A 47,973-nucleotide genomic window follows, 5' to 3' on the forward strand; every position below is an offset into this window, starting at 1 on the left:
GCGCCGCCATTTCGACGCGTGGGTCAGCACCCGCAGTCCTCGCCGCGCCACGCCCGGAAGCCCTCGCGGACCGCGGCTCCGGCGATGACGAGGCCGACAGCCGGGTCCAGCCACCAGCCGCCCGGCCACACGGCGATGACGGCCAGCGTCACTAGCACCGCCGCGGTCCGCGAGGGCTTCCGGGCGTGGCGCGGCGAGGACTGCGGGTGCTGACCCACGCGTCGAAATGGCGGCGCCGCAGCCGATTTGGTCCGTACCGTCGGCTGACGTCGACGTAATGGCGCGGGTCTGTGTGGTGGGCAGCGTCAACATGGACCTGTCGCTGCGCGTCGACACTCTGCCCCGCCCCGGCCAGACGGTGCTGGCGTCGTCGTTGACCTCCGCGCCGGGAGGCAAGGGCGGCAATCAGGCGGTGGCGGCCGCGCGTGCGGGTGCGCGGGTGCATTTCGTCGGAGCGGTCGGCGACGACCCGGCCGCCGCGCGGTTACGCGCGCACCTGCTGGACAACGGGGTGGATCTGGAGGCCACTACCGAAGCGCCCGGGCCGAGCGGCACGGCGATCGTCGTCGTCGACGCCAACGCCGAGAACACCATCGTGGTCGCGGCGGGGGCGAACGAGCGTCTGACCCTGGACCGCGCCGCCGCGCGCACCGCCATCAGCGACTGCGACGTTTTATTGACGCAGCTGGAAATTCCGGTGCGGGTAGCAGCGGCCGCGGCAGGGCTGGCTCGATCGGCAGGGGCGGTCGTCATCGTCAATGCCTCGCCGTCCGGACAGGACCCCAGCTCGTTGTCCGACCTTGCCGCCCTGGCCGATGTGGTGGTGGCCAACGAGGCCGAGGCCGCCGAGTGGCCCTGGCGCCCCGATCACCTGGTGACCACGCTGGGGCCGCGCGGCGCGCGTTATGCGGGTCTCGACGGCGACTTTGCGGTGCCCGCGCCGGCGGTGGCCGCGGTGGACACCACCGGGGCCGGCGACGTCTTCGCCGGTGTGCTCGCGGGAAGCTGGCCGGCCCGTCCGGGTTCGCCCGCCGAGCGGCTCCGCGCGTTGCGGCGCGCCTGCGCCGCGGGCGCGCTGGCGACCCTGACGCATGGCGCCGGCGACTGCGCCCCGACCGCCGAGGCGATCGACGCGGCGCTCGCCGACGGCCGCTAGCCGCTGCCGCCGCGGACGTCGTGGGCGATCATCAGGCCGTCGCCGGTCTCCATCTCCTCCGCCGTCTGGCTGAGCAGGACGCGGCTGCGGCTGGGCGACAGCACGGTCGACACATAGTGATGCGGCCCCTCGGCGACGAACGCCAGGCGGTTGATGCGCAGCAGTGCGGCACCGATGGCCGTATCGAGTAGATGTGCGTTGCGCGGTCCCGCGATCTCCGCCGTGATTTCCTGCCGCACCCGGTCCACGCCGATGCCGGCCTGCGACAACAACTCATACAGCGGCGCGCGCCGCAGCTCCGGCTCGGTCAGCACGTCGGCCAATTCGCGCGGCAGCCAGGCCTCGGTCACCAGCAGCGGCTCGTCGGTTCGGCGTTGGCGCCGCACCCGCACGATCTGCAGCAGCTCGTCGGACGTCTCGAGGGCGTCGCCGATCGCCCTCGGCGGAAATCGCCTCCCGAGTTCGACCACTTCGACCTTGGTTTCGAATTGCGTCTGCCGCAGCCCCTGCATGAACGAGCGTCCGAACCCCGAAACGCCCGACACATCCGCCGGCTCGTGCGGCCGGACGAACGATCCCACGCCGTGCCTGCGCTCGATGTAGCCCTGCTCCGCCAGGTCCGACAGCGCCCGGCGCACGGTGATGCGCGATACACCGAACTGGTCGCACAGGGTTTGCTCGGTGGGCAACGCGTCGCCGGGGGCGAGGACGCCGCGGTCGATCTCGTCGTGCAGCACCAAGAACAGCTGCCGATGCAGCGGCACCCCTGCCGCCGCCGAGACCGGCCCCGCTCTGCCCTCCCGCACGGTGCTCAATGCTTCCACAGGCCTTCCCTTGCATACCTTGATGAGTTGTTATATGTATATAACAACTCAGCTCACATGTCCCCGGGGAGATCGATGCACGTACCGACCGCCACCGACCCGGACGGGCCGACCGGGCGACTCGCCACCTGGGTCGCCGGCCTCACCCTCGACGACGTCCCACTGGAGGTCCTCGACCGGGCGAAACACCTGCTGCTGGACGGGGTCGGCTGCGCGCTCGTCGGGGCGCAATTGCCATGGTCGCGCGTAGCGACCGACGCCGTCCTGGCGCTGGAAGGTCGTGGCGACGCCGTCGTCATCGGCACCGGACGCATGACCGCGGCGCCCGGTGCCGCGATACTCAACGGCACGTTCATTCAGGGCTTCGAGCTCGACGACTTCCATCCCCTTGCCCCGCTGCACAGCTGTTCGCTGCTGATTCCGGCGCTGCTGTCGACGGTGTCCACGCGGCCACAACCCTCCACCGGCGCCGAGGTCCTACTGGCCGCGGTCGCCGGCTTCGAGGTGGGCCCGCGCGTCGGTTACACGCTGCACGGCACCCAGATGCTGGACCGCGGCTGGCACTCGGGATCGGTCTTCGGCACCCACGCCGCGGCGATGGCGTCCGGAAAGCTACGCGGGCTGCCGCCGGCGCAATTGGAGGACGCCCTCGGGCTGGCCGCCACACAGTCGGCGGGGCTGATGGCCGCCCAATACGAGGCCATGAGCAAGCGCATGCATCACGGTCTGGCGGCGCGCAATGGCTTCTACGCGGCGGGACTGGCGGCGGCCGGCTACACCGGCATCAAGCGCGTGTTCGAGCGTGAATACGGCGGATTCCTCAGCGTTTTCGGGGAGGGCCACGACCCCGATGCCACCGCGCTTACCGAGGGACTCGGCCAACGATGGGAGACCGCCATCATCATGGTCAAGTCCTATGCCGCGATGGGTGGTTTGCACGCGGCGATCGATGCCGCCCGACGGCTGCGCGACTCGGTTGCGCCCCAAGCCATTTCGAAGATCGACATCACCGTCGGCGAGACCGTCTACAAGCACGGTTGGTGGCGACCGCAACGGCCGCTCACCCCGGTCGGCGCCCAGATGAACATCGGGTATGCGACCGCCGCTGCGCTCCTTGACGGCAACGTGTTACCCGAACAATTCACCTCCGCCCGCCTCGATTCCGACGACATCTGGTCACTCATCGCGGCGACTTCGGTGCACCTCGACGAGTCACTCACCCACGCCGACGTGACCCAGAGGTTTCGCACCGACGTCGCGGTGACCACGCGTGATGGTGCCACTCACCGCGCCCGCGTGGCCTTGCCGCACGGCGCGCCCACCGATCCCGTCACCAACGAGGAAATCGTCGGCAAGTTCCACTCGCTCGCCGACCGGGTCACCAGCCGCCCCCGAGCCGAAGCGATCGAGCGGGCGGTGGTCGATCTCGACAACCTCGACGACGTCGGGCAACTCACGGATCTGCTCGCGGCCCCGGTCGCGCGCGCACTGGACTGAAAGGAGAGCCATGCCTACCACCCCGGCCCGCCGACGACTGAAAGACTTGCTCGACACCCGCGAACTCATCGTCGCCCCAGGCGTTTTCGACGGTATCTCGGCGCACCTGACGAAACGCACCGGCCACGCCGCGGCGTACATGACCGGTGCCGGGGTGGCCGCTTCCGGCTTCGGCTTACCCGACATCGGGCTGGTCACCGCGACCGAGATGGCCGGCCGCGCCGCGATGATCACCGACGCGTTGGGCGACATCCCGTTGATCGCCGACGCCGATACCGGCTATGGCGCGCCCATGAACGTGGTGCGCACCGTTCGCTGCTACGAGGCGGCAGGGGTGGCGGCAATTCAGTTGGAGGATCAGGTCTTTCCGAAACGGTGCGGCCACCTGCCCGACAAGCAGGTGGTCGACGCGGCCGTGTTCGAACAGACGCTCGCGGCGGCGCTGGACGCCCGCTCCGATGATGCCCTGCTGATGGTGGCCCGCACCGACGCGCGCGCCCCCCTCGGCCTGGACGCCGCCATCGAGCGAGCCAACAGGTACGCCCGAGCCGGAGCCGACATCATCTTCGTCGAGGCGCCACAGGACGTCGGCGAGATCGAGCGCATCGCACGTGAAGTGGACGCCCCGCTGCTGATCAACCTCGTGGTCGGCGGGCTGACGCCGTTGCAGTCGGCCGCGCGGCTGCACGAGCTGGGCTATGCCATCGCGATCCATCCGGCAAACCTGCTGCTGCAGGCGACTTTCGGTATGCTGCAGGGCCTTTGCGAACTGAACGGTACCGACATCACCGACCACCTACCGAAGACACCCGCCGATTTCTTCAACATCGTGGGGCTTGCCGAATGGCTCGAACGTGACGCCCGCTACGCCCGAAAGGACCCCTCATGGGCATGACGATCATCGAGAAGATCTTCGCCCGCAAAGCGGGCCTGGATGCGGTGTCCGCGGGTGACACGGTTGTGGTCGACGTCGACATGACGGTGCTCATCGATTTGCAGTTCGCCACGATGTGGATCACCCCCAACCGGATCCACGACCCCGACAAGCTGGCGGTCGTCATGGACCATGCCGTGCCCGCCCCCACCATCAAAGACGCCGCCGGCGGGCCGCGGGCTCGGGAATTCGTCGCCGACTTCGGCATCGAACGGTTCTACGACGTCGGCCGGCACGGAATCTGTCACCAGGTGATCGCCGAGAACGGCCTGGCGCGCCCCGGAGAGATCTTGGCCTGCACCGACTCTCACACCTGCGCCGCGGGCGCCTACAACACCGCCGCCCGGGGGCTCGGCCCCGCGGAGATCTATTCGATCATGTGCGCCGGCGCGACATGGTTCCAGGTCGCGCCCACGATCCGCTACGAGTTCGACGGGGTCAAGCCCCAGACCGTCAGCGGAAAAGACATCTTCTTGCACATCGCGAACGAGTACGGCGACGCACCGAACCTCAACCTGGAATTCGGCGGCGCCGGTCTGGCCGGCATCCCGATGCACGATCGGCGCACCATCGCGACACAATGCGCAGAGGTTTCCGCCGACTTCGCCACCTTCGAGCCCGACGGCGTGTTGACGTCGTTTCTTCGCGAGCGCGGCGTCAGCGGATACGACGCCGTCACGCCGGATTCGGACGCCGTGTACCACCAGACCCGCCGCGTCGATCTGGCGGCGCTGGAGCCTTATGTGGCGCGGCCGGGAACAGTCAGCCGCAACGGGTTGCCCGTCTCACAGCTGGAGCGCCGCAGGGTCGACCAGGCCTTCATCGGCTCGTGTGCGAATGGGCAGATCGAGGACTTGGAGATCGCGGCCCGGGTGGTGCGGGGCAAGTCGGTCGCGCCGGGCGTGCGCCTGCTGGTCACGCCCGCGTCCCAGGCGGTGTACCGGGATGCCATGCGGCTCGGGTACCTGCAGGACCTGGCTGACGCGGGCGCCGTGATCACCAACTCGACCTGTGGCGCCTGTTTCGGCTACCACATGGGCGTGGTCGGTCCCGGGGAGGTGTGCATCACCTCGAGCACCCGCAACTTCACCGGCCGCATGGGCAGCACCGAAGCGGAGATCTTCATGGCGTCACCGGCAACCGTCGCCGCGTCCGCCGTCACCGGCTACATCACCGACCCGAGGAGTGTGATGGCATGACCGTGGTGTTCAGCGGGCGGGTCTGGGTGTTCGGGGACAACCTCAACACCGACGCCATGTACCCGGCCTTCGCGATGAAGATGGATCCGGCCGAAGCGGCCAAACACATCTTCTACGAGGTCCGGCCGGGCTGGACCGACCAGGTGTCAAGCGGTGACATCGTCGTGGCCGGCAGGAATTTCGGGCTCGGATCCTCACGCCCGGTCGCGGCGCTCTTTGTCGAACTCGGCGTCGTGGGTCTGGTCGCCGAGGAATTCAACTCGTTGTTCTTCCGCAACGCCGTCAACGCCGGACTTCCGGCGATGACCGTGCCCGACGCCACCAGCGTCTTCCACGAGGGGGACACGGGAACCTTCGATCTGACCGGCGGCACCTGGCGCAACGACACCACGGGTGCGTCCGGAACCGTCCCCAAACTCCCCGGGTTAATCCTCGACATCATCGAAAGCGGCGGCGTGCTGCCACGCCTGGTCGAGCAGGGCTATCTCCCCGGCGAATTGGGCGATCTCTTACGCTCACCCACGGCCGCGATTCGCGGCGCGGGCAGCGGCGCATGATGCTCGGCAGGCTGCTGCGTGCCGTCCGCGCCGGCGTGCACCGGGGTCCTCTCGCCGGCAGCGCGTTCGATGCGCCCGCGCCCATCAGTGTCAGCAGCTCCGCGTTCACCGACGGGGGCCGCATGCCGCGCTCCAGCGCCGGCAAGGGCGTCGGAGACAACGTCTCGCCGCCGTTGCGATGGACCGCGCCGCCGTCCGGCACCCGGCAGCTGGTCCTGATCATTGATGATGTCGACGTCCCACTGCCGCGCCCGCTGCTGCACACGGTTGCGGTGATCGATCCGGCAATCGACGGCCTGGACGCCGGCGGGTTGCGACCGGGCGCTGCGGGCGTCCGCTGCCTACGCGCCGATCTGGGCCACCGCGGCTACGCCGGACCGCGCCCGATATCCGGACACGGCCAGCACCACTACCGGTTCCACCTGTTCGCGATCGACCGGGCCGTCCCGGACAGCGTCACGACGGCCAAGGCATTACTAGCCGCGATGAGCGGCCACGTGCTGGCCCGCGGTGTGCTGACCGGAACATACGAACGCTGACCCCCGGGCGGGTCGACGCACCGCCTGACCTGCGATTGGCAGCAGTTGGCAGCGTCTGGCGTCGATCTGGCAGTGGTTGACGGGCAGCGTCGGTGGCGATCGCTATCAGCCATCGAGAAAGGAACACCATGTCCGCTAACACCATTGATCGCACGGGTACCCGGGACGGCCTGCTGCGCCTCGCCATGCGCGCCGACGCCGCCATCAGCGGCGTGGTCGGGCTCGCCGGTCTCCCGCTGGCCGGCCGGCTCGCCGAGCTCTCGGGCACCACGAAGGCGTTCGAGTACGCGATGGGCGCGTTCTTGATCGGCTACGGCGTGGTCGTGTTCTGGCTCGCCACCCTGCCGTCGGTGCGCCGCGCCGGCATGTGGGTCATCGCCGGCAACCTGCTCTACACGTTGGCCGCCGTGGTGCTGGTGCTCACGGATGTCTTCCCGTTGACCTCGGCCGGCGTCGCGTTGAACCTGGCGGCCGGGGCCTACACGCTGGTGTTCGCGGAGCTGCAATACCAGGGCTGGCGCCGCGCCAGGGCGTGATCCGGGCGTTCGGGGCCCGTCCGGCGATTCCGGGCGGGCCCGCCGCGCGCTATTCCTCGGGAATCTCCCGGTCGATCTCGTCGAGCCAGATGCGCGCGGACATGTCCGACGGGGCGCGCCAATCACCGCGCGGCGACAGCGCGCCGCCGTGCGACACCTTCGGGCCGTTGGGCAATGCCGAACGCTTGAATTGGCTGAAGGAATAGAAGCGCTGCACGAAGATCCCCAGCCAATGCCGAATCTCCTTCAGCGAGTATGTCGGTCGTTTGTCCTCGGGGAATCCCGGCGGCCAGTTGCCCCGCTCGGGGTCGCGCCACGCGTGCCAGGCCAGGAAGGCGATCTTCGAGGGCCGGAACCCGTAGCGCAGCACATGGAAGAGCGAAAAGTCTTGCAAGGCATAGGGTCCGACCTTGTCCTCGCTGCTCTGCAGTTCCTCCTCTTCGCCTTTCGGGACGAGCTCCGGGGAGATCTCGGTGTCCAGCACCGACTGCAGCACGTCGGTCACATCGGACTCGAACTGGCCCGAGGAGATCACCCAGCGAATCAGGTGCTGGATGAGCGTCTTGGGGACACCGCCGTTGACGTTGTAGTGCGACATCTGGTCGCCCACGCCGTAGGTCGACCAGCCCAGCCCGATCTCGGACAGGTCGCCGGTGCCGAGCACGATGCCGCCGCGCTGGTTGGCCAGCCGGAAGAGGTAATCGGTGCGCAACCCCGCCTGGACGTTTTCGAAGGTGACGTCGTAGACCTTCTCGCCGTGCCCGAAGGGATGGTCGATCTCCTTGAACATCACCATCGCCGTCTCGGTGATGTCGATCTCGGCGAAGGTGACCCCGAGCGCGCGGCACAGCTCGATGGCGTTGCGTTTGGTGCGGTCGCCCGTGGCGAAACCCGGCAGCGTGAACGCGAGGATGTCGCTGCGCGGCCGTTCTTCCCGGTCCATCGCGCGCGCGGCGACGATCAGCGCGTGCGTCGAATCCAGGCCGCCGGAGATACCGATGACGATCTTCGGGTAGTTCAGCGCGCGCAGCCGCTGCTCGAGCCCGGAGACCTGGATGTTGTAGGCCTCGTAGCAATCCTGTTCCAGGCGTTCACGATTGGCCGGGACGAACGGAAAACGCTCGACGTCGCGGCGCAATCCGAGATCGCCGGCCGGCGGGTCCAGCCGGAACTCGATGTGCCGGAACGACTCGGCCGCGCCGCGGTGGTGGCGCCGGTTGTCGTCGAATGTCCCCATCCGCAGACGTTCCGAGCGCAGCAGGTCGAGGTCGACGTCGGCGACGCTGCGTCGCTCCCCCTTCGGGAAGCGCTCGGAGGATGCCAGCAGTTCGCCGTTCTCCCACACCATGGTCTGGCCGTCCCAGGCCAGGTCGGTGGTCGACTCGCCCTCGCCCGCGGCCGCGTAGACATAGGCGGCCAGGCAGCGCGCCGACGCCGAGCGGGCCAACAGGCAACGGTCTTCGGCGCGGCCGATCGTGATGGGGCTGCCGGACAGGTTCGCCAGCACCGTCGCGCCGGCCAGGGCCGCCTCCGCACTGGGCGGGATCGGCACGAACATGTCCTCACAGATTTCGACATGCAGCACGAAGCCCGGGATGTCGGAGGCGGTGAACAGCAGGTCGGGGCCGAACGGAACGTCGGCGTCGCAGATCCGGATGATGCCGCGCTCGTCGTCGCCCGGCGCGATCTGACGCCGCTCGTAGAACTCCCGGTAGGTGGGCAGGTAGGACTTCGGCACCACCCCCAGCACGGCGCCCCGGTGAATCACCACCGCGGTGTTGTAGAGGCGATGCCGGTAGCGCAACGGGGCGCCGACAACCAGGATCGGCAGCAGATCGGTCGAAGCCGCCACGATGCTCTCGACGGCGGCCATCACATCGTCGAGCAAGAGGTCCTGCATCACGATGTCCTCGATCGAATACCCGGACAGCGTCAGCTCCGGGAACACCGCCACCGCGACGCCGTCGTCGTGGCACTCCCGCGCCAGCCCCAGGACCGACTCGGCGTTGGCCGCCGGATCGCCGATCGTGGTGTGATGGGTGCACGCGGCGACCCGGACAAAGCCCTGGCTGTAAGCGTTGTAAAAGTCCATCGCCCTTCCATTGTCGCCTCACCGGTGTCAACCCGCGGCCGCCGGGTATCCCCTCCATCATGAGCGATACTGCCGTGGTGGTGGTCGACATGATGAACACCTATCAGCATCCCGATGCTGAAGAACTAATACCCAATGTCGGCAAGATCATCGACCCGCTGGCCGATTTGGTCCGGCGCGCACGGGAATCCGACGACGTCGACCTGATCTACGTCAACGACAACTACGGCGATTTCGCCGCCCAGTTCTCCGACATCGTCGACGCCGCGCTCGACGGCGCCCGGCCCGATCTGGTGAAGCCGATCGTGCCGGCCGGTGACTGCCGCGTGATGACCAAGGTGCGGCACAGCGCGTTCTACGCGACCGCGTTGGCGTATCTGCTGAACCGGCTGGAGACCAAGCGGTTGGTGCTCGCCGGGCAGGTCACCGAGCAGTGCATCCTCTACACCGCACTCGACGCCTATGTGCGCCACTTTCCCGTCGTCATCCCGACCGACGCCGTCGCCGGCATCGACGCCGGGCTGGCCGAGGCGGCGTGCAAGATGATGGAGAAGAACATGTCGGCGGAGATCACCACGGCCGCGGACTGCCTGGGCTAGCGAGTGGTTGCTGCCGGTCACGCGGCGGATTTCGGCGGCGGAAGCACCCGTCGGGCCGCTCGGGTCGTCAGCCTCGGTGGCGAATCCCAGGGCCCGATGTCGCCGCCATCCCAGGCGTAGGCGGGCACGCCGTCGCGGATCAGCGCCGCGAGTTCGGGTATCGACAATTCGCGCGCGGACCAGGAGTACAGCGCGTCGAGTCGCGGCGTGATGACACCGAGGTCCAGCAGACGGCCGAACCCGTTTTCCCGGCCGACGTACCACTCGAGATCCTCCCGGAGCGGATAATTGTCCGGGAGCACCCGTGACAGCTGCAAGAAGATGCCGGTGACCGCCAGACGCGGGTCGCCCAGCCGTGGCGCAAGCGGTGACAGCCAGCCCAGCGCCAATCGGGGCGCGGCGACCAACGCGTGCGCGAAGAGCACCCGCACCAGCACCAGGTTGATGAAAAACCGTTCGACGCGTGATTCCCGCTCGGCCAGGTCACGGTTGTCGAGATAAGCCCGCACGATGATCGCGTTGTGGGCCCGGTACCACGTCCGCACCGACGGTTCGCGAATGAAGGTCACGGAGTCGGCGACGCTCGACGAAGAGACGGGCCCGCCCAGCCCGAGCACGTGGGCCCGCGCTTCGGCGGTATCGCACAACAGCCGGTCGTTGATCGCCCGCCACCATGGACTGCCCGGCGCCGCCGCGTCCGGCGGATTCAGCACTCCGCGACGCAACTCCCAGCGCATGAACGCCAGCGCCGCCCGCCGGTACGGCAGACGCCGCTCGTCCCAGCCGGGTGGCGCCTCGTACAGCGACCGCATCAGCGTCAGCCGCGCCTCCGGGATCTCCCGCACCGAAGCGACCTGTTCAGCAGCATGCTCGGCGGCTGTGGCCATGGGAACAATCAACCACACCGCGCCCGGCGACCGCCCGCATCGCGCGGCTGTCCTGGGCGGGGCATGCCTGCGCCGGATCGCCCGTACTCTCGGAGAGGTGACCACCCGCTGCGCCGAGTCCCCGGAGCTGGTCGCGTTGCTGGCCGGTCGTCGGATCGCGGTGCTGACGGGCGCCGGCCTGTCCACCGACTCCGGCATTCCCGACTACCGCGGGCCCGATTCGCCGCCCAGCAATCCGATGACCATTCGCCAGTTCACCTCGGATCCGGCGTTCCGGCAGCGTTACTGGGCGCGCAACCATGTCGGCTGGCGTCACATGGACGACACGGCGCCCAACGCCGGGCACCGCGCGTTGGCCGCGCTCGAGCGCGCTTCGGTGGTGACCGGGTTGATCACCCAGAACGTTGACCTGCTGCACACCAAGGCCGGCAGCGTCAACGTCGTCAACCTGCACGGCACCTATGCGCGGGTGGTTTGCCTGGTATGCGGATACGCGATGAGCCGCGCCGCGCTGGCCGATCAGCTGGAAGCGCTCAACCCGGGATTCATCGAACGCGCCGAAGCGGTGGGCGGTCTGGCGGTCGCGCCCGACGCCGACGCCGTCGTCGCCGACACCACCTCGTTTCGCTACCTCGACTGCCCGAGCTGCGGCGGCATGCTGAAACCAGACATCGTCTACTTTGGTGAGAGCGTGGCCAAAGCGGTTGTCAACCAAGCGTATTCACTGGTGGACCAGGCCGACGCGCTGCTGGTCGCCGGTTCCTCGCTCGCGGTGTTCTCCGGCTACCGGTTCGTGCGCCACGCCGCCGCGCTGGGCAAGCCGATCGCCATCATCAACCGCGGCCCTACCCGCGGGGATGACCTGGCCACCGTCAAGGTCGACGGCGGCTGCTCCGAGCTGCTGACGTTGCTCGCGGACGAGTTGTCACCGCTCGCAAGGCTTTAGAACGTGCACGGCATGCTGCGGATGGCGTGCACGAAATTGCCTGCCACGTAAGCGGGATCGCCCGCCTGGATGTCCGGCAGCTGCCGCAACAGCTCGGCGAAGATGGCCCGCAGCTGCGCCCTGGCCACATGGGCACCGAGGCAGAAGTGCAGGCCGCCGCCGCCGAAGCCGACGTGCGGGTTGGGACTGCGGCTCAGGTCCAGCCGCTCCGGGTGGTCGAATATTTCGGTGTCCCAATTGCCGGACGGATAGAACATCACCACCTTCTCCCCCGCGCGGATCGCCTGGCCGCCCAGCTCGAAATCCGTTGCGGCCGTGCGGCGGAATGTCATGACGGGGCTGGCCCAGCGGACGAACTCTTCGACCGCCGTTCCTATCCGGTTGTCGAAATCCTCGAGCAGCCAAGCCCGTTGATCTCCGAAGTCGGTCAGAGCCTTCATCGCGTGGCTGGTGGTCTGACGGGTGGTGTCGTTGGCGGCCACGGAAAGCAGCACGAAGAAGGCGGCCACCTCCGCGTCGGTCAGCCGGTCACCGTCGACCTCGGCGTTCACCAGGCCGCTGAACAGGTCCTCACCGGGATGATCGCGGCGCTCGGCGGCCAGCGCGCCGGCGATTTGGTGCAGATAACCCTGGTTTTCCAGCAGGACCTCCAGCGGGTGGCGACCGTCGAGGTAGATCGGGTCGGCCCAGGACACGAGCGCGTCGGCGGCGTGCGCCACCCGGTCTCGCTCCGATTCCGGGATGCCCACCATGTCCGACAAGGTGCGGATCGGCAGTTGCTTGGCGCAGTGCTCGACGAAGTCCGCCCCGCTGCCGGCGGCGCGCAGCTCTTCGACGATCGCCCTCGCGTTCGCCCTGATCGAGTCCTCCACGCGACGGATCTGGCGCGGGGTGAACGCGGCGCTGACCAGCTTGCGCAGCTTGGTGTGCCGCGGCGGGTCCATCGCCAGGAACGACTGGGACGCTTCGAGCAGTTCCACCGGGACGTTCTCGAACATGACGCCCCGACCCGACAGGAACACCTCGTTGTTGCGACTGACCGTCGCGATGTCGGCCCGCCGGGTGACCGCCCAGTAGCCCGGATCGTCGGGATCGGGCATCAGCGCATCCTCGACCGGCGGGTGCCAGCTGACCGGGCGCTCCGCCCGCAGCACGGCGAACGAACGTTCCCGATCGGCCGCCGTCGTCGACCAAAACGCACGGGACGACAGGTCGATCGGGTCGTAGGGGCGACCGGGCATTTCGCTGCCCGTCGTCCCGGTCATCACGGTCATGGCGAATCCTCCGTTGGATATGACCCCGGTCACAGAATGCCTGCGACACTATTCCTAGACATAGTGTCTAGTCAAGTCGCCTAAACACGCTCTATGCTGGCGGAATGCCATCGGTCACCCGGAAGCCGCAGGCCAACCGCGAACAGCGGCGGCAACAGCGGAGAGCGCAGATCGAGCGCCGGCTGCTGGACGCCACCGAGCGGCTGATGCGCGACGGCGCCAGTTTCACCGAGCTCAGCGTCGACCGGCTGTCGGGCGAGGCCGGCATTTCGCGCGCGAGCTTCTACATCTACTTCGAGGACAAGGGGCACCTGTTGCGCCGACTCGCCAACCAGGTGTTCGCCGATCTCGCCGACAGCGCGGACCGCTGGTGGAGAGTGGCCGGGCGGCACGACCCCGGCGATGTCCGCGCCGCGATGGACGGCATCATCGCCAGCTACCGGCGCCACCAACCGGTGTTGGTCGCCCTCAACGAGATGGCCGGCTATGACCCACTGGTCGCCGCGACCTACCGCAACCTGTTGACCGCTGTCGCCGGGCGGATGACCCGGGTCATCGAAGACGGTCAGGCCGATGGCTCGATCCGGCCGGAGTTACCCGCGGCCACCACCGCCAGCGCGCTGACGTGGATGGTGGAGCGCGCGTGCCAACAGAACCTGCCGACCGCGCCCGCCGGCTACGACGACGAACTCGCCGCCACACTGGCCGAGATCGTATGGGGAGCGCTGTATCTCACGCCGACCTCGGCCCGCTGAGGCACACCTGCCCGGTGTGACGAAGGCGATATAGTTAACGCCCTAACTATTCGCCTACCATGCAATGGTGGCGCCGCTGACCGCACCGGAGATCGACCCGCTTTCCCTGGAACAGCAGGTCTGTTTCGCGCTGAGCGTGACCAACCGCGCCGTTCTGGCGGTCTATCGGCCGCTGTTGGAGCCGTTGGGCCTGACCCATCCCCAGTACCTGGTGATGCTGACCCTCTGGGATCACCAGAAGGCAGCCGGGGCACGGCGGAAACCGCTGTCGGTTAAGGACATTGCCACCACATTGCAGATGGATTCGGCCACCCTGTCGCCGATGCTCAAACGCCTGGAGGCGCTCGGCCTGATCACCCGCACCCGAAGCGCCGCCGACGAGCGCTCCACCGAGGTGAAACTCACCGAAAGCGGCACCGCCTTGCGTCGACGTGCGCTCAAGATTCCGCCGGCCGTGGTCGAGCGCCTGGGCGTCGACATCGGTGAGCTTCAACACCTGCACCACGTGCTCACCCGCATCAACGCGGCCGCCCTGGCAGCGGGTGCATTACAGTCCTGACCATCCGGCCGTAGGAGCCTAAAATGACCGACACCAAACCGAACGCCTGGCAATACATCGCTTACTCGTACGGTCGATGCCTGCCCGACTCGATGCGCACCTGGGTGGCCAACGACCTGGCCGGGCCGGGAGCCGTGCGCCGGCACATGATTCGGTGGGCCATCCCGCCGCTGTTCGTCCTCGCGCCCTTCTGGCTGCTGCCCGCTTCGCTGTATGTGCATACCGAGATGACGGCGCCGCTCTACATCTGGGCACTGCTGATCTCGCTTGCGCTGAACAAGGTTTGGCGGCGGCACCGGCTGGCGCAGCATGGCCTCGACCCGAATCTGGTCGATGTGATCAAGAACAGGAAGCAAGCGAAGATGCACGAGGACTACGCCCGCCGTTTCGGGCCGCGTCCAGAATCGGCGGCCTGGCAGGACAACAGCAACCCGTTCAGCTAGCCGAACCTACACCGCCACGAGGTCGTCGGCGTGCACCGCGGGCCGACGGAGTTCGCCCGGCAGCTCTGAGGTCGACCGGCCGATCATGGTCGCCAGTTCGGTGGCGTCGTAAGCCACCACACCCCTAGCCACCATGGCGGTTTCCGGGCCGCGCAATTCGACGACGTCCCCGGCGTAGAACCGGCCCGACACGGCGGTGATGCCGGCAGCCAACAGCGAACGACGCTGGTCCACCACCGCGCGCACCGCGCCCTCGTCGAGAGTCAGCGCGCCGGCCGCTTCGGCGGCATACCGCACCCAGAACCGGCGGGCCGACATCCGGGCGGGCCGGGCGGCGAAGACCGTGCCGACCGAGGCGTCGGTGAGCGCGGTGGCGGCGTCGGAAGCCGCCGCCAACAGGACCGGCACCCCGGCGTCGGCAGCCAGCAACGCCGACGACATCTTGGACACCATTCCTCCGGTTCCGAGGTCACTGCCCGGGCCGGCGACCACACCGGACAGATCCGCCGCGCCGGACACCTCCCCAATAAATCTGGCGCCCTTAGTTTTTCGGGGATCGGAGTCGTACAGCCCGTCGATGTCGGAAAGCAGCACCAGCGCCTCGGCACCGATCAGGTGAGCCACCAGCGCCGACAGCCGATCATTGTCACCGAACCGGATCTCGTTGGTGGCCACCGTGTCGTTCTCGTTGACGATTGCCACCGCGTGCAGGGCGCGCAGCCGGTCCAAAGTGCGCTGGGCGTTGGTGTGCTGGGCCCGCATGGAGATGTCGTGCGCGGTCAGCAGCACCTGCCCCACCGTGCGGCCGTACCGCGCGAACGCCGCGCTCCACGCGTTCACCAGCGCGACCTGCCCGACGCTGGCCGCGGCTTGCTTGGTCGCCAAATCCTTGGGGCGGCGGGCCAATCCGAGCGGCTCGATGCCGGCGGCGATGGCACCCGACGAGACGATGACGACGTCGGTGCCCGCCTTCATGCGCGACTCGATGGCGTCGGCCAGCCCGGCCAGCCGGCCGGCGTCGAACACCCCGGATTCGGTGGTCAGCGCGTTGGTCCCGACCTTGACCACCAGGCTGCGCGCCGTCCGGATCGCCTCACGGTGCAGGCTCACGACTCGTCACCGCGTTCGCGACGCTGACGCCGGGCCGCCTTGCGCTCCGAGGCGCCGGCACGCTCGGTGCGCTCCAGCCGCACATCGGTGCCCCTCCCGGACATCGCCACGTGCTGTCCCGCGGGTGTTTGCGGCTCCCAGTCGAACGTCATGTCCCCGATGGTCACCGCGCAGCCGGGTTGCGCGCCCAGGCGCAGCAGTTCGTCCTCGACCCCCAGCCGGGCCAGCCGGTCGGCGAGATATCCGACGGCTTCGTCGTTGTCGAAGTTGGTCTGCCGGACCCAGCGGTGGGGCCGGGCGCCGGTGACCACGAAGCCGCCCTCGCCGTCCGGCTCGACCGAGAAACCGCTGTCGTCGACGGGAACCGGACGGATCACCGGCCGCCGCGGCACGATCTCCGGCTGGGCGGCGCGATAATCCGAAATAATCCGCCAGAGCCCGAATACCAACGGCTGCAAGCCTTCCCGCGAGACGGTCGACACGAGGAAGACCGGCCAGCCTCGCTCGGCGATCTCGTCGCGGACGAATTCGGCGAGCTCGCGCGCCTCGGGCACGTCGATCTTGTTGAGCACCACCGCCCGTGGCCGCTCGGCGAGATCACCCAGCGTCGTATCCCCTTGCAGGGTGGGCGTGTACGCGGCGAGTTCGGCTTCCAGCGCGTCGATGTCGGAGATCGGGTCGCGGCCCGGCTCCGCGGTGGCGCAATCGACGACGTGCACCAGCACGGCGCAGCGCTCGATGTGCCGAAGGAAATCGAGGCCCAGGCCGCGGCCCTGCGATGCGCCGGGAATCAGGCCGGGGACGTCGGCGACGGTGAAGGTGTGCTCGCCCGCCGACACCACACCGAGGTTGGGCACCAGCGTGGTGAACGGGTAGTCGGCGATCTTGGGCTTGGCCGCCGAGATCGCCGACACCAGTGACGATTTCCCGGCCGAGGGAAAGCCGATCAGGCCCGCGTCGGCGACGGTCTTGAGCTCCAGCGTCAGGTCCCGGGTTTCCCCCTCCTCGCCGAGCAGCGCGAACCCGGGCGCCTTGCGGGCTCGCGACGCGAGCGCCGCGTTGCCCAGGCCGCCACGGCCGCCGGCCGCGGCTTCGAAGCGGGTGCCGGCGCCGACCAGATCGGCCAGCAGCCTGCCGTTTTCGTCCAATACGACGGTGCCGTCGGGAACTTTGACTTCCAGGTCCGCGCCGGCCGCCCCGTCGCGGTTGTTGCCCATCCCCTGCTTGCCCGACGGCGCGGTGACGTGCGGGTGGAAATGGAAGTCCAGCAGCGTGTGCACCTGCGGGTCGACGACGAACACGATGCTGCCGCCGCGTCCGCCATTGCCGCCGTCGGGACCGCCCAGCGGCTTGAATTTCTCGCGATGGACCGACGCGCAGCCGTTACCGCCGGAACCCGCGCGCGCATGAATGACGACCCGATCGACAAATCGAGGCATCGGGGATCCTCTCACCCGTCGAGCTCGCCGAACGTGCAGCTGCTGCGAGGTTCGCCTCGACTACCGCAGTGCGTGCACGCTCGCGAAGCTCAGTCGGTCTGCCCGGCCGCGACGATGTTGACGGTCTTGCGGCCGCGCTTGATGCCGAACTCGACGGCTCCGGCGGCCTTGGCGAACAGCGTGTCGTCGCCGCCGCGCCCGACGTTGAGCCCGGGGTGGAACTTGGTGCCGCGCTGGCGAACGATGATCTCGCCCGCCTTGACGATCTGGCCGCCGAATCGCTTCACGCCCAGCCGCTGAGCGGCGGAGTCGCGACCGTTGCGCGAGCTGGAAGCGCCCTTCTTGTGTGCCATGTCTGTCGCCTCCCGCTACTTGATCCCGGTCACCTTCAGGACCGTCAGCTGCTGACGGTGGCCCTGACGCTTGTGGTAGCCGGTCTTGTTCCTGAACTTGTGGATACGGATCTTGGGTCCCTTGGTGTGCTCGAGCACCTCGCCGGTCACCGCCACCTTGGCCAGGGCCGCGGCGTCGGTGGTCACCTTCGTGCCGTCCACGACCAGGGTGACGGGCAGCGAGACGTTCGCGCCCGGGTCGGAGTCGAGCTTCTCGACCTTGACCACGTCCCCGACGGCGACCTTGTACTGCTTGCCGCCCGTCTTGACGATTGCGTAGGTCGCCATCGCTACTCCTGCCTTCTTTCCTCTGCTCAGCCGGTTCTTCGGCTCTTCGCGCGCGAGCCACCGGCGTGCGCGTGGTGGGTCTGGGTTGCGGGTCCGCGCCGACTGCCCGGGAGCCCCGCTGTCGCCGGCCAAAGTCCAAACGGCCTGGCGACAACTGTCCTAGGGTACTTGACCAGCGGCTAAAGGGTCAAACCGGGCCGGTCAGTCCGCATGGATCGGCGGGCCCGCCGGTCGGCCGGCCGCCCGTCGCCGCCGCGGGCGTCCGAACCCCGCTCCGGCGTTGAGGGACCCCTCGGGTCCGTCGTCGGAGTCGGCGTCATCGGAGTCGTCCTCGACGTCCAGGTCGTCGTCGTCCATTTCCAGGTCGTCGTCATCGTCGCCGAGGTCTTCCTCGTCGTCGAGGTCCTCGTCGTCGTCCTCGTCGAGGTCGTCGTCAGACTCGTCGTCGGTGTCGTCGTCGGACTCGTCATCGGTGTCGTCGTCAGACTCGTCGTCAGTGTCCTCCTCGGACTCCTCGAAGTCCTCCCGATCGGTGTCCTCGACGTCGGCGGCCGCCCGCTGCTGCCGCTCGTCGGGCTCGTTGGTCGTTTCCTCGCCGGACTCGTCGGAGTCTTCGTCGTCGGGGCCGTTCTGGGCGGAGCCGCCGGCGGCCATCGCCTTGAACATCGGGTGCTCGCCGGGCGCATGCGCGGGCACCTTGGCCACCACCGGCTCTTCGGTGCGATTCTTCTTCGAGCGCCTGCCCCGGCGGCCACCCGATTCGGACTTGCGCCCGTTCGAGGGGGCCGAATCCACCGGGTCGGTGTGCAGCAGAATCCCCCGGCCGCCGCAGTGCGTGCACGACGTGGAGAAGGCCTCGATCAGACCCGTTCCCAACCGCTTGCGGGTCAGCTGGACCAGGCCCAGCGACGTTACCTCGGAAACCTGATGGCGGGTGCGGTCGCGGGCCAGCGCCTCGGTCAGCCGCCGCAACACCAGGTCGCGGTTGGATTCGAGGACCATGTCGATGAAGTCGATGACCACGATGCCGCCGATGTCGCGCAACCGCAGCTGGCGCACGATCTCCTCGGCCGCCTCCAGGTTGTTCTTGGTCACGGTCTGCTCGAGGTTCCCGCCGGAGCCGGTGAACTTGCCGGTGTTGACGTCGACCACCGTCATGGCCTCGGTCCGGTCGATCACCAGTGTGCCGCCCGAGGGCAGCCACACCTTGCGCTCCATCGCCTTGGCGAGTTGCTCGTCGATGCGATGCACCGCGAACACGTCGGGGCCGGGCTGCCCGTCGGGACCGCTGGGCGGTTCGTACTTGGTCAGCTTCGAAACCAGATCGGGCGCAACGGAATTCACGTAGTCGGTGATGGTCGTCCAGGCTTCGTCACCGGAGACGATCAGGCCGGCGAAGTCCTCGTTGAACAGGTCGCGGATGACCTTGACCAGCACGTCCGGTTCTTCGTAGAGCGCGACGGCGGCGCCGGCGGCCTTCTCGGTGATTTCGGCGGCCTTGCCCTCGATCTGCTTCCAGCGCTCCTGCAGGCGGGTGACGTCGCTGCGGATGTCGTCCTCTTTGACGCCCTCGGACGCGGTGCGGATGATCACCCCGGCATCGGACGGCACCACCTCGCGCAGGATCTCCTTGAGCCGCTGCCGTTCGGTGTCGGGCAATTTGCGGCTGATCCCGGTCGATGACGCGCCCGGCACGTAGACCAAGTACCGGCCGGCCAGCGACACCTGGGTGGTCAGCCGGGCGCCCTTGTGGCCGACGGGGTCCTTGCTGACCTGGACCACGACGTAGTCGCCCGGTTTGAGGGCCTGCTCGATCTTGCGGTCCGACCCGCCCAGTCCCGCGGCCTCCCAGTTGACCTCGCCGGCGTAGAGCACGCCGTTGCGGCCGCGGCCGATGTCGACGAACGCGGCCTCCATCGAGGGCAGGACGTTCTGCACGATCCCGAGATAGATGTTACCCACCAACGAGGCGGAGGCGGCCGACGTGACGAAGTGCTCGACGACGATGCCGTCCTCGAGGACCGCGATCTGGGTGTACCGCGCGCCTTGATGCGGCGGTTCGGTGCGGACCCGGTCGCGCACGACCATGATCCGCTCGACGGCTTCGCGGCGGGCCAGGAACTCCGCCTCGGTCAGGACCGGTGGGCGGCGCCGCCCGGCGTCGCGGCCGTCCCGGCGGCGCTGCCGCTTGGCCTCGAGCCGCGTGGAGCCGTCGATGCCCTTGATCTCGGCGTTCGACGAGCCGTTGCCGCCGTCGTTCTTGCCGCTGCGCGGCGCCCGCTCGTGCACCACGGTGTTGGGCGGGTCGTCCGGCGACGGGTTTTCCTCACCATCGTCATTCGAGCCCGACTTGCGGCGCCGGCGCCTGCGGCGTCGGCGGCTGGCGCCCTCCCCGGAGCCGTCGTCACCGGTGTCCGAGTCGTCGGAGTCGTCGGAGTCGTCGCCCTCATCGTCCTCGGCGTCCGAGGAGTCGCCCCGGCCCGCCTTCTGGCCCCGCTGCTGCGGCTCGTCGTCGTCGCCGGCGTCGTTTTGGCCGTCGGGTCCGCCCTGCTCGCCGCGCCCGCGCCCGCGACCACGACGGCCGCGGCGCCGCCGCCGGTTGGCCGGGCGATCGGTCTGTTCGTCGTCTTCGTCGTCGGTGTCGGAATCGTCGGAGTCGGCGCCGTCGTCGGCGTCCCCCTCCTCTTCCTCCGCCTTCAACGGCTGCGGCGCGACGAACAGCGGCATGTAATGGGGCCGCTCGGCGGCGTTCTCCGGGGCCTCCAGCATCAGCCGCGACTCGGGTTCCTCGGCGCTCTCGCTGTTCGCGGCCGCGGCGGCGGCGTCCGCGCCGGCATCGGGCTGGGCCGCCAGCAGGTCGCGGACCCGGACCGCGTCCTCGCGGTCCACGGTCGAGTGCGCGCTGCGGATCCGCCCGTCGAGCGCGCTGAGCGCGTCCAGCACCCGCTTACTGGTGGTCCCCAGCGTTCGTGCCAGCGAATGAACTCTCAGACGGTCCGGCAGTTCGTCGTGCCGTGTCGGCTCTTCGGATGACTCTGTGGATGGTGCACCGTCTACCACGTATTCTCCTCAAGCCCCCGGGCGCGTCCTTGCGACGCGGCCACGCGAGGGCTTCGCTATGGGTCCGGGTGGACTTCTCCCGGACTTGTAATGGTCTCGCCCCGAGCGGTTCGCGGGGAACGCACTCGGCGCCGTGCTGAATGACGGCCTGACATGCCGCGCACCAACGCGGGATGGCGATGATCGCGCTTGTCTAAGTCTTCATTCGGGTGTCCGACACCGGTCCGGCGACGTTCACCCTCCGTCAGTATCCCACATCACTCGGCGAGCCCAACCGCCCCTGAGCAAACCCGGCCCGCGCGGGGCCCTGCGGCGTCGTCAGCCGGGGCGCTACGCGTCGGGAAACCAGAGCGCGATTTCGCGCTTCGCGGACTCGGTGGAATCGGAGCCGTGCACCAGGTTGAACTGCGTCTCCAGCCCGAAATCGCCCCGGATAGTCCCCGGGGTGGCCTTCTCCACCGGGTCGGTGCCGCCCGCGAGCTGCCGAAACGCGGCGATCGCCCGAGGTCCCTCGACGATCGCGGCCACCACCGGCCCCGAGGTGATGAACTCCAGCAGGGATCCGAAAAAGGGCTTGCCCTCGTGCTCGGCGTAGTGCTCGGCCGCCAGGTCCTCGCCGATGCGCCGAAGCTCCAGCGCGGTGATGGTCAGGCCCTTGCGCTCGATGCGGCTGATGATTTCCCCTATCAGCTGCCGCTCGACGCCATCCGGCTTGATCAGTACGAGGGTCCGTTCGGTCACGGCGCACAGCGTACAGAACCGGGCGGCGATCGGTCGGGCGGCGACCGCCCTACCGCTGACGACGCAGCACCTCGGCGCGGAAGTACGCGATCACGGCCCATAGGCCGGTGAACAGCACCCCGATGAACCCCACCCCCGGGTACACCGCGAAACCGGCGAGCAGGAGCAGCTGGACGGCCAGGTTCACCCAGATCGCCCAGGGTTTGCGCTGCACCCCGCCCAGCACGATGAGCAGCCCGGCCACGCTGACCAGGTAGCCCAGCGACACCGGGGTCAGCCCGCCGCCCACCGCGCCCACCACCGGAATCGCCAGCAACACGACGATCGCTTCCAGCAGCAGCGTCGCGGCCATCACCGCGCCGAAGCTCTTCCAGGGATCAGCCCGGTTCTGGTCGCTCATTCCGGATCACGGCCGAACAGCGTCCGCGCCGCCCCGGCGGTGACGACCGAGCCGGTGATGACGATTCCGGTGCCGGCGAAGGCCTCCGCGTCGGCGTCCATTGTCGCGTCGTCGACCAGCGCTGTCGCGGCTTCGATGGCGTCGCGCAGGTTCTCGGCCGAGACCACCCGTTCCGGCCCGAATCGCTCCCCCGCCGCCAGCGCAAGCGATTCGACGTCCAGCGCCCGCGGCGAACCGTTGTGGGTCACGACGACCGCGTCCAGCACCGGCTCGAGCGCGGCGAGGATGCCGTTGACGTCCTTGTCGGCCAGCACGCTGAGCACACCGACCAGGTAGCGGAAGTCGAATTCGTCGCTCAGCGTCTGCGCCAGCGCGGCCGCACCGGCCGGATTGTGCGCGGCGTCGATGAACACGGTGGGCGCGCTGCGCATGCGCTCCAGCCGGCCGGGGCTCGTCACCGCGGCGAACCCGGCCCGCACCGCCTCGACGTCGAGCTGCCGCTGGGCGCCGGCGCCGAAGAAGGCCTCCACCGCCGCGAGCGCCACCGCCGCGTTGTGCGCCTGGTGTTCGCCGTGCAGCGGCAGGTAAATGTCGGAGTACACCCCGCCGAGACCCTGCAGCTCGAGCACCTGTCCGCCGATCGCGACCTGACGGCCCAGGACCGCGAACTCCGAATCCTCGCGGGCCACCGCGGCGTCGGCGCGCACGGTCTGCGCCAGCAGCACCTCCATCGCTTCGGGCGCCTGGCGCGCGATGACGGCGACGGTGTCCGGTGCGCCGTCGGGTGCTTTGGTGATGATCCCGGCCTTCTCGCCGGCGATGCCGGCGAGGTCGTGGCCGAGATACTCGACATGGTCGATGCCGACCGGGGTGATGACCGCCACCGGCGCGTTGACCACATTGGTGGCGTCCCACCGCCCGCCCATGCCGACCTCGATGACCGCGACGTCGACGGGCGCGTCGGCGAACGCGGCGAACGCCATCGCGGTCAGCACCTCGAATTTGCTCATCGCCGGTCCGCCGGCGGCCTGCGATTGTGCGTCGATCATCTGCACGAAGGGCTCGATTTCCCGGTACGTCGCGACGTACTGCGCCGGCGTGATGGGGCGCCCGTCGATCGCGATGCGCTCAACCGCCGATTGCAGGTGCGGGCTGGTGGTCCGCCCGGTGCGCCGGTGCAGCGCCGTCACCAGGGCGTCGACCATGCGGGCCACCGAGGTCTTGCCGTTGGTGCCGGCGATGTGGATGCAGGGGTAGGCCAGCTGCGGTGAGCCCAGCAAGTCCATCAGGGCGCTGATCCTGGTCAGGCTCGGCTCGATCTTCGTCTCCGGCCAGCGTTGGTCCAGCAGGTGTTCGACCTGCAACAGGGAGGCGATCTCGTCGGGTGTCGGGGCCAGGCTGGTGGTTTCGCCGGGCTCGGGCCAGTCGGAGGGCTCGCTCACTGCAACCCGGCCAGCCGCGCGGTGATCCGGTCGGTTTCGTCCTGGGCCACGCGCTGGCGATCCCGGATTTTGCCGACGACGTTCGGCGGGGCCTTGGCCAGAAAGTCCTCGTTGGCCAGTTTGGCGGTGGTCGAGGCCAATTCCTTCTGCGCCGCGGCGAGGTCCTTCTCCAGGCGGCGACGTTCCGCCGCGACGTCGATGGTGCCCGAGGTGTCGAGTTCGACGACGACCGTGTTGTCCATGGTGGGGCCGAGCCGCACCTCCAAGGACACCGACGGCTCGAAATCGTCGCCCGGCGCGGTGAGCCACGCCAGCGATGTCACCGCGGACACCTGGGCGCTCAGGTCCGCACCGTCCATCCCACCGAGCCGGGCGGGCACTTTCTGCCGGTCGGCCAGGCCTTGGTCGCTGCGGAACCGGCGGACCTCGGTGACCAGCCGTTGCATGTCGCTGATCCGTTGCGCGGCAAGGGGATCCAGGTCGATGCCCGACGGTTGGGGCCAGTCGGCGATCACCAGCGACTCCTGGTTGGTCAGCGCCTGCCACAACGCCTCGGTGAGGAACGGGATCACGGGGTGCAGCAAGCGCAGCAGCGTGTCCAGGACGGCGGCGAGCACGGCGGTGGTGTGCGCATTCCCGTCGGCCAGCTGCGTCTTGGTCAATTCGACGTACCAGTCGCAGAATTCGTCCCACGCGAAGTGGTAGAGCGCCTCGCAGGCGCGGCTGAACTCGTAACCGTCGAGCGCCGAATCGACCTCGGCGCGAACTTGTTCCAGCCGTCCCAGGATCCAGCAATCCGCATCGGTCAGTTCGTGGTGCGCCGGCAGCGGCGCCAGCCGGGCGCCGTTCAGCAGCGCGTAACGGGTCGCGTTGAACAGCTTGGTGCAGAAATTGCGCGACGCGCGCACGGCGTCCTCGCCGACGGCCAGATCGCCGCCGGGGCTGGCGCCGCGGGCCAGCGTGAACCTCAGCGCGTCCGCCCCGAACGTGTCGACCCAGTCCAACGGGTCGATGACGTTGCCCTTGGACTTGCTCATCTTGCGGCCGAATTCGTCGCGGATCAGCCCATGCAGGAACACGTCGGTGAACGGCACCTGGGGGCCGCGGCGGCCGTCGAGGGTGATGGCGTCGTCGCCTCCCACGAACGTGCCGAACATCATCATCCGCGCCACCCAGAAGAACAGAATGTCGTATCCGGTGACCAAAACGCTTGTCGGGTAGAACTTTTCCAGTTCCGGGGTCTTCGCGGGCCAGCCCAGCGTGGAAAACGGCCACAGCGCCGACGAGAACCAGGTGTCCAGCACGTCGGGGTCCTGCTCCCAGCCCTCCGGCGGCGTCTCGTCGGGCCCGACGCACACCTGTTCCCCGTTGGGTCCGTACCAGATCGGGATGCGATGGCCCCACCACAGCTGCCGCGAGATGCACCAGTCGTGCATGTCGTCGACCCAGGCGAACCACCGCGGCTCCAGGCTGGCGGGGTGAATCACGGTGTCGCCGTTGCGAACCGCATCGCCGGCGGCCTTGGCCAGCGATTCCACCCGCACCCACCATTGCAACGACAGCCGCGGCTCGATCGGCTCGCCGCTGCGCTCGGAGTGCCCGACGCTGTGCAGGTAGGGGCGCTTCTCCTCGACCACGCGGCCTTCGGCGGCCAGGGCTTCACGCACCGCGACCCGGGCCACGAAGCGGTCCATGCCGTCGAATTGTGTTCCGGTGTCGGCTATCCGGCCCTTGGTATCCATGATCGAGATCATCGGCAGCTGGTGACGCAGGCCGATTTCGAAGTCGTTCGGGTCGTGGGCCGGCGTGACTTTTACTGCGCCCGTGCCGAATTCGGGATCGACGTGCTCGTCGGCCACGATGAGCAGCTGCCGGTCGACGAAGGGGTGCGGCAAGGTGGTGCCGACCAGGTGACGATAGCGCGCATCGTCGGGGTGGACCGCGATCGCGGTGTCGCCGAGCATCGTCTCGATTCGTGTGGTGGCGACCACGATGTGCGGTTGCGAGTCGTCGAGCGAGCCGTACCGGAAGGAGACGAGCTCGCCCTCGACCTCTTCGTAGTTGACTTCGATGTCCGAAAGCGCGGTTTCGAGCACGGGCGACCAGTTGACCAGCCGCTCGGCGCGGTAGATCAGTCCGGCGTCGTAGAGCCGCTTGAAGATGGTGCGGACCGCGCGCGACAGGCCCTCGTCCATGGTGAACCGGTCGCGGCTCCAGTCGACGCCGTCGCCGAGCCGGCGCATCTGGCCGCTGATCGCCCCGCCGGATTCACGCTTCCAGTCCCAGACCTTGTCGACGAACAGCTCGCGACCGAAGTCCTCCTTGGTCTTGCCGTCGACCGCGAGCTGCTTTTCGACCACGCTCTGGGTCGCGATACCCGCGTGGTCCATTCCGGGCTGCCACAGCACCTCGTATCCCTGCATGCGCTTGCGGCGGGTCAAGGCGTCCATCATCGTGTGTTCCAGCGCGTGGCCCATGTGCAGACTGCCGGTGACGTTCGGCGGCGGCAGCACGATGGAATACCCGGGTTTGGCACTGGTCGGGTCAGCCTCGAAGTAACCCGCGTCGAGCCACTTCTGGTAGATCGCGCCTTCGGCCGCAGCGGGATCCCACGACTTCGGCAGGTCGGTGGCGGGGCTGCGGCTGGCGGTCACCCGTCAATTCTAGGGAGCGCCGTTCACCGCGATGTAAGTGCCCAAATCGCCGGTGAGTCAGCTCACTATGCGAGTCGGTCGACGTGCAGCGTCACACCCGCGGCGGGAAACCTGGCCAGCAGCGCGTCGCCCATGGTGGCCGCGGGAGTCAGGACGCCGCGCAGGTCGGTGAGCTTGTCGCGGTCGAAGGCCAGCGCAAGGCCACACTCCCCCAACAGCACGGAGGTCGCCTTGTAGCCGGGGTCTCCGCGCTGTTCCATGCGCGCCGCGTATCGGGCGCCGCTGGTTGTGGTGGTGTAGGTCTCGACGCGGTAGTGACCGCGCTCGCGGACCGCCGCGCTGGGGCCGGTGCCGGGCTTAGGGATGACGCGTTCCACCAGGCGGCGCGGCAGCAACTTGAAGTAGCGGCTGCCCAGCTCCAAGCTCGCGTTGCCCACGCCGCTCAGGACGGCGGATCCCACCGGCGCCAGGGGCGATGACCCCAGGCTCATGCTTTCGGTGTAACGGAACCGCCGGCCGTAGGCCCAGTCCAGTAACGCGTTGCTGCGCCGGACGATTCGGGTGTTGGCCGGCGCCATCATGAATCCGCCGGTCCACACGCCGGCCAGTTCGGGCGCGATGTCGCGACCACGTCGCCACGGCAGATCGGGCTGCCGGCCCAGCTCCGGTTCGGCGGCCCGATCGTCGCTCAGGGTGTAGGGGTCGGCCAGTTGGCGCCGGATATCGGGATCCCCGGAGGCGGCGTCGAAGACTTCCAGCAACGAGGCGATGGTGCCGCCGGACAGTCCACCCGAGAGGGAGCGCACGACGAAATCGGTCTGGGCAAGCTCGCCCGCGCCGTCGTCGCGCGCCGCAAGGTACAGCGCATACACCGTGAGATCCGAGGGGACGGAATCGAATCCGCACGCGTGCACGATGCGGGCTCCGGTGTCGGCGGCCTGCTTGTGGTACTCGTCGATGCTGTTGCGGATGAACGGCGGTTCGCCGGTCAGGTCCGCGTAATCGGTGCCCGCCGCGGCGCAGGCGGCCACCAGCGGCAGCCCGTAGCGGGTGTACGGGCCGACCGTGGTGATCACGACCTGGGTGCGGGCCGCCATCGCGTTCAGCGACGACGGCGACGAGGCGTCGGCGGCGACCAACGGCCAGGCTTGCGCCGGCTCGCCCAGCGTGTCGCGGACCGCCCGCAGCCGCTCGGTTGACCTGCCGGCCAGCGCCACCCGCGTACCCGGACCCGTCCGTGCCAGGTATTCGGCGGTCAACTTCCCGACGAAGCCGGTCGCCCCGTACAACACGATGTCGAATTCGCGCGGCGTTGCGGTCACGGGCCCGACGCTACCGGACCCGCAGATAAGTAATGCCGGGCCCGAGGCCCGGCATTACTTATTGATGCGTTGGTCAGCCGCGGCGCCCGCAGACCGGCCACGCGCCGATGCCCTGCGAGTGCAGCACGTTCTCGGCGACCCGGATCTGCTCCTCGCGGCTGGCGCCGGCGGGGGAACCGCTGCCGCCATTGGCGCGCCAGGTGCTCGGGGTGAACTGCAGCCCACCAGAGAAGCCGTTGCCCGTGCTGATCGACCAGTTACCACCGGACTCGCACTGCGCGATGGCGTCCCAGTTCACGCTGTACGCCCGGACCGGCGGGGGCGCGTCGGGGCACCGACGGGCGCCACGTTCGGGTCGAAGCCCGTCGGCTCCGCGGTGGCGGTGGCCGAAGGGATGGTCACGAGGGTGCCCGTGACCGCGGCGAGAACGAGCGTCTTGCGGACGTTCTTCAATATCTTTCCTTTCGCGGTGCGCGCGCGCCAAAGCAAGCCCACGGGGGTGGGCTGACGGTGTTGGTTGGTGCGGAAACCTGCTTCGGACCGTGCCGGCTTGTCCTGGCACGACAGCGGTGGGCTCGATTCGCCCGGCGGCTGCTGCCGCCGGCCACGGACGGGACTTCGCCGTCCGCGGCCCCGCTCACACGCGGGTCCGTGATTCTGTTTTCAGTTACTCTTCCGTAACCCGTTGCGGGCTAACAGGGACCGTACGAGACCCAGCCGCATTCGTCATCTTCGGAAAACGGACATCTCGTTTCGGTAACGGGGTGATCACAGCGCAATCCCGACGTCATTTTTGCAGGTCAGCCGAATGATTCCGCCGAGTACCCCACAATCGCAAATGCTTTCAGATCGTGAGCCGAATCACGCCCATTTTGTGAACTGGCGCACGTATTTGCGCTAGAGCGTTCGGGCCATGTGGAGCTACCGAACGCGCGTCCGCCGCCGCGAAGCGGCGTACCCTACAACAAGTTCCGCGTGTTCGCCATGCGCCACGCCCGACGGTGGAAACGAATTGCCTTGTGCTACTTGGCTAACTTGCGTCGTTCTAATAGCACGGCGCGGGCGAGCCGCGGGTGCGGTGGGTCTGGCTGAGTTATCTTTCCCTACAACACTTTTCGGCATCTGCCAACGACATCAAAAGCGCAGCCGCCAGGGCGGAGCGGCTGGGAGCGGCGGGGGTCTAGTCAACCCGGTCAATTTGCTGCCGGCGTATGGCATTTCGGCCCATGTGAGGCCGACGGGCGCACCGCCGCGCCTGTGAGCCGTTCTCTGAATAACGGAATATGCGGTCCCACAACAGATCACGGGGAGCGCCGGAATGGCACACGCCATCGGGCGGTCATTGTTTCGGGCGGAAAGCAGAACCCGACTATCGCCGAATTCATTCACCAATTCTCGCGCGATTGAGCCGCTACCCACTCAGGCGCGGAGCGTGTCAGCCGCGGGACTGCGCCAGGGCGCGCAGCTCCGCGTCGCTGTTGACGTTGGTCAGCGATCGCGAATCCGACGTCACGATGCGCTGGGCATCTGATGCGTCCACCAGGGCCCGCATCTTGCGCTCGCCGGCGGCCACCAACGCGTCCGCGCGGTCGGCCAGGTCGGTCCGGTACACCGCGGCAAGGTAGTGGTCCTGGCCGTCCCACGGCAGCACGACTTCCGCGCCGGTCTCCAGCGCCCGGCGGGCCAGATCGTCGATGAGTTCGACTGCGAGGAAAGGCATGTCGACGGCGCAGACGAAGGCGAGCCGGGCCCCGGCGTCAGCCGCCGCGCGCAGCGCCCGCCCCGTCGCCGGCAGCGGACCAAGCCCGCGTAGTTCGTCGCGCATCACCCGGGCCTGCAGTTCGGGGAGCGGCTGGCCCTGGGCGGCCATGACGAGCACCGGGTCACAACGCTGGTGGAGGACACCCACGACGTGCTCGACCATCGTGGCCGCGCCGGAACCGACGGACGGGGGTACCGGGAGGTTGGCCTTGTCGCGGCCCATGCGTTGCGATGCGCCGCCGGCCAGGACGACCCCGGCCAGAGAAATCGTTTCGCTCACGTCAGTCGACGGTCCAGGTGTCGCGGCCACGCAGCAATGATTGCAGAGCGGCGTCGTCGAACGGCTTCGAGGCCCGCGCGGCCTGCACCTGGGAGCGCGCCGCGTCGTCGTAGGTGGGCCGGCTGACGTCCCGGAAGATGCCGAGCACGGTGTGATCGAGGTTCTGATCGGACAGGCGGGACAGCGCGAACGCGTAGGCCGAGTCGTCGGTGTGCGCGTCGTGCACCATGATCTCGTCGACGGACACGTCGGCGGTCTTGGCGAACTCGAGACCGAAACCGGACTTCACGACGCAGTATTCGCCGTCGGCGCCGAAGGTGATCGGCTCACCGTGGCGGATGTTGATCACCCGCTCCTCGGCACCCTCCTTGCGCAGCACGTCGAAGGATCCGTCGTTGAAAATTGGGCAGTCCTGCAGGATTTCGACCACGGCGGCGCCGCGGTGCTCGGCCGCGGCGCGCAACACCTCGGTGAGCCCATTGCGGTCGGAGTCCAGGGCGCGGCCGACAAACGTCGCCTCGGCGCCCAGCGCCAGCGAGACCGGGTTGAACGGGTGGTCGAGCGACCCCATGGGGGTCGACTTGGTCACCTTGCCGACCTCCGACGTGGGTGAGTACTGGCCCTTGGTCAGCCCGTAGATCCGGTTGTTGAACAGCAGGATCGTGATGTTGACGTTGCGGCGCAGCGCGTGGATCAGGTGGTTGCCGCCGATCGACAGCGCGTCGCCATCACCGGTGACCACCCACACCGACAGGTCCTCGCGGGCCAGGGCCAGTCCGGTGGCAATCGCCGGCGCGCGGCCGTGGATCGAGTGGAAGCCGTAGGTCTCCAGGTAGTACGGGAAGCGGCTCGAGCAGCCGATGCCGCTGACGAACACGATGTTCTCGCGGCGCAGTCCGAGCTCCGGCAGGAAGTTGCGAATGGTGTTGAGGATGACGTAGTCACCGCAGCCGGGGCACCAGCGCACCTCTTGATCGCTGGTGAAGTCCTTGCCCTTCTGCGGCTGATCCGTGGTGGGCACGCCGTCGTTCTTCTTCAACCTCGGCGTCAGCCCGAGGTCGGCGCCCGCCAGGTTTCCCATCAGGTCGGTCATTCGATAGCTCCCGCTCCAACCGTTGCTGCCGCCATTCTGGCGACCATGGTCTTGTCTTGCTCGATTTCGGCCAGCGTGCCGCCGATCGCGGCGCGGATGACGCGCCCGATCTCGTCCGCCAGGAACGCGACACCCTGGACCTTGCTGACCGATTGCACGTCGACCAGGTACTTGCCACGGAGCAACAGCGCCAGCTGGCCAAGGTTCATCTCCGGGCACACCACCATCGGGTAGCGCCGCAACACCTCGCCCAGGTTCGCCGGGAACGGGTTCAGGTAGCGCAGGTGCGCGTGCGCCACCTTGACGCCCTTGCGCCGCGCGCGCCGGCAGGCCTCACCGATCGGGCCATACGAGCTGCCCCAACCAATCAGCAGCAACTCGGCGTCCCCGGTCGGGTCGTCGACCTCGAGATCGGGAACCGAGATGCCGTCAATCTTGGCCTGCCGCAACCGAACCATGAGGTCGTGGTTGACCGGCTCGTAGGAGATGGCGCCCGAACCGTTCGCGGCCTCCAGGCCACCGATGCGGTGCTCCAGGCCGGGGGTCCCGGGAACGGCGAATTGGCGAGCGAGCGTCTCGGGGTCGCGGTTGTACGGCTGAAAGGGCTCGTCGGGCTTGGCGAAGACGTGCTTGATCGGCTGCAGCGTGCCGACGTCCGGAATCCGCCACGGCTCCGAACCGTTGGCGATCGCACCGTCGGACAACAGGATCACCGGCGTGTGGTACGAGACGGCGATGCGCACGGCCTCGATCGCGGTTTCGAAGCAGTCGGACGGCGAGCGCGGCGCCAGCACGGCAACCGGCGACTCCCCGTTGCGGCCGTACAACGCCTGCAGCAGGTCGGCCTGCTCGGTCTTGGTCGGCAGGCCGGTCGAGGGGCCGCCGCGCTGAACGTCGATGACCAGCAACGGCAATTCGGTCATCACCGCAAGACCCAGCGCCTCGGACTTGAGCGAAATGCCGGGACCGGAGGTGCTCGTCACGCCGAGGGCGCCGCCGTACGAGGCGCCGATCGCGGCGCAGATGCCGCCGATCTCGTCCTCGGCCTGGAAGGTGATCACGTTGAAGTTCTTGTGCTTGGACAGCTCGTGCAGGATGTCCGACGCCGGCGTGATCGGGTAACTGCCGAGCACCACCTGAATGCCGGCGAGCTGACCCGCCGCGACGATGCCGTAGGCCATCGCGGTGTTGCCGGAGATCTGGCGGTATTCACCGGACGGCAGCGTCGCCCGCGAAACCTCGTAGGTGGTGCCGAACGCCTCGGTCGTCTCGCCGTAGTTCCAGCCCGCCTTGAGGGCCAACACATTTGCTTCCGCGATGTCGGGCTTGCGGGCGAACTTCTCCCGGATGAACTTCTCGCTGGTCTCGATCGGACGGCCGTACATCCAGGACAGCAGGCCGAGCGCGAACATGTTCTTGGCGCGCTGGCCGTCCTTCTTCGACGCGCCGATCGCCTCCACGGCGCCGAGCGTCAGGGTGGTCATGGCGACGGAATGCACGACGTAGTCGGACAACTCGTCGGACTCGAGGGGGTTCGTGACGTAACCCACCTTGGTGAGATTGCGCTTGGTGAACTCGTCGGAGTTCGCGATCACCATGCCGCCGCGGGGCAGGTCGCCGATGTTGGCCTTGAGCGCCGCCGGGTTCATCGCGACGAGCACGTCCGGGCGGTCACCGGCGGTCAGGATGTCGTAGTCGGCGATCTGGATCTGGAAGGACGAGACGCCGGGCAGGGTGCCTGCGGGGGCACGGATTTCGGCCGGATAGTTCGGCTGGGTCGCCAGGTCGTTACCGAAAAGCGCTGCCTCGGATGTGAACCGGTCGCCGGTCAGCTGCATGCCGTCGCCGGAGTCGCCGGCGAAGCGAATGACGACTTGTTCCAGGCGCTGACGGTCGGATCCGTTCCGGCGAGCTGCCCCGCCCCGGGACGACTCGTTGTGAGAATCAGATGCGGCTCCGCTGCCGTTCGGATCCACGTATCCGCCTTCCATTCGTTATCCGGAGAGGCACTTCGCTGGAGTTTTAGGTTACGCGCCAAAGGAGTGGCGTCCCGCGCCCTCGAGCTTGTGTGTCACTGCAAGTACCAATTATGGCACTTCTCTAAGGGGTGTATGAGCGTCTCTGGTGCATTACAGATCAAAGGTTCAGTGTAAAAAGCCGAAGTCAGGGCGGGAATGACGCGGCCCCGGTGAAAAACTGTGTTATTGGTCACGTCGGCGAGGCGGCAACACCGAGTTCCTTTGGCGCCGTTTCCGGCATCGCGAACAGGTACAGAATCAGGCCGGCGGCGGCGAGCGTTCCCAGGAAGGCGAAGGCGGCGTTGTAGCCCGCGGCCACCACGATCCAGCCCGCGACGAGGTTCGACACCGAGGCGCCTATCCCGGTCGCGGCGGTCACCGCGCCCAGGCTGACGTTGAACCGGCCGCTGCCGTGCGTGACGTCCTGGACCACGAGGGGAAACAGCGCGCCGAACACGCCGGCCCCGACGCCGTCCAGCAGCTGCACGCCGACCAACCAGTACGGGTTGGGAGACAGCGTGTAGAGGAATCCGCGGGCGGCCAGGACCGCGAAGCCGACCAGGAAGATCGGCTTGCGTCCCCACGAATCGGCCTTGGCCCCGGCCAGGTAGGCCACCGGCACCATGACCACCTGCGCGGCCACGATGCAGCCGGCCATCAGCGCGGTGCCGACGTCCTTGTTGTGCAGCGCCAGCAGCTGGCCGACCAGCGGCAGCATCGCCGCATTGGCGAAATGGAAGGCGATAACGGTCGCGGCGAAGATCATCAGCGTGCGGTTGTGCAGCAGCGCCGCGAGCCGAGACGGTGTCGCGTGCGGCCCGCCCGGCACGTGGTCCATGCCCCGCGCGACGTCGTGGTCGATCGCGTCGCCCGGAATCCGCAGCACCGCAAGCACACTGGTGGCCGCCATCACCGCGAGCACCCAGAACACCACCACCGGCCCGAAGAAGTAGGCCAATCCGCCCGTGATGGCGGCTGCGGACGCGTTGCCCGCGTGGTTGAACGACTCGTTGCGTCCGATCCGGCGGGAGAAGGCTCTGGGCCCCACGACACCCAGCGTGATCGCGGCCAGAGCCGGGGCGAAAACCGAGCCGGCGATGCCGGTCAGGGCCTGCAGCACCGAGATCGAGTACAGGCCCGGGAACAACGGCATGGCCAACGAACCGACGGTGACGGTCAAGGCGCCACCGATGATCAGCGCCCGCTTTGCCGTGGTCCGGTCCACCAAGGCGCCCGCCGGCGCCTGCGCGACGATCGCCCCGATCCCCCCGACCGCCATGACGAACCCGATCGACGCCTGGTCCCAGTGGTGGGCCAGCAGCAGGTAAATCGACAGGTAGGGGCCCAGCCCGTCGCGCACATCGGCGAGCAGGAAGTTGAGCAGGTCCAGCGCGCGAGTCAGCCGGCGCGGTACGGCGGTGTCGGTCTCAGCGGCGGCCGGCATGGGGGTTTATTACCCAAATGCGCGGCCGCTCGACCGCGGGGAAGTCAGGCGCTCTTGTCCCGACGCTCGGTGCGCGACGGCTTGCGCGGCACGATCGTCGGCAGCACGTTGTCCTGCACGGTCTCCTTGGTCACCACGACCTTGGCGACGTCGTCGCGGCTCGGGATGTCATACATCACCGGCAACAGGACCTCTTCCATGATGGCCCGCAGACCGCGGGCGCCCGTGCCGCGGTGGATGGCCTGGTCGGCGATCGCCTCCAGCGCGTCGTCGGTGAACTCGAGCTCGACGCCGTCCATCTCGAACAGCCGGGTGTACTGCTTGACCAAGGCGTTCTTCGGCTCGGACAGAATCTTGACCAACGACTCGCGGTCCAGGTTGGTCACCGAGGCGACCACCGGCAACCGGCCGATGAATTCGGGGATCAGGCCGAACTTGATCAGGTCTTCGGGCATGACCTCGGCGAAGTGATCGGTGGTGTCGATCTCGGCCTTGGAGCGCACCTCGGCGCCGAAACCCAGGCCCCGCTTGCCGACGCGCTCGTAGATGATCTTCTCCAGGCCGGCGAACGCCCCCGCGACGATGAACAGCACGTTGGTGGTGTCGATCTGGATGAACTCCTGGTGCGGGTGCTTGCGGCCGCCCTGGGGGGGAACCGACGCCTGCGTGCCCTCCAGGATCTTCAGCAGGGCCTGCTGCACGCCCTCGCCGGAGACGTCGCGGGTGATCGACGGGTTCTCGCTCTTGCGGGCGATCTTGTCCACCTCGTCGATGTAGATGATGCCGGTTTCGGCCCGTTTGACGTCGTAGTCGGCGGCCTGAATGAGTTTGAGCAGAATGTTTTCCACGTCCTCACCAACGTAGCCGGCTTCGGTCAGCGCGGTGGCGTCGGCGATCGCGAACGGCACGTTGAGCATCTTGGCGAGCGTCTGGGCCAGGTAGGTCTTGCCGCAGCCGGTGGGGCCGAGCATCAGGATGTTGGACTTGGTCAGCTCGACCGGCTCATGCCGGGAGTCACGACCCTTCTCCCCCGCCTGAATCCGCTTGTAGTGGTTGTAGACGGCGACGGCCAGCGTCCGCTTGGCGGTGTCCTGCCCAATGACATAGCCCTCCAAGAACTCCCGGATTTCAACGGGCTTGGGCAATTCATCGAGTTTGACGTCGTCGGCGTCGGCGAGCTCCTCTTCGATGATCTCGTTGCAGAGGTCGATGCACTCATCGCAGATGTACACACCGGGACCAGCAATGAGCTTCTTGACCTGCTTTTGGCTCTTCCCGCAGAACGAGCACTTCAGCAGGTCACCGCCGTCTCCGATGCGCGCCATGTTGCTGAGGGCCTACTTCCTTTTCGCCGTTCGTCTAGCTGTGCCGCATGTATCCCCCGACGCTACCCGCTAGATCGGGCCCGACGCGACCATTAGGGCCGAATCGCGTCGGTGGTATTCATGCGTGTTCGTCTTGATGAAACATATAGCCAGACGGCGCCCGTCACTCGCGAAAGACGCGCTTTGCGTGTCTTTGGCGTGTCGCGGTCGTTACCCGACCGAGGCTGGTGCGCCGACCGATTCCCATTTCCGCCGGGGATACCGGCCCCGGATAAGCCCGGGCAGATCCCCAAGAAATCACCCTACAGTGGCCGGGTGGGATTGGCTCTGATCAGCGGATCGGTACTGATCAGCGATGGTGGTCTGGCCACGCAGCTGCAGGCGCGCGGTCACGACCTGTCCGACGCGTTGTGGTCGGCGAGGCTGTTGGCGGACGATCCGGGGGAGATCGTCGCCGTGCACACGGGCTATTACCGCGCCGGCGCCAAGATCGCGACGACGGCGAGCTATCAGGCGTCGTTCGAGGGTTTCGCCTCCCGCGGCATCGGCCGAGATCAGGCCGCCGGGCTGCTGCGCCGCAGCGTCGAGCTGGCGAAGACCGCCCGTGCCGGGGCGGGGGCGGGCGGGCTTCTCGTCGCCGCGTCGGTCGGCCCGTACGGCGCGGCGCTGGCCGACGGATCGGAGTACCGGGGGCGCTACGGGCTGTCGGTGGCGGCTCTGCGGCGATGGCACCGGCCCCGGCTGGAGGTCCTGGCCGCCGCCGGCGCCGACGTGCTGGCGTGTGAGACCGTGCCCGACGTCGACGAGGCCGAGGCGCTGGTCGACCTGGTCGCCTCGGTCGGCGCACCGGCCTGGCTGAGCTACACCATCGACGGCACCAGGACCCGGGCCGGGCAACCGCTGGCGGAGGCGTTTGCCGTCGCCGCCGGGGTGCCGGAGATCGTCGCCGTCGGCGTCAACTGCTGTGCGCCCGAGGACGTCCTGCCGGCGATCGAGATCGCCACGGCCGCCGGTAAGCCGGTGATCGTCTACCCGAACAGCGGCGAGCGTTGGGACGGACGGGACTGGGTCGGGCCGCGCACCTTCTCCGCGGCGCTCGCCACGCAATGGGTGGCGGCCGGGGCGAGCATCATCGGCGGCTGCTGCCGCGTGGGGCCGGCTGACATCGCCGAGGTGACGAGCGTGTTGCCGATCGTGCTCTGAGGGCGGTAAATCGGCTGAAATCTCGCCATGAGAGCACGTTCGGCGAGGAGACTTAGGCGGTCTGCGCGGAGAGCTTCCGGTATTCCAGCACCGTGTCGATGATCCCGTAGTCCTTGGCCTCTTCGGCGGTCAGGATCTTGTCCCGGTCGGTGTCCTTGCGGACCGTCGCGGCGTCCTTGCCGGTGTGGCGGGCCAGCGTCGTCTCCATCAACGTGCGCATCCGCTCGATCTCGGCGGCCTGGATCTCCAGGTCGGAGAACTGGCCCTGGATCACGCCCTGCAGCGACGGCTGGTGGATCAACACCCGGGCGTTGGGCAGCGCCATCCGCTTGCCGGGAGTCCCCGCGGCCAGCAGCACCGCCGCGGCGGAGGCGGCCTGCCCCAGGCACACCGTCTGGATATCGGCGCGCACGTACTGCATGGTGTCGTAAATCGCCATCAGCGAGGTGAAGCCGCCGCCGGGCGAGTTGATGTACATCGTGATGTCACGGTCGGGGTCCAGCGACTCCAACACCAGCAGCTGCGCCATGATGTCGTTCGCCGACGCGTCGTCGACCTGGACGCCGAGGAAGATGATGCGCTCCTCGAACAGCTTGTTGTAGGGGTTGGACTCCTTGACGCCGAAGCTCGAGTGCTCGATGAACGACGGCAGGATGTAGCGCGCCTGCGGCTGGATGGGGTGCTGGGTGCTCACTGGGCTTCTCCGTTGGTGATGTGGGCGGCGCGGGTGATGATGTGGTCGACGAATCCGTATTCGAGGGCCTCCTGGGCGGTGAACCAGCGGTCGCGGTCGGAATCGGCCTCGATGCGTTCGATCGACTGCCCCGTGAATTCGGCGTTCAGCCGGAACATTTCCTTCTTGATGACGTGGAATTGCTCGGCCTGGATGGCGATGTCGGCCGCGCTGCCCGTCACCCCGCCCAGCGGCTGGTGCATCAGGATGCGCGCGTGGGGCAGCGCGAAGCGCTTGCCCTTGGTGCCGGCCGCGAGCAGGAACTCGCCCATCGAGGCCGCCATGCCCATCGCGTAGGTGGCGATGTCGCAGGGCGCCAGCACCATCGTGTCGTAGATGGCCATGCCGGCGCTGATCGATCCGCCCGGCGAGTTGATGTAGAGCGAGATGTCTTTGTCGGAATCCTCGGCGGCGAGCAACAGGATCTGCGCGCACAGCCGGTTGGCGACCTCGTCGTTCACCTCCGAACCCAGGAAGATGATGCGCTCGGAGAGCAAGCGCTCATAGACCGAGTCCGTGAGGTTGAGCCCCTGCGAGGGCGAACGCATGTCAGACACGACTGGATTACCTGCTTTCTCGAGTTCTTCTATTCACCGACACTAACCAACCGAGCCCACTGTTTCGCGCCCACGCTCCCCCTCAATCGGGCGCTTTCGCTCACAGCGTCAAGACCGGTCACTCCGCCTCGTCGTCGGAGCCTTCGGTTTCCAGGTCCTCCGCCGCGGCGTCCTCGGCGTCGGAACGCTTGCCGAAGAACTCATCGGTGTCGATGGTGTTGCCGTCGGTGTCGGTGACCGTCGCCGCGCGCACCACCTCGGCGATGGCCAGCCCGCGCCGCACGTCCGCGAACATCGCCGGCAGCTGGTTGTTCTCCTGCAGGTAGCCCAGCAGCTGCTGCGGCTCGATCCCGTACTGCCGAGACGTCGCCACCAACCGCTCGGTCAGATCGTCCTGGCCGACCTGCACCTCGAGCTGGTCGGCCAGCGCGTCCAGCAGGAGCTGCCTCCTGACATCCGTCTCCGCGGCGGTGCGCGTCTCGGTCTCGAACTCTTCGCGCGTCTTGCCCTGCCCGGCGAGCGCCTCTTCCAGCCTGGCTTCGTCGTGGTCGAGGCCGTGCAGCGCGCCGTGAATGGTGCTGTCGTATTGCGCCTGGACGATCGCCTCGGGGAGCGGCACGTCGACCTGCTCGAGGAGCGTGTCCAGCGCGGCGTTCCGGATCTGGTCGGCCTGCTGGGCGCGCTTGACCCGCGCCACCTGGTCGCGCAGGTTGGACCGCAGCTCGTCGATGGTGTCGAACTCGCTGGCCAATTGGGCGAACTCGTCGTCGGGCTCGGGGAGCTCGCGCTGCTTGATCGACTTGACCGTGACCGTCACCTGCGCGTCCCGCCCGGCGTGGTCGCCGGCCGCCAGCTGCGCGGTGAACTCTCGGGACTCGTCCACCGACAGACCGATCAGGGCGTCGTCGAGGCCCGCGATCAGCCGGCCCGACCCGACCTCGTGGGACAGACCCTCCGCGGACGCCCCCGGCACCTCCTCGCCGTCGATGGTGGCCGACAGGTCGATCGAGACGAAATCACCGTCGGCGACGGGCCGGTCGACCCCGGTCAGGGTGCCGAACCGGGCGCGCAGCGACTCCAATTCGGCGTCGACGTCGTCGTCACTGACCTCGACGGGATCCACCGAGATCGTCAGCGCGCTCAGGTCGGGAAGCTCGATCTTCGGGCGGACGTCGACCTCGGCGGTGAACGCGAGCTCCTGGCCGTACTCCTTCTTGGTCACCTCGATCTCGGGCTGGCCGAGGGGCTGAACTTCCGACTCCACAACGGCCTGCCCGTAGCGCGCGGGCAACGCCTCGTTGACGACCTGGTCGAGCAACGCCTCCCGGCCGAACCGGGCCTCCAGCAACTTCGCCGGCGCCTTGCCGGGGCGGAAACCGGGCAGCCGGACCTGCTTGGCCAGCTCGCGGTAGGCGCGCTGGAAGTCGGGCTCGAGTTCGGCGAACGGCACCTCCACGTTGATGCGGACCCGGGTGGGGCTCAGCTGCTCGATGGTGCTCTTCACGGGGGTGCTCCTCGGTGGTCGTTCCTGGCGTTCGGTGGCCGTGTGCATGCGGCACGGGTCGTGCTGGTCGGGGTGACAGGATTTGAACCTGCGGCCTTCCGCTCCCAAAGCGGATGCGCTACCAAGCTGCGCTACACCCCGCGCTGACCTCGATGATCCTAAGGCCCCGCAGGGCCGGGTTGGCCACAGGCTTCGCGACGAACTCGCAGACCCTCACGGAGCGATCACAAGACCGCGTCGATTAGATTTGATCCTCGTCGACAGCTACAGTCACGCTCGACTAACACATGCGGGCGTAGCTCAATGGTAGAGCCCTAGTCTTCCAAACTAGCTACGCGGGTTCGATTCCCGTCGCCCGCTCTGGATCGAAGGATCTGCTCCAAAGAAAGGCGCCATGAGCGACCTAAAAACGGACGCGGCTATCCACGGCTCATGCGCGTCGGAATTCGTCGGAGTGCGCGACGCTTTCCAGCGCAATTTCTTCGACGGCGACGAAGTCGGCGCGGCCGTCGCCGTGTGGGTCGACGGCACCCTTGTCGTCAACCTCTGGGGCGGCTGGGCCGACGCCGCCCGCACCCGGCCCTGGCGCCAAGACACCCTGACCACGGTGTTGTCCGGCACCAAGGGCCTGTCGGCAACGTGCGTCCACCAGCTGGCCGACCGCGGCGAACTGGACCTGCAGGCACCGGTGGCCCACTACTGGCCCGAGTTCGGGCAGGCGGGCAAACAAGACATTACGTTGGCGATGGTGATGAGCCACCGCTCCGGGGTGATCGGGCCGCGCACCCGGCTGCGCTGGGAGGACGTAGCCGACTGGGATTTCGTCTGCACACAGCTGGCCGCCGCCGAACCCTATTGGGAGCCGGGAACCGCCCAGGGCTATCACATGACCACCTTCGGGTTCATCCTCGGCGAGGTGTTCCGGCGGGTCACCGGCCGCACCATCGGCCAGTACCTGCGCACCGAGATCGCCGAACCGTTCGGCGCCGACGTCCACATCGGTTTGTCGCTGGCCGAACAACGCCGCTGCGCCGAGCGGGTCAACAAGCCGCACGCCCGCGACCTGTTGGCCGACGCGCAAGCCCCCGGCTACCCGAGCAGCCTCACCGAACATCCCAAGGCCGCGTTGTCGATCTCGATGGGCTTCGCCCCCGACGACGAGCTCGGGTCGCACGACCTGCAACTGTGGCGCGAACTCGAATTCCCCGGGACCAACGGGCAGGTGTCGGCCCTGGGCTTGGCGACGTTCTACAACGCGCTGGCGCAGGAGAAGGTCCTCAGCCGCGAGCACATGGACCGGGTGCGGGAGTGTCAGGGCGGGCTGGACACCGACCTGGTGCTGGGCCCGCGGGTGGCCGACCATGGGTGGGGCCTGGGCTACATGCTCAACCAGCGGTGCGTCAACGGGCCCAACCCGCGGATCTTCGGCCACGGCGGGCTCGGAGGTTCCTTCGGTTTCGTCGATCTGGAACACCGGATCGGCTACGCGTACGTGATGAACCGCTTCGACGCCACCAAAGCCAACGCGGACCCGCGCAGCCTCGCCTTGAGCAACGAGGTCTACGCGGCGCTCGGAGTGATCTAGGACCCATGAAAACGCGCCCCGCCGGTCACGGCAGGGCGCGTTTCGGTTGCGCGGATCAGGGGTGCCAGCCGGGCGGCCCGGGCGGCCCCGGCGGACCCCATGGCCCAGGAGGCCCCGGCGGACCCCAGCCGGGGGGCGGCGGCCCCGGGTGTCCCCACCCCGGAGGTCCCGGCGGTCCGCCGCGCCAGTCGTGGCAGTTGTTCCAGTCCCAGTTGTTACCCCAGCCCGGATCCCAGAACTCACCCGGGCACCACTGCGGGAAGGGTCCGGGATGCGCTGCCGCTTCGGTCGCGACGCCCAAGCCCGCCAGCCCCAACCCGCCAATCGCGAGAGCCGTTGCGGCCAAACGAGGAATTGTTTTCATAACCTAACCAATACCCCGGTGGCCGCCGAGCCTAAACAGTAGACGCGAACGTTTCTTGAAGAAAAGTCCCGCCGATGGCGGCGGCATCACTTCTGGCAGGTGGGGCACCAGAACACGTTGCGGCCTTCCAAGACGGCCGTGCGGATCGAGTCGCCGCAGACCCGGCAGGCCTCGCCGGCGCGCCGGTACACGTAGGTCCTGGGCCGCCCGGCCCGGTACGACGGCGGCCCGTGGTCGTGCTCAGGCCGCACGACCACGATCTTGCCGCGGCGGAAGCCGACCTTCATCAGCTCCACCAGATCGGTCCACGCCGCATCGAACTCCGCTTCGCCGATGTCTCGGCCGGGGCGAAACGGATCGATGTTGTGGCGGTAGAGCAGCTCGTTGCGGTAGACGTTGCCCACGCCGGCGACGATGGTCTGATCCATCAACAGGGCGCCGATGGGCCTGCGGGACTTCGTGATTCGGTTCCATGCCCAAGACGGGTCGGCGTCGTTGCGCAGCGGGTCGGGGCCGAGCTTGGCGAGCACGTCGGAGACCTGACCCTCGTCGATCACCTCGCAGACGGTCGGTCCGCGCAAGTCGGTGCCGTAGTCGGCGCCGACCATGCGCATCCGTACCTGCCCGACCGGTTCCGGAAGGACCGCTCCCTCGCGTGGCCATTCGGTGAAGGCGCCGTACAGGCCGAGGTGGACGTGCACGATCGGCCCGCCGTCGTAGTGGTGGAAGAGATGTTTGCCCCAGACACTGGTGCGGCGTAGCACGCGGCCGTCCACCACGGCCGAGTCGGCGAATCGGCCCTGCGGGCTCGACACCGCCACGGGCGCGCCGCCGAACCGGCGTTGGTGCAGCCGGGCCAGCCGGTGCAGGGTATGCCCTTCGGGCATGGCTTACGCCGGCGCGCCGGGCACCGGCGGCGCCTGGTGGGTGCGTTCGTATTCGGCGAGGATGTCGATACGGCGTTGGTGGCGTTCGGCTTTCGACCATTGCGCGCTCAGGAAGGCGTCGACGATGGCCAACGCCTCCTCGACGGTGTGCATGCGGCCGCCGATCCCGATCAACTGGGCGTTGTTGTGCTCGCGGGCCAGCGTCGCCGTCTCGACGCTCCACGCCAGCGCGCAGCGTGCCCCGGGGACCTTGTTGGCCGCGATCTGCTCACCGTTGCCCGACCCGCCCAGCACGATGCCCAGGCTGTCCGGGTCGGCCACCGTGCGGGTCGCCGCGGCGATGCAGAAAGCCGGGTAGTCGTCCTCGGCGTCATAGGTGAAGGCGCCGCAATCGATCGGCTCGTGCCCGGCCCCTTCGAGGTGGGCGATGATCTGCTGCTTGAGCTCGAATCCGGCGTGGTCAGAGCCGAGGTAGACGCGCATGCCCGCCATCCTTGCATGCCGGGGTCGTTTGGACCCCCCAGGCGTCCGGCCGTTCAGTGCGACGCGACGGCTTTGCGGGTGCGGTGGGGCCCCGTGACACGCGGGGCGCGGGGCCGCCCTCGCACAACACCCAAAGCCGCGGTGTCACAACCGCCGCCCGACGCCTAGTCGAATTCGGGCTTCTCGGTGCGGGTCCGCTTGAGTTCGAAGAAGTGCGGATAGGACGCGAAGGTCACCGACGCGTCCCACAGCTTGCCGGCCTCCTCGCCGCGGGGGATCTTCGAGAGCACCGGGCCGAAGAACGCCACACCGTTGACGTGGATGGTCGGCGTGCCGACGTCGTCGCCGACCGCGTCCATGCCGGCGTGGTGGCTCTTGCGCAGGGCGTCGTCGTAGGCCTCGCTGGTGGCGGCCTCGGCGAGTTCCGCCGGCAGTCCGGCGTCGGCCAGCGACAGCTTGATGACCTCTTCGAGGTTCTTGTTGTCCTCGTTATGAATCCGGGTGCCCATCGCCGTGTACAGCGGGTCCAGCACCCCGGCCCCGTGCGCCTGCTCGGCGGCGATCGCCACCCGCACCGGCCCCCATGCGTGCTTCATCATCTCGCGATACCTGTCGGGCAGCCCTTCGCGGTTCTCGTTGAGGATCGCCAGGCTCATGACGTGGAAGTGCACGTCGATGTCGCGGACCTTCTCCACCTCGAGGATCCAGCGCGACGTGATCCAGCACCAGGGGCACAGCGGATCGAACCAGAAATCGGCTTGGTCTTTCCCGGCAGCCGTGTCAGGCATAGTGCAATCCTCTCGTCGGTCAACACACCGTCCAGCACAACCGTAGGCGCCCCGCCCCTGTTCCCACAGTGCCCGCGACGGGGACCGGGGACGTAAGTTGGACGCGTGGCCCTTCCTAACCTCACCCGGGACCAGGCCGTCGAACGCGCCGCCCTGATCACCGTCGACAGCTACCGGATCCAGCTCGATGTCACCGACGGCAACGGAAACCCGGGCGAACGCACCTTCCGGTCCACGACCACCGTGGTGTTCGACGCGCTGCCGGGCGCCGACACCTACATCGACCTCGCGGCCGATACGGTGCGCGCCGCTACCCTCAACGGCCGCCAATTGGATGTGTCCGGATACGACGAATCGACCGGGATCCCGTTGCTCGGCCTCGAGAAGCGCAACGTCCTGGAGATCGACGCGGACTGCCGCTACTCCAACACCGGTGAGGGCCTGCACCACTTCGTCGACCCGGTCGACAACGAAACGTATCTGTACTCCCAATTCGAAACCGCCGACGCCAAGCGGATGTTCGCCTGTTTCGACCAGCCCGACCTCAAGGCGACGTTCGACCTGCGGGTGATTGCGCCCAAGCACTGGAAGGTGATCTCCAACGGCGCGACGGTCTCCGTGGAGGACGGCACGCACACATTCGCCACCACCCCGAGGATGAGCACCTACCTGGTGGCCTTGATCGCCGGCCCGTACGCGGAGTGGAAAGACACGTACACCGACGAACACGGGGAGATCCCGCTGGGCATCTTCTGCCGGGAATCCTTGGCGCGCCACATGGACGCCGAGCGGCTGTTCACCCAAACCAAACAGGGATTCGGTTTCTACCACAAGAACTTTGGGCTGCCGTATGCGTTCGGCAAATACGATCAGCTCTTCGTTCCCGAATTCAACGCCGGCGCAATGGAAAACGCGGGGGCGGTCACCTTCCTGGAGGACTACGTCTTTCGCAGCAAGGTCACCCGGGCCTCCTACGAACGGCGCGCCGAGACAGTGCTGCACGAGATGGCGCACATGTGGTTCGGGGACCTGGTCACGATGACCTGGTGGGACGACCTGTGGCTCAACGAGTCGTTCGCGACGTTCGCGTCGGTGCTCTGCCAGGCGGAGGCCACCGAATTCACCGAGGCCTGGACGACTTTCGCCACCGTCGAGAAATCGTGGGCGTATCGCCAGGACCAACTGCCCTCGACGCATCCGATCGCCGCCGACATCCCCGACCTGGCGGCGGTCGAGGTGAACTTCGACGGCATCACCTACGCCAAGGGCGCCTCCGTCCTCAAGCAGCTCGTCGCCTACGTCGGGCTGGAGCATTTCCTGGCCGGGCTGCCCGACTACTTCCGCAGACACGCGTTCGGCAACGCCACCTTCGACGACCTGGTCGCCGCGCTGGAGAAGGCGTCGGGCCGCGACCTGTCCGACTGGGGGCAGCAGTGGTTGAAGACGACCGGCCTGAACACACTGCGGCCGGATTTCGACGTCGACGCCGGCGGCAAATTCACCCGGTTCGCGGTGACCCAGAGCGGCGCCGCCCCGGGGGCCGGCGAGACGAGGGTGCACCGGCTGGCGATCGGAATCTACGACGACGACGGCTCCGGTGGAGCCGGCAAGCTGGTGCGCGTGCGGCGGGAGGAACTCGACGTCGAGGGCGCCGTCACGGAAGTGCCTGCGCTGGTTGGTGTTTCACGCGGGCAGCTGGTCCTGGTCAACGATGACGACCTGACGTATTGCTCGCTGCGGCTGGACGGCGAGTCGCTGCAGACCGCGCTGGCCCGCATCGCCGATATCGCCGAGCCGCTACCGCGGTCTCTGGTGTGGTCGGCGGCGTGGGAGATGACGCGCGAGGCCGAACTGCGCGCCCGTGACTTCGTGGCGCTGGTCTCGGGCGGCGTGCACGCCGAAACCGAGGTGGGCGTTGCGCAGCGGCTGCTGCTGCAGGCGCAGACGGCGCTGGCCTCCTACGCCGAGCCGGCGTGGGCGCAGCAGCACGGGTGGCCGCAGTTCGCCGACCGGCTGCTGGAGCTGGCCCGCGCAGCCGAGCCCGGCTCGGATCATCAGCTCGCCTTCGTCAACAGCCTGTGCTCATCGGTGCTCTCGACCCGCCACGTCGTGACGCTGGCGAACCTGCTCGACCACGACCCGGCGGATCTCGGGTTGGCCGGCCTCGAGATCGATACCGACCTGCGCTGGCGCATCGTGACCGCGCTGGCCAGCGCCGGCGAGATCGACGCCGACGGGCCCGCGACACCCTTCATCGACGCGGAGGTGCAGCGCGACCCCACGGCCGCCGGCAAGCGGCACGGGGCCCAAGCGGCGACGGCGCGGCCGCAACAGCAGGTGAAGGAGGCGGCCTGGACCACGGTGATCGAGGACGACACCCTGGCCAACATCACGGCCCGCTCCATCATCGCGGGCTTCGCCCCGCCCGGCCAGCATCACCTGCTCGCACCGTTCACGGATCGCTACTTCGAGGCGATCCCGGGCGTGTGGGATCGGCGGTCCAGCGAAGTCGCGCAAACGGTGGTGATCGGCCTGTACCCCCACTGGAACATCAGCGAGGCCGGCATCGCGGCTGCCGACAAGTTCCTCTCCGACCCGGAGGTGCCGCCGGCGTTGCGGCGCCTGGTGCTCGAAGGCCAGGCCGGGGTGAAGCGGGCCCTGCGGGCCCGCACATTCGACGCGGCCGACTAGGCCGGGGAGATTCCCGCGCTCATGACGCGGATCGCGCTGACCAGCCCGTCGACCAGGTCACCGCGCTCAAACGCCGAGGACGCGGCGGCGACGCCCAGCGGCGCCGACGACTCGGCGCCGCGGCCGCGGACCTGCGAGCCGTACACGACCTCGATGACCTTCTGGTCGGGCGAGACGGCCAACAGCACGGCGTCGTCCGGCGTGGGCACCTTGGCCAGGATCTCGCGCGCACGCGCGGCGGTGTCGGTGCCCAAGTCGCCGAGGTAGATGGCGAAGCGGGCCTTCGATGCCCGCGAGCCGAACTTCAGCGCGTCGTCAATGGCGACGAGATCCTTGGTCGGGAACGGAAAATGAACCGACAGCTCGCCGGGCTCGGTGACCCCGGAGAGTCGCCCGCTGGTGGTGATCACCCAGCCCTTGGGCAGCTCGTCCGGCTCGATCGTCGCTACCTCACCACGTGCCACTGGCGCCACCTCCGACTGAGAATCCATGTCCGCCGTGCCCACCGTGCGCGTGGCCGACGTCTTCGTCCGTGGCCGCCCACAGGATCGGCGGGTGCGTCCACTTCTCCCCCAGCTTGTAGGTCGCCGGGTGCGGTCCCTTGTGGGACCAGATCAGCAGCGCCAGGACGACCACCAGCAGCAACGGTATCCCGATGAAGTACAGGTGAATCTGCAGAAGGCTCACGACGAAAACCGTATCTCACGCGCCGATTCCTCGGCACACTCGGACACGAGATTGGTCAGGCCGCGCCTTCGCCGAGGTAGCGCGCCCAGGCCGGATCGAGCTCCTTGACCGTCGACAGCAGCCGCCAGTGCTGGCCCGTGGGCGGCAGCGGCGTCCGGCGCAGCGCCCAACCGAGTTCGGTCAACAGCTTGTCGCCCTTGCGGTGGTTGCATGTCGAGCAGCACGCCACACAGTTCTCCCAGGAGTGGTCGCCACCGCGGCTGCGGGGCACCACGTGGTCGACCGTGTCGGCCTTCGCCCCGCAGTAGGCGCAGGAGAACCGGTCCCGGTGCATCAGCGCGGCGCGGGTCATCGGGACCCTGGCCCGGTAGGGGACGCGCACATAGGACCGCAGCTGGATCACCGAGGGCACGACGATCGAGCTGGTGGCCGAGTGGATCACGGGCCCGGCCGGGTCGTGGTGCACCACGTCGGCCTTCCCGCAGATCACCATCACGATGGCCCGCCGCATCGGCAGGGCGGTCAGCGGCTCGTAGGTGGAGTTCAGCAGCAGCACCCGCCGGCGGCTCCACACGGACGCGTGGAAGGTGTCGGCACCGCCGACGGCGTCATAGAAGGACTGAGGCTCGGAATCCATCGCCTCCATTTTGGTCCATCGCGGCGGCGCCGCGCCGCGCCGGGCCGCCGATGCGCCCGGTGTTCACCCGCGCGACATGCCGTTCACCTGCAATAGGGGTGCGATTGGCGGCGAATCATGGTGGACTATCCGCGGAGGATCTATGGCGCAGGGCAAAAGACGCCGCAGCCACCGCAGTTCCGGTGCCGCGGCAGGGTTAACCGGGCCCCCAACCGCGTCGTCAATGGCGACGAGATCCTTGGTCGGGAACGGAAAATGAACCGACAGCTCGCCGGGCTCGGTGACCAC

44 protein-coding genes, 2 tRNA genes and 3 pseudogenes are annotated in these 47,973 nt (G+C 68.3%); 17 read left to right on the forward strand and 32 right to left on the reverse strand.

What is annotated here, in order from left to right; translation table 11 throughout:
* Positions 1-23: 23 nt before the first annotated feature.
* The gene (locus A5681_RS13745) at positions 24-218 is read right to left on the reverse strand and encodes a hypothetical protein (RefSeq protein ID WP_067275301.1); all 195 of its coding nucleotides are present in this window, start codon (positions 216-218) and stop codon (positions 24-26) included.
* A gap of 59 nt (positions 219-277) precedes the next feature.
* Between A5681_RS13745 and A5681_RS13750 the strand changes: the two genes are divergently transcribed.
* Entirely contained in the window at positions 278-1,156 is an 879-nt protein-coding gene (locus A5681_RS13750; protein WP_067275304.1) for a PfkB family carbohydrate kinase, read from the forward strand.
* Here A5681_RS13750 and A5681_RS13755 read toward each other — a convergent pair.
* Positions 1,153-1,980, reverse strand: a complete 828-nt coding sequence (locus tag A5681_RS13755) for a GntR family transcriptional regulator (RefSeq protein WP_067275315.1) — start codon at positions 1,978-1,980, stop codon at positions 1,153-1,155. The genes A5681_RS13750 and A5681_RS13755 overlap by 4 nt on opposite strands.
* Positions 1,981-2,055: 75 nt before the next feature.
* Here A5681_RS13755 and A5681_RS13760 point away from each other — a divergent pair, with 75 nt between their 5' ends.
* From A5681_RS13760 to A5681_RS13785, 6 genes are all read left to right on the forward strand, one after another.
* Entirely contained in the window at positions 2,056-3,477 is a 1,422-nt protein-coding gene (locus A5681_RS13760) for an MmgE/PrpD family protein (RefSeq protein ID WP_156737972.1), read from the forward strand.
* 10 nt (positions 3,478-3,487) lie between these two features.
* Positions 3,488-4,372 (forward strand): isocitrate lyase/PEP mutase family protein, encoded by an 885-nt coding sequence (locus A5681_RS13765; protein ID WP_067275323.1) that lies wholly within the window; start codon positions 3,488-3,490, stop codon positions 4,370-4,372.
* Positions 4,363-5,610, forward strand: coding sequence for a 3-isopropylmalate dehydratase large subunit (locus A5681_RS13770; RefSeq protein WP_067275327.1), 1,248 nt, complete (start codon positions 4,363-4,365; stop codon positions 5,608-5,610). Before A5681_RS13765 ends, A5681_RS13770 begins: the two co-directional genes overlap by 10 nt.
* Positions 5,607-6,167 (forward strand): 3-isopropylmalate dehydratase, encoded by a 561-nt coding sequence (locus A5681_RS13775; RefSeq protein ID WP_067275330.1) that lies wholly within the window; start codon positions 5,607-5,609, stop codon positions 6,165-6,167. The genes A5681_RS13770 and A5681_RS13775 overlap by 4 nt, the downstream gene beginning before the upstream one ends.
* Positions 6,164-6,706: a YbhB/YbcL family Raf kinase inhibitor-like protein gene (locus A5681_RS13780; RefSeq protein WP_067275332.1), complete on the forward strand. Its 543-nt coding sequence runs from the start codon at positions 6,164-6,166 to the stop codon at positions 6,704-6,706. The genes A5681_RS13775 and A5681_RS13780 overlap by 4 nt, the downstream gene beginning before the upstream one ends.
* Before the next feature lie 128 nt (positions 6,707-6,834).
* Positions 6,835-7,242 (forward strand): hypothetical protein, encoded by a 408-nt coding sequence (locus tag A5681_RS13785; RefSeq protein ID WP_067275335.1) that lies wholly within the window; start codon positions 6,835-6,837, stop codon positions 7,240-7,242.
* A 49-nt stretch (positions 7,243-7,291) separates the two neighbouring features.
* On the opposite strand, the gene A5681_RS13790 is transcribed toward A5681_RS13785, so the two are convergent.
* Complete coding sequence (locus A5681_RS13790; protein ID WP_067275340.1) at positions 7,292-9,334, reverse strand: NAD(+) synthase; 2,043 nt, start codon at positions 9,332-9,334, stop codon at positions 7,292-7,294.
* Between the two features lie 59 nt (positions 9,335-9,393).
* Between A5681_RS13790 and A5681_RS13795 the strand changes: the two genes are divergently transcribed.
* On the forward strand, positions 9,394-9,933 hold the full coding sequence (locus tag A5681_RS13795) for a cysteine hydrolase family protein (RefSeq protein ID WP_067275341.1): 540 nt from the start codon (positions 9,394-9,396) through the stop codon (positions 9,931-9,933).
* Between the two features lie 17 nt (positions 9,934-9,950).
* Here the strand turns inward: A5681_RS13795 and A5681_RS13800 are convergent, their stop codons facing one another.
* Complete coding sequence (locus A5681_RS13800; RefSeq protein WP_067275343.1) at positions 9,951-10,820, reverse strand: hypothetical protein; 870 nt, start codon at positions 10,818-10,820, stop codon at positions 9,951-9,953.
* A 97-nt stretch (positions 10,821-10,917) separates the two neighbouring features.
* Between A5681_RS13800 and A5681_RS13805 the strand changes: the two genes are divergently transcribed.
* Entirely contained in the window at positions 10,918-11,766 is an 849-nt protein-coding gene (locus A5681_RS13805; protein WP_067275345.1) for an SIR2 family NAD-dependent protein deacylase, read from the forward strand.
* On the opposite strand, the gene A5681_RS13810 is transcribed toward A5681_RS13805, so the two are convergent.
* Positions 11,763-13,040, reverse strand: a complete 1,278-nt coding sequence (locus A5681_RS13810; protein WP_067275350.1) for a cytochrome P450 — start codon at positions 13,038-13,040, stop codon at positions 11,763-11,765. The two genes, A5681_RS13805 and A5681_RS13810, sit on opposite strands and share 4 nt — an antisense overlap.
* A gap of 104 nt (positions 13,041-13,144) precedes the next feature.
* Between A5681_RS13810 and A5681_RS13815 the strand changes: the two genes are divergently transcribed.
* The 3 genes from A5681_RS13815 to A5681_RS13825 all read left to right on the forward strand — a co-directional run bounded on the left by A5681_RS13815 (position 13,145) and on the right by A5681_RS13825 (position 14,797).
* Complete coding sequence (locus A5681_RS13815; protein ID WP_067275353.1) at positions 13,145-13,795, forward strand: TetR/AcrR family transcriptional regulator; 651 nt, start codon at positions 13,145-13,147, stop codon at positions 13,793-13,795.
* Between the two features lie 64 nt (positions 13,796-13,859).
* Positions 13,860-14,354: a MarR family winged helix-turn-helix transcriptional regulator gene (locus tag A5681_RS13820; protein WP_067275355.1), complete on the forward strand. Its 495-nt coding sequence runs from the start codon at positions 13,860-13,862 to the stop codon at positions 14,352-14,354.
* A gap of 23 nt (positions 14,355-14,377) precedes the next feature.
* Positions 14,378-14,797, forward strand: a complete 420-nt coding sequence (locus A5681_RS13825; protein ID WP_067275360.1) for a DUF5313 domain-containing protein — start codon at positions 14,378-14,380, stop codon at positions 14,795-14,797.
* 6 nt (positions 14,798-14,803) lie between these two features.
* Here the strand turns inward: A5681_RS13825 and proB are convergent, their stop codons facing one another.
* The 16 genes and pseudogenes from proB to clpX form a co-directional block, all read right to left on the reverse strand.
* Positions 14,804-15,907, reverse strand: coding sequence for a glutamate 5-kinase (gene proB, locus A5681_RS13830; protein ID WP_067275363.1), 1,104 nt, complete (start codon positions 15,905-15,907; stop codon positions 14,804-14,806).
* On the reverse strand, positions 15,904-17,346 hold the full coding sequence (gene obgE, locus A5681_RS13835; protein ID WP_067275367.1) for a GTPase ObgE: 1,443 nt from the start codon (positions 17,344-17,346) through the stop codon (positions 15,904-15,906). The genes proB and obgE overlap by 4 nt, the downstream gene beginning before the upstream one ends.
* An 89-nt stretch (positions 17,347-17,435) precedes the next feature.
* Positions 17,436-17,699 carry a 50S ribosomal protein L27 gene (gene rpmA, locus A5681_RS13840; RefSeq protein WP_067275368.1) on the reverse strand — a complete coding sequence of 88 codons (264 nt, stop codon included), beginning with the start codon at positions 17,697-17,699 and terminating at the stop codon, positions 17,436-17,438.
* Positions 17,700-17,714: 15 nt separating this feature from the next.
* The gene (gene rplU, locus A5681_RS13845) at positions 17,715-18,026 is read right to left on the reverse strand and encodes a 50S ribosomal protein L21 (protein ID WP_067275371.1); all 312 of its coding nucleotides are present in this window, start codon (positions 18,024-18,026) and stop codon (positions 17,715-17,717) included.
* A 201-nt stretch (positions 18,027-18,227) separates the two neighbouring features.
* The gene (locus A5681_RS13850; RefSeq protein WP_082968354.1) at positions 18,228-21,086 is read right to left on the reverse strand and encodes an Rne/Rng family ribonuclease; all 2,859 of its coding nucleotides are present in this window, start codon (positions 21,084-21,086) and stop codon (positions 18,228-18,230) included.
* Between the two features lie 330 nt (positions 21,087-21,416).
* Positions 21,417-21,827, reverse strand: coding sequence for a nucleoside-diphosphate kinase (gene ndk, locus A5681_RS13855; RefSeq protein WP_067275372.1), 411 nt, complete (start codon positions 21,825-21,827; stop codon positions 21,417-21,419).
* A gap of 49 nt (positions 21,828-21,876) precedes the next feature.
* Positions 21,877-22,227, reverse strand: coding sequence for a DUF4233 domain-containing protein (locus A5681_RS13860; protein WP_067275373.1), 351 nt, complete (start codon positions 22,225-22,227; stop codon positions 21,877-21,879).
* Positions 22,224-23,669, reverse strand: a complete 1,446-nt coding sequence (folC, locus tag A5681_RS13865) for a bifunctional tetrahydrofolate synthase/dihydrofolate synthase (protein WP_067275374.1) — start codon at positions 23,667-23,669, stop codon at positions 22,224-22,226. The genes A5681_RS13860 and folC overlap by 4 nt, the downstream gene beginning before the upstream one ends.
* Complete coding sequence (locus A5681_RS13870) at positions 23,666-26,323, reverse strand: valine--tRNA ligase (protein WP_067275376.1); 2,658 nt, start codon at positions 26,321-26,323, stop codon at positions 23,666-23,668. Before A5681_RS13870 ends, folC begins: the two co-directional genes overlap by 4 nt.
* Before the next feature lie 65 nt (positions 26,324-26,388).
* Complete coding sequence (locus tag A5681_RS13875) at positions 26,389-27,645, reverse strand: saccharopine dehydrogenase family protein (protein WP_067275379.1); 1,257 nt, start codon at positions 27,643-27,645, stop codon at positions 26,389-26,391.
* Positions 27,646-27,718: 73 nt separating this feature from the next.
* Positions 27,719-28,098 (reverse strand): annotated as a pseudogene (locus A5681_RS27725) (transglycosylase family protein).
* Between the two features lie 982 nt (positions 28,099-29,080).
* Positions 29,081-29,686: a molybdenum cofactor guanylyltransferase gene (gene mobA, locus A5681_RS13890; RefSeq protein ID WP_067275392.1), complete on the reverse strand. Its 606-nt coding sequence runs from the start codon at positions 29,684-29,686 to the stop codon at positions 29,081-29,083.
* Position 29,687: 1 nt separating this feature from the next.
* Entirely contained in the window at positions 29,688-30,779 is a 1,092-nt protein-coding gene (locus A5681_RS13895; RefSeq protein WP_067275394.1) for a 2-oxoacid:ferredoxin oxidoreductase subunit beta, read from the reverse strand.
* Positions 30,776-32,755: a 2-oxoacid:acceptor oxidoreductase subunit alpha gene (locus tag A5681_RS13900; protein WP_156737973.1), complete on the reverse strand. Its 1,980-nt coding sequence runs from the start codon at positions 32,753-32,755 to the stop codon at positions 30,776-30,778. The genes A5681_RS13895 and A5681_RS13900 overlap by 4 nt, the downstream gene beginning before the upstream one ends.
* A gap of 232 nt (positions 32,756-32,987) precedes the next feature.
* Positions 32,988-34,241 (reverse strand): MFS transporter, encoded by a 1,254-nt coding sequence (locus A5681_RS13905; RefSeq protein WP_067275400.1) that lies wholly within the window; start codon positions 34,239-34,241, stop codon positions 32,988-32,990.
* A gap of 44 nt (positions 34,242-34,285) precedes the next feature.
* A complete protein-coding gene (clpX, locus tag A5681_RS13910; RefSeq protein WP_055400128.1) occupies positions 34,286-35,566 on the reverse strand; it encodes an ATP-dependent Clp protease ATP-binding subunit ClpX in 1,281 nt (426 codons plus the stop codon).
* Between the two features lie 321 nt (positions 35,567-35,887).
* On the opposite strand from clpX, the gene mmuM reads away from it, so the two are divergent.
* Positions 35,888-36,769: a homocysteine S-methyltransferase gene (gene mmuM, locus A5681_RS13915; RefSeq protein ID WP_197498599.1), complete on the forward strand. Its 882-nt coding sequence runs from the start codon at positions 35,888-35,890 to the stop codon at positions 36,767-36,769.
* A gap of 52 nt (positions 36,770-36,821) precedes the next feature.
* Here mmuM and clpP2 read toward each other — a convergent pair whose 3' ends face one another.
* The 4 genes from clpP2 to A5681_RS13935 all read right to left on the reverse strand — a co-directional run bounded on the left by clpP2 (position 36,822) and on the right by A5681_RS13935 (position 39,704).
* Positions 36,822-37,463, reverse strand: coding sequence for an ATP-dependent CLP protease proteolytic subunit ClpP2 (clpP2, locus tag A5681_RS13920; RefSeq protein WP_067275408.1), 642 nt, complete (start codon positions 37,461-37,463; stop codon positions 36,822-36,824).
* Positions 37,460-38,050 (reverse strand): ATP-dependent Clp protease proteolytic subunit, encoded by a 591-nt coding sequence (locus A5681_RS13925; RefSeq protein ID WP_067275410.1) that lies wholly within the window; start codon positions 38,048-38,050, stop codon positions 37,460-37,462. Before A5681_RS13925 ends, clpP2 begins: the two co-directional genes overlap by 4 nt.
* 127 nt (positions 38,051-38,177) lie before the next feature.
* Complete coding sequence (gene tig / locus A5681_RS13930; RefSeq protein ID WP_067275412.1) at positions 38,178-39,563, reverse strand: trigger factor; 1,386 nt, start codon at positions 39,561-39,563, stop codon at positions 38,178-38,180.
* Between the two features lie 64 nt (positions 39,564-39,627).
* Positions 39,628-39,704 (reverse strand) — tRNA-Pro (locus A5681_RS13935).
* Positions 39,705-39,852: 148 nt separating this feature from the next.
* Here A5681_RS13935 and A5681_RS13940 point away from each other — a divergent pair.
* Positions 39,853-39,923: transfer RNA gene (locus A5681_RS13940), tRNA-Gly, on the forward strand.
* A 34-nt stretch (positions 39,924-39,957) separates the two neighbouring features.
* Positions 39,958-41,148: a serine hydrolase domain-containing protein gene (locus tag A5681_RS13945; RefSeq protein WP_067275414.1), complete on the forward strand. Its 1,191-nt coding sequence runs from the start codon at positions 39,958-39,960 to the stop codon at positions 41,146-41,148.
* A 450-nt stretch (positions 41,149-41,598) separates the two neighbouring features.
* On the opposite strand, the gene A5681_RS13950 is transcribed toward A5681_RS13945, so the two are convergent.
* From A5681_RS13950 to A5681_RS13960, 3 genes are all read right to left on the reverse strand, one after another.
* Positions 41,599-42,399: an Fpg/Nei family DNA glycosylase gene (locus tag A5681_RS13950; protein ID WP_067275417.1), complete on the reverse strand. Its 801-nt coding sequence runs from the start codon at positions 42,397-42,399 to the stop codon at positions 41,599-41,601.
* Between the two features lie 3 nt (positions 42,400-42,402).
* Positions 42,403-42,882 (reverse strand): ribose-5-phosphate isomerase, encoded by a 480-nt coding sequence (locus A5681_RS13955; RefSeq protein ID WP_067275435.1) that lies wholly within the window; start codon positions 42,880-42,882, stop codon positions 42,403-42,405.
* Between the two features lie 164 nt (positions 42,883-43,046).
* Positions 43,047-43,670 carry a DsbA family protein gene (locus tag A5681_RS13960; protein WP_067275421.1) on the reverse strand — a complete coding sequence of 208 codons (624 nt, stop codon included), beginning with the start codon at positions 43,668-43,670 and terminating at the stop codon, positions 43,047-43,049.
* A gap of 105 nt (positions 43,671-43,775) precedes the next feature.
* Between A5681_RS13960 and pepN the strand changes: the two genes are divergently transcribed.
* Complete coding sequence (pepN, locus tag A5681_RS13965; RefSeq protein ID WP_067275425.1) at positions 43,776-46,361, forward strand: aminopeptidase N; 2,586 nt, start codon at positions 43,776-43,778, stop codon at positions 46,359-46,361.
* Here pepN and A5681_RS13970 read toward each other — a convergent pair.
* From A5681_RS13970 to A5681_RS13980, 3 genes are all read right to left on the reverse strand, one after another.
* Entirely contained in the window at positions 46,358-46,825 is a 468-nt protein-coding gene (locus A5681_RS13970) for a DUF5130 domain-containing protein (RefSeq protein ID WP_067275429.1), read from the reverse strand. The two genes, pepN and A5681_RS13970, sit on opposite strands and share 4 nt — an antisense overlap.
* A complete protein-coding gene (locus tag A5681_RS13975; RefSeq protein WP_067275436.1) occupies positions 46,812-47,039 on the reverse strand; it encodes a hypothetical protein in 228 nt (75 codons plus the stop codon). The genes A5681_RS13970 and A5681_RS13975 overlap by 14 nt, the downstream gene beginning before the upstream one ends.
* A gap of 64 nt (positions 47,040-47,103) precedes the next feature.
* On the reverse strand, positions 47,104-47,685 hold the full coding sequence (locus A5681_RS13980; RefSeq protein ID WP_331710651.1) for an HNH endonuclease: 582 nt from the start codon (positions 47,683-47,685) through the stop codon (positions 47,104-47,106).
* Between the two features lie 142 nt (positions 47,686-47,827).
* Between A5681_RS13980 and A5681_RS28060 the strand changes: the two are divergent.
* Positions 47,828-47,911, forward strand: a pseudogene (locus tag A5681_RS28060) (HNH endonuclease); the annotation flags it as partial.
* On the opposite strand, the pseudogene A5681_RS27135 reads toward A5681_RS28060, so the two are convergent.
* Positions 47,896-47,973 (reverse strand): annotated as a pseudogene (locus A5681_RS27135) (DUF5130 domain-containing protein); the annotation flags it as partial. The pseudogenes A5681_RS28060 and A5681_RS27135 sit on opposite strands and share 16 nt — an antisense overlap.

This window comes from Mycobacterium scrofulaceum, assembly GCF_001667885.1.
In the GTDB taxonomy this organism is placed as follows: Bacteria; Actinomycetota; Actinomycetes; order Mycobacteriales; family Mycobacteriaceae; genus Mycobacterium; species Mycobacterium scrofulaceum_C.

Excerpts from the sequence above, each read along its gene's own strand:
- A5681_RS13810 (WP_067275350.1), bottom strand. The coding sequence starts at position 13,040 with ATGACCGTGATGACCGGGACGACGGGCAGCGAAATGCCCGGTCGCCCC.
- A5681_RS13955 (WP_067275435.1), bottom strand. The coding sequence starts at position 42,882 with ATGCGCGTCTACCTCGGCTCTGACCACGCCGGATTCGAGCTCAAGCAG.
- A5681_RS13925 (WP_067275410.1), bottom strand. The coding sequence starts at position 38,050 with ATGCGTTCGCCCTCGCAGGGGCTCAACCTCACGGACTCGGTCTATGAG.
- A5681_RS13825 (WP_067275360.1), top strand. The coding sequence starts at position 14,378 with ATGACCGACACCAAACCGAACGCCTGGCAATACATCGCTTACTCGTAC.
- rpmA (WP_067275368.1), bottom strand. The coding sequence starts at position 17,699 with ATGGCACACAAGAAGGGCGCTTCCAGCTCGCGCAACGGTCGCGACTCC.
- clpX (WP_055400128.1), bottom strand. The coding sequence starts at position 35,566 with ATGGCGCGCATCGGAGACGGCGGTGACCTGCTGAAGTGCTCGTTCTGC.
- A5681_RS13765 (WP_067275323.1), top strand. The coding sequence starts at position 3,488 with ATGCCTACCACCCCGGCCCGCCGACGACTGAAAGACTTGCTCGACACC.
- A5681_RS13770 (WP_067275327.1), top strand. The coding sequence starts at position 4,363 with ATGGGCATGACGATCATCGAGAAGATCTTCGCCCGCAAAGCGGGCCTG.
- A5681_RS13905 (WP_067275400.1), bottom strand. The coding sequence starts at position 34,241 with ATGCCGGCCGCCGCTGAGACCGACACCGCCGTACCGCGCCGGCTGACT.
- A5681_RS13980 (WP_331710651.1), bottom strand. The coding sequence starts at position 47,685 with ATGGATTCCGAGCCTCAGTCCTTCTATGACGCCGTCGGCGGTGCCGAC.
- A5681_RS13960 (WP_067275421.1), bottom strand. The coding sequence starts at position 43,670 with ATGCCTGACACGGCTGCCGGGAAAGACCAAGCCGATTTCTGGTTCGAT.
- A5681_RS13780 (WP_067275332.1), top strand. The coding sequence starts at position 6,164 with ATGATGCTCGGCAGGCTGCTGCGTGCCGTCCGCGCCGGCGTGCACCGG.
- A5681_RS13775 (WP_067275330.1), top strand. The coding sequence starts at position 5,607 with ATGACCGTGGTGTTCAGCGGGCGGGTCTGGGTGTTCGGGGACAACCTC.
- A5681_RS13815 (WP_067275353.1), top strand. The coding sequence starts at position 13,145 with ATGCCATCGGTCACCCGGAAGCCGCAGGCCAACCGCGAACAGCGGCGG.
- A5681_RS13945 (WP_067275414.1), top strand. The coding sequence starts at position 39,958 with ATGAGCGACCTAAAAACGGACGCGGCTATCCACGGCTCATGCGCGTCG.
- A5681_RS13820 (WP_067275355.1), top strand. The coding sequence starts at position 13,860 with ATGGTGGCGCCGCTGACCGCACCGGAGATCGACCCGCTTTCCCTGGAA.
- A5681_RS13860 (WP_067275373.1), bottom strand. The coding sequence starts at position 22,227 with ATGAGCGACCAGAACCGGGCTGATCCCTGGAAGAGCTTCGGCGCGGTG.
- A5681_RS13750 (WP_067275304.1), top strand. The coding sequence starts at position 278 with ATGGCGCGGGTCTGTGTGGTGGGCAGCGTCAACATGGACCTGTCGCTG.
- obgE (WP_067275367.1), bottom strand. The coding sequence starts at position 17,346 with ATGCCTCGATTTGTCGATCGGGTCGTCATTCATGCGCGCGCGGGTTCC.
- A5681_RS13800 (WP_067275343.1), bottom strand. The coding sequence starts at position 10,820 with ATGGCCACAGCCGCCGAGCATGCTGCTGAACAGGTCGCTTCGGTGCGG.
- A5681_RS13785 (WP_067275335.1), top strand. The coding sequence starts at position 6,835 with ATGTCCGCTAACACCATTGATCGCACGGGTACCCGGGACGGCCTGCTG.
- rplU (WP_067275371.1), bottom strand. The coding sequence starts at position 18,026 with ATGGCGACCTACGCAATCGTCAAGACGGGCGGCAAGCAGTACAAGGTC.
- A5681_RS13895 (WP_067275394.1), bottom strand. The coding sequence starts at position 30,779 with ATGACCGACCTGATGGGAAACCTGGCGGGCGCCGACCTCGGGCTGACG.
- A5681_RS13790 (WP_067275340.1), bottom strand. The coding sequence starts at position 9,334 with ATGGACTTTTACAACGCTTACAGCCAGGGCTTTGTCCGGGTCGCCGCG.
- A5681_RS13950 (WP_067275417.1), bottom strand. The coding sequence starts at position 42,399 with ATGCCCGAAGGGCATACCCTGCACCGGCTGGCCCGGCTGCACCAACGC.
- A5681_RS13795 (WP_067275341.1), top strand. The coding sequence starts at position 9,394 with ATGAGCGATACTGCCGTGGTGGTGGTCGACATGATGAACACCTATCAG.
- A5681_RS13760 (WP_156737972.1), top strand. The coding sequence starts at position 2,056 with ATGCACGTACCGACCGCCACCGACCCGGACGGGCCGACCGGGCGACTC.